Below are 56,194 nucleotides of genomic sequence, written 5' to 3' on the forward strand. Positions count from 1 at the left end.
CACACCGCCGGACTGACCATGCCCCGCCGCAAGACCACCCGCACCCAAGACCGCGCCAGCCGCATCCAACGGGATCGCCGGGAGTGCGAAAGCGAAATTGAGATCGGTAGCGATGCCGAAGGCGTTTAGTCGACGCCATGAAGACGCCGCCGACAACGGGGCGCGAACGACATGGAGAGGAAGGTCTCATGGCCAACACGGTCAAGCAAGCGCTCGCAGGTGCACTGATCTCGGGGGTCGGCGCGGTTGCCGCCCTGTGGATCGCGGCGCTGGCACCCAACGTCGCCACTGCCCAAGCCGACACGCGGTGCGATCCGGTCTGCCACGGGACCTGGTGCCCGGGTGACCCAATCACCTATCCATTCGAAAGCCTGGCGGCCTCCTGGGACTCCACCGTCTGCCACGAATTCCATCAAGTCTCCGGGCAGCCAGGGGTGTGGGCCGAAGGCCCGCTTCCTCCAGGCACGTTCGTCTGCCCGCCATTCGCGTTCATGTGCCCCTGATCTGGGGCTAGGAGACCTCGGGGGTGCTTCGAACCGCGGCGGCAGCCGCACGAATCTGAGGAGTCACCAACATGACCTGCCCGAGGACGCCGTTGACGAAGCCAGGCGACTCGTCGGTCGACAGACTCTTGGCCAGCTCCACGGCCTCGTCGACCGCGACCGGCTCCGGCACGTCCTCGGCGTAGAGCAGCTCCCACACCGCGACCCGCAGGACCGCGCGGTCCACGGCAGGCAAGCGGTCCAGCGTCCACCCCTGCAGATGAGCAGAGATCAGGTCGTCGACGTGGGCGGCGTGCTCGGTGACGCCACGCGCCACCGTCACGGTGTACGGGTTCAGCGTGGACAGCTCGGAATCGCTCGCGGCCAACGTGGTCCTGCCCTCGGCGATCTCGGCAGGCGTCAACCCGCGAGCCTCGGCCTCGAACAGCAGGTCGACGGCACGCTTGCGCGCTTTATGGCGACCGTGGTCGCCGCGACGGTCAGGCATGGTCAGCCATTGACGCGACCGAGGTAACTGCCGTCGCGGGAGTCGACCTTGAGCTTGTCACCGGTGTTGATGAACAGAGGCACGTTGATCTGGGCGCCCGTCTCCATGGTGGCGGGCTTGGTGCCCGCGCTGGAGCGGTCGCCCTGCAGGCCGGGGTCGGTGTGGGACACGATCAGTTCCACGGTGACCGGCAATTCGACGTAGAGCGGCGCGCCCTCGTTGAACGCGACCTGGACGGGCATGCCTTCGAGGAGGTAGTTGGCCGCGTCACCGACCAGCGTCTCCGGCAGAGCGTGCTGCTCGAAGTCCTGGGCGTCCATGAACACGAAGTCGCTGCCGTCACGGTAGAGGTACGTGGTGTCGCGGCGGTCGACCGTCGCGGTCTCCACCTTCACACCCGCGTTGTACGTCTTGTCGACGACCTTGCCTGACAGCACGTTCTTGAGCTTGGTGCGCACGAACGCCGGACCCTTGCCCGGTTTGACGTGCTGAAACTCGGTGATCTGCCACAGCTGGCCGTCGATCTGGAGGACGAGCCCATTCTTGAAGTCGGCGGTCGATGCCACGGGGGTACTACTCCTAGCCTTTTAGAGAATCGCCAGTTCCTTGGGGAACCGGGTCAGCAACTCGGGTGCGGGTTTGTCATCACTGCCCACGACCAGCGTGTCCTCAATGCGGACGCCACCACGGCCGGGCAGATAGACACCGGGCTCCACGGTCACAGCAGAGCCAGCAAGCAGTGTACCGGCGGACGACGCGCTAATTCCCGGCGCTTCGTGGATCTCCAGCCCAACTCCGTGTCCGAGACCGTGCCCGAAGTTCTCGGCGAACCCCGAATCGGCGATGACCTGCCGCGAAACCCCGTCCACCCCGGACAGCGACACCCCGGGCGCCAGGGCCTCCCGGCCACGGCGCTGCGCGGTCGCCACCAGGTCGTACACGTCGATCTGCCACTGCGCAACGGGTGCCAACACGAAGGTCCGCGTCATGTCCGAGTGGTATCCGGCGACCAGCGCACCGAAGTCGATCTTGACGAAGTCGCCCGCGGCGAGTTCGGCGTCGGTCGGGCGATGGTGTGGGATCGCCGAGTTCGCTCCCGCCGCGACGATTGTCTCGAAGGACACCCCGTCGGCGCCGTGGTCGAGCATCCGTGATTCGAGGTCACGACCGACCTCCTTCTCGGTGCGTCCCGCTCGCAGCCCACCCGCGGCGACCAGGTCGGCGAGCGCCGCGTCGGCGGCCTCGCACGCCAGCCGTAGCAGGGCGATCTCCCCCGCATCCTTGACCTCGCGGAGCGCTTCCACCGCGCCGGCGGCCCGCACCAAGTCGACGTCACCGGCCGCCTTCACCAGCTGAGCGTGGTTGTCGACGGTTACGACGTGACTCTCGAAGCCCAGCCGTCGCACCCCACGGTCCGCCGCGGCCGCTGCCAGACGCGGCGCGCACGCGCGTTCGATGACCACCTCGGCGTCGGGCGACTGCTGCGCGGCCTGAGTGACGTACCGCCCATCGGTCGCCAACACCGGAACGTCGTCGTCGACGCGAATCAGCAACGCCGCATTCGAACCGGTGAACCCCGACAGGTACCGGACGTTGACCAGGTCCGTTACCAGCATTGCGTCCAGGTCGGCGGCGGCCAGTCGGCGACGCAGGCGCGCCCTGCGCTGGGAAATCGTCACAGCGCATGACGGTACTCGCTACGCTGTGCCCTCATGAGTAAGTGGTTGCTGCGCGGACTGGTGTTCGCTGCCCTGATGGTCATCATCCGATTGCTTCAGGGAGCCCTGATCAATCTGATGGAAAGTCAGGCGCTGTGGATCAGCGTTCTGCTGGTCGCCGTGTACGCGATCGCCGCCTTCGTGTGGGGTCTGGCCGACGGCCGGGCCGACGCGCGGGCCAACCCAGACCCCGACCGCCGTGGCGATCTGGCGATGACCTGGCTCGTCGGTGGCCTCTTCGCAGGCATCGTCAGCGGGTTCGTCGCCTGGTTCATCTCGCTGTTCTACGAGAACCTGTACGCCCAGGGTCTGCTCAACGAGGTCACCACCTTCGCCGCGTTCACCGCGCTGCTGATGTTCGTCTTCGCCATCGCGGGCGTGGCACTGGGTCGTGGGCTCGTCGACCGCAAGGCACCGCCGGTGCAGCGCTACAGCGTCGCCGACAGCGAGCGCGACCGCGCCGACACCGACGTCTTCGAGGCCGTCCGTGACGACCGCGGCGAAGAGACCGCCAGCGTTCCCGCCGGCGAAACCGCGCCGACCAAGGTCGAAGAGCGCTCCTAGCTCCTAGCGGCCTGCGAGATAGCGCAGCGCCAGCAGATAACCCTGGACGCCGAGACCGACGATCACGCCGGTCGCGACGCCACTCAAGTACGAGTGATGCCGAAACTCTTCGCGCGTGTGCACGTTGGAGATGTGCACCTCGATCAGCGGGGCCGTCAGCTCGGCGCACGCATCCCGCAGGGCGACCGACGTGTGGGTCAGCGCGCCCGCGTTTAGCACGACGGGCTCCTTCGCGTCGGCAGCAGCGTGAACCCAGCCCAACAGCTCGGCCTCACTGTCGGTCTGCCTTACGACGACGGTCAGGCCCAGCTCGGCGGCTTCGCGTTCGATGAGCGCGACCAGATCATCGTGGGTGGTCTTGCCGTAGACCTCTGGCTGGCGCTTGCCGAGCCGGCCCAGGTTGGGTCCGTTGAAGACGTTGACGTTCATCGCGTTCCGATCTCCGAGTACGCAGCCACGAGCAGCGCCGGGTCGGGGCCTTCCAGTCGCCCCGGCTTGGCCAACCCTTCGAGCACGACGAAGCGCAGCACCCCGGAACGGGTCTTCTTGTCACCCGCCATGTACTCGAGCAGTTGCGGCAGCGCATCGGCGTCGTAGGTCACCGGGAGTCCGAGGGACGTGAGGATCGACCGGTGCCGGTCGGCGGTCTCGTCGTCGAGTCGCCCCGCGAGCCTGCCCAATTCGGCGGCGAACACGAGACCAACCGACACGGCCGCACCGTGGCGCCAGCGATACCGTTCCCGGCGCTCGATGGCGTGGGCCAACGTGTGCCCGTAGTTGAGGATCTCGCGCAGCTGCGATTCCTTCTCGTCGGCTGCGACGACCTCCGCCTTGACCGTGACGGCACGCCGGATGAGTTCGGGCAGAACCGAACCCGTCGGATCGAGCGCCGCCTCGGGATCGGCCTCGATGAGGTCGAGGATCTTCGGGTCGGCGATGAAGCCCGCCTTCACGATCTCGGCCATCCCGGCCACGATTTCGTTGCGCGGCAACGATTCCAGCGTCGCAAGGTCCACCAGGACCGCGAGCGGCTGATGAAATGAGCCGACCAGGTTCTTGCCCGCGTCGGTGTTGATGCCGGTCTTTCCGCCGACGGCCGCGTCGACCATGCCGAGCAGCGTCGTCGGCACGTGCACGACGTCGACGCCGCGCAGCCAGGTGGCCGCCGCGAAGCCGCTGACGTCGGTCGCCGCGCCGCCACCGAGGCTGACGATGGCGTCTTGGCGCCCAATACCGATGCGGCCCAAGACGTCCCAGATGAAGCCGACGACGGGAAGCTCTTTGCCTGCCTCGGCGTCCGGGATCTCGATGCGATGCGCGTCGATTCCCTTCTCCGCCAAGTGGGCTCGGATCGACTCCGCGGTCGCGTTGAGCACCGGCTGGTGCAGGATCGCCACCCGGTGGCGTCCGTCGAGAACGCGGCCGAGGTCCTCGAGCAGTCCCGTCCCGATGATCACCGGGTAGGGCCGGTCGACGAGAACGTTCACGGTCACGGGTTCAGTCATTGCGTGCCTCTGCTCGACGGGCCAACGCCGCGGGACTGGGCGGGGCCTCTGTGGTGGGTGCTGGATTGAGAACGGTGGGCAGTCTGCGCCACGCGGACCGGCGGCGCCGACGCGGCTGCTGACGGTCGCCGTTCGCGGTTTCCAGCTTCGCGACGATGTGGCGGACGACGGCCCCAGGGTTGCGGCGGTTGGTGTTGATGCGCATGGTGGCGACCTGTCGGTACAGCGGCACGCGTTGACTCATCAGTTCCCGGAAGCGCTCGCCGGGGTCGACGCCGGCGAGCAGCGGCCTGGTGGTGCCGCCCGAGGTGCGCCGAACACCTTCTGCCGCACTAATTTCCAGGTAGACGACGGTGTGTCCCGCCAGTGCCTCTCGCACGCGTGGCGTGGTGATCGCGCCACCGCCGAGGGACACGACGCCGTCGTGTTCGGCGAGGGCGGTGCACACCACGTCGGCCTCGATGCGCCGAAACTCCGGCTCGCCCTCGCGGAAGATGTCGGCGATGGTGCGGCCGGTGGTCTCGACGATCTTGGCGTCGGTGTCCAGCAGTGGAACGTCCAGAGCCCTGGCCAGTCGGCGCCCGATGGTGGACTTGCCCGACCCGGGCATGCCCACCAGCACGGCCAGGGGGGCCATCAGCCCGTCGCCCGTGCGGCGCCGTCGACTCCCGGGTCGCTGCGCTCCTGCCCACCGGAGCGCGCGGAGATCGAGGCCAGGTACGCGTCGACGTTGGCCTTGGTCTCGGCCAGCGAGTCGCCACCGAACTTCTCGAGGGCGGCGCGCGCCAGGACCAGGGCCACCATCGTCTCGACGACGACGCCGGCCGCGGGCACTGCGCACACGTCGGAACGCTGGTGGATTGCGACGGCCTCTTCGCCGGTGGTCATGTCGATGGTGGCCAACGCCTTGGGAACCGTCGAGATCGGCTTCATCGCCGCGCGCACGCGTACCGGTTGGCCGTTCGTCATGCCGCCCTCGAGCCCGCCAGCACGGTTGGTCGACCGCATAGCACCGTCGGGGCCGGGGTAGATCTCGTCGTGGGCGACGCTGCCGCGGCGGCGGGCGGTTTCGAAGCCGTCGCCGATTTCGACGCCCTTGATGGCCTGAATTCCCATGACGGCCGCCGCCAGTTGGCTGTCGAGCCGATTGTCGCCGCTCGTGAACGAGCCCAGTCCGATGGGCAGGCCGCTGACGACCACCTCGACGACGCCACCGAGGGTGTCGCCGTCCTTCTTGGCCGCCTCGATCTCGGCGATCATCGCCTTCTCGGACTCTTCGTCGAAGGCCCGCACGGGGCTGTCGTCGATGCGGGCCAAGTCTTCGGGCAGCGGCGGCGGGCCGTCGTAGGGGGTGGACGCGCCGATCGAGATGACGTGGGACAGCACCTCGACGCCGAGCGCTTGGCGCAGGAACGCCCTGGCGATGGTGCCTGCGGCGACTCGGGCCGCGGTCTCGCGGGCGCTGGCCCGCTCCAGGACCGGGCGGGCGTCGTCGAAGCCGTACTTCAACATGCCGGCGTAGTCGGCGTGGCCGGGTCGCGGCCGGGTCAGCGGGGCGTTGCGGGCACCGTCGAGCTCGGATGGGTCGACCGGGTCCGACGCCATCACCGTTTCCCACTTGGGCCATTCGGTGTTGCCGATCTCGACGGCGATCGGTCCGCCGAGCGTCAGGCCATGGCGGACCCCCGTCAGCACCGTGACGGCGTCGGCCTCGAACTTCATCCGGGCGCCTCGCCCGTAGCCGAGCCTGCGCCTCTTCAATTCGGCGGCAATGTCTGCCGTGGTGACCTCGAGACCGGCCACCATTCCTTCGACCATCGCTACCAGCGCGCGGCCGTGTGATTCACCAGCTGTGGTCCATCGCAACACGCGTCCCATCTTCCCATGGCGCCCTCGACCTGAGGTAATCCGTCACGCCAGGCTGCGTTGCAGCAACAACGTGTCGACCCGTCGACCGTGCTTGACGCCGACCCGAACCAGCCGACCCGCGTCGGTGAAGCCGAACCTCCGGTGCAATTCGACCGAGGTGGGGTTGCCGGTGTCGGCATAGGCGGGCCTGGTCTTCCACGGCGCGCAGTAGGCGTACCCGGCGACCACGCCGTCGCGTTCGGTGACCAGGAACGGCAGCCCGGCTCCGACGATCGCCTCGGAGCGACGACGCCACTCGTCGTCGGGTGGTTCCAGCTCGAAGGTGGCGGTGCGGGTCGGCATGCCCAACGGTAGGACCTGGCGATCAGGTGATCACCATGGCCACTGCGGCCGCGGTCGCCACGCACATCGACGGCCCGTGCGGCACGGTGACCCGCGCCCAGTTCCGACCTGGCCGGATGACGAGCAGACCCCACAGCGTGGTCAGCACCGGAGCCCCCACCGCCGCGATCACCCACGCGTCGCTTCCGAACGCACCGGTCAGGGCTCCGACGCCGAGCGCCAACTTCACGTCGCCCGCGCCCATCGCGGCGGGCGCGATCAGGTGGACGAGGAGGTACAGCGCCGCCAGCGCGACCCCGCCGAGGAGCGCCGAGGTGCCGCGCCCAGCGAGCGCCGCGACGACGAGGACGGCCAGCGCGCCCGGCAAAGTCAACGCATTGGGCAGCCGACGCTGCCGCACGTCGTAGACGGTCAACGCGGCGAGCCACGCCACGGCGGCACCCAGACCGACCCACCCCATGGGAGGAGCCTAAGTTCGGCCAAGGGCTGCGATCATCGCCTCTTTCGGCGCTGGCCGGCCGGTGAATCGCTCGACTTGGGCGAACGCCTGGTGCAGCAGCATCTGCAGACCGCTGACCACTCGGCCGCCGCGGGCCTCGACGGCTCTGGCCAATGGCGTCGGCCACGGGTCGTAGATCGCGTCGAGTAGCACCGCAGCGGTGTCGACGGTGTCGGCGTACTGCCCGCCGACGTCGGCGGGGACGGTGCTGACCACGACGTCGAGGCCCACGATCGTCGTGCCCAGCTCGACCCAGTGGGCGTCGACGCCGAGTCGGGCTCCGAGTTCGACCAGCGCGTCGGCCTTGTCGCGGTTACGGGCCACGATCGAGACGTCGCGTGCGCCAAGCTCGGCCAGCGCCACGACGGCCGCGGGCGCCGTCCCGCCCGCGCCGAGCACCGCAGCAGTCTCGACGGTCGTCGTCCGCCCGAGGGCGCCGGTCACCCCGTCGACGTCGGTGTTGTCCGCCAGCCATCCGGTGGCCGTTCTGACGAGGGTGTTGGCCGAGCCGACGAGTTCCGCGCGGGCGGTCCGCTCGCCGGCGAACCGCAGCGCGGCGAACTTGCCGGGCATCGTCACCGACAACCCCACCCACTCTGGCCCGAATCCGGCGACCAGCGGGGGCAGATCGTCTGCGGTGCATTCGATGCGCTCGTAGGTCCAGTCGGCCAATCCGAGCGCACGGTAGGCCGCCAGGTGCAGTTGCGGTGACCGGGAGTGCGTGATCGGCGAACCGAGGACGGCCGCCCTAGAACTCATCGTGCGGGCTCATCGTGCGCTGTCGAGCACACCGTTGCGTCTCGCGATCTCGATGTTGGCCAGGTGCTGCTGGTAGTCGCGGGTGAACAGCGTGCCGCCCTGCATGTCGACGGTGACGAAGTACAGCCAGTCCCCCGGTTCCGGATTCTCCGCCGCGGCGAGCGCGGGCTGGCCGGGTGCACAGATCGGAGTGGCCGGAAGCCCTTCGCGCACATAGGTGTTCCACGGCGTGTCCCTGCCGCGGTCGGCGTCGGTGGTGGCGACCTCTTGCCGGTCCAGCGAGTAGTTGACCGTCGAGTCGAACTCGAGGCGGCGGTGATCGGGGGCGAGCAGTCGGTTGTAGATCACCCTGGCGACCTTCGCGAAGTCCTGTGGCTTCGCCTCCCGCTGCACCAGCGACGCCACGATCAGGACTTCGTACGGCGACAGGTTTTCGGCGTTGCCCGCCGCGAGCAGACCGTTCTGCTCGTACTGCGTTGCGCTGGCACCGATCAGCGTCGCCAGGATGTCCGGGGCGGTCGCCGACGGGTCGATGTTCCACGTGCCGGGGGCGATGAGCCCCTCGATGCGCCGGTGGTCGGCGCCCAGCGCCTTGACGGGGTCGAGCGCCCACGTGGGAATCGCCAGTGCCGCGGGGTCGGCCGCAGTCGCGGCGTTCTTCAAGTCGTCGGCCTTGACGCCGCACGACTTCTCCCCGTCCAGGTCGACGCACGTCGCGTCGGCGATCAGCGAGAAGACGCCCTTGGTCACCGCGCTGGTCTTGACGTCGGCGATGTCGTCGAGCTGACGCCCCTCGGGGATGACCAACCGGCCGACCCGGTTTTGGGGGTCCGCGAGCCGGGTGACCGCGTTCGCGGCCGGAATCTCGGTGCGCACCTTGTAGAACCCCGGCTGGATGGCCGAGATGGACGCGTTGCCCGCCGCGGCGTCGACGAAGGCCTGGGACGTGGCGACGACGCCACCGTCCTGCAGGGTCTTGCCGATCGTGGTGGTGGAGTCCCCGTTGTGAACCTGCACGACGATGTCCTTGACGCCGTCACCCTGGTAATCGGTCGGCGTGCCGAACATTCCGTGCCATACGCGGGAACCGAGGAAGACGACGCCGACGACCAGGGCGAGCAGGACGGTGACGGAGAGCACGGTGAGGTGCCTGCGCCGACGACGGTTGCGGTTGGCGCGGGCGCGCTCGGTGCGACTCATCGTCCGGCGGGGCCGTCCGACGGCCTCGGGCTCCGGGCGGTCGCGAACCCACTCGTCAGGCATCGGCCGCTCCGCTGCTCTTGGCAAGGACGTCTCGCCGCTGGTCCAGCCAGGTCTGCAGGATGCCGACGGCGGCCACCTGGTCGATCATCGATTTCTGTCCCTTCGCGCGGATGCCGGCCTCCCGAAGTGACCGCTGGGCGGTCACGGTGGTCAGCCGCTCGTCGGACAGCCGTACCGGAACCGGGGCGATCCTGGCGGCGAGTGCGTCGGCGACGGCAATCGCATCCAGTGCCGACGGCCCGGCGCGGTCCGCGAGAGTGCGTGGCAGGCCGACGACGACCTCCACGGCGTCGAGTTCTTCGGTCAGTTGCGCCAACCGGCGGATGTGCTTGCCCTTGACGTCCCTTCGGTCCCTGGCGACCGTTTCGACCGGCGTCGCCAGGATCCCGTCGGGGTCACTGGTGGCCACGCCGATCCGGACTGTGCCGACGTCGACCCCGAGCCGTCGTCCTCGTCCGGGGTCGTCGCCGCCGGGCCGGTCGGGCTGACGGTCGTCGGTGTCGGTCAAGGAGGTCAGCTCCGGGCGATCTCTGCCAGCAGCGCCGACAGCGCCGCGTCGACGTTGGACGCCCCGCTACCCGAGCCCTGCGCCAGGTCGGCCTTTCCGCCGCCGCGCCCGTTGAGTGGCCCGCCAAGCACCTTGACCAGGTCTCCTGCGTTGAGGCCGAGATCCTGCGCGGCCGGGTTGACGGCGACGATGAAGGGCACCGTGTCGCCCTCGCCCTCGGCGACCAATGCGACGACGCCTGGTTCGGATCCGAGCTTGCCCTTGACGTCACCGACGAGGCTGCGTAGATCTGCGGCCGAGATGCCGCCGGCCATGCGCTGTGCCACGACACGCACCCTACCGACGAGCTCGGCGCCCGCGGCGGCGTCGGCCGCGGCCGCCCGCGCGTTGGCCAGCCGGGACCGGTCGAGTTCCTTCTCGGCGACCTTGAGCCGTTCGACGAGTGAGGCGACGCGGGCGGGCACCTCCTCCGAGGGAACCTTCAGCGACGACGCCAAGCCGGCGAGCAGCGCGCGTTCCTTGGCCAGGTACTTGAACGAGTCGAGTCCGACGTAGGCCTCGACTCGGCGGACGCCGGAGCCCACCGAGGATTCGCCGAGGATCGTCACCGGTCCGATCTGAGCCGAGTTGTGCACGTGCGTACCGCCGCACAGCTCGAGTGAGAAGGGCCCGCCGATCTCGACCAGCCGGACGTCCTCGGGATAGGCCTCGCCGAAGAGCGCCATCGCGCCCATGGCCTTGGCCTTCTCCAGCTTGGTGTACATGGTGTTGACCGCGTAGTCGGCTTGGACGGCCTCGTTGGTGACGACCTCGATCTGCTCGCGCTGGTCGTCGCTGAGCCCGCCCTGCCAGTTGAAGTCGAATCGCAGGTAGCCGGGCCGGTTCAGCGAGCCGGCCTGAACGGCGTTGGGGCCCAACACCTGTCGCAGCGCGGCGTGCACCATGTGCGTGCCGGTGTGGCCCTGGGTGGCGCCGTGGCGCCAGGTCGGGTCGACGCTCGCGACGATGGTGTCGCCCTCGACGAACTCACCGGACTCGACGTTGACGCGGTGCACGAACAGCGTCTTGGCGATCTTCTGAACGTCGGTGACGGCGGCTTTCGCTGCGACGCTGGACCCGGTCCCCGAGATGGACCCGATGTCGGCGATCTGCCCGCCGGACTCGGCGTAGAGCGGGGTGCGGTCCAGAACCAGTTCGACGCGTTCGGCGGCCGCGCCGTCATGCGCGACGACAGGCACCCGCTTGCCGTCGACGAAGATGCCGAGAATCCTTGCCTCGGAAGTCAATTCGTCGAATCCGGTGAACTCGGTTGCACCGGCGTCGACGAGATCGCGGTACGCCGACAGATCGGCGTGGGCGTGCTTGCGAGCGGCGGCGTCGGCCTTGGCGCGCTGACGCTGCTCGGCCATCAACCCACGGAAGCCCTCTTCGTCGACGCGCAGATCCGCCTCGGCGGCCATCTCGAGGGTGAGTTCGATCGGGAAGCCGTACGTGTCGTGCAGGGCGAACGCGTCACTGCCGGAAAGGACGTCGGTACCTGACGCCTTCGTCGTGCGGGCCGCATCCTCGAACAGTCGCGAACCGGAGGCCAGCGTGCGGTTGAACGCCGTCTCCTCGGCGATCGCGATCCGGTTGATCCGGTCGAAGTCGGTGACCAGGTCGGGATAGGACGGACCCATCGCGTCGCGCACACACGCCATCAGCTCGCCCATGATCGGCGTGTCGATGCCGAGCAGCTTGGCCGACCGGATGACCCGGCGGAGCAGCCGGCGCAGCACGTAGCCGCGGCCGTCGTTGCCGGGCGTGACGCCGTCGCCGATGATGATCGCCGCGGTGCGACTGTGGTCGGCGATGATGCGGTATCGGACGTCGTCTTCGTGGACGCCGGCTCCGTATCCACGCGGGGCGATGCCGGCGACGAGGTCGATGACCGGGCGCATCAGGTCGGTCTCGTAGACGTTGTCGACGCCCTGCAGCAAGCAGGCGACGCGCTCGACGCCCATGCCGGTGTCGATGTTCTGGCGCGGCAGCGGGCCGAGGATCTCGAAGTCGGACTTGCCGGTGCCCTCACCCCGCTCGTTCTGCATGAAGACGAGGTTCCAGATTTCGATGTAGCGGTCCTCGTTGGCCTCCGGGCCGCCGTCGACGCCGTATTCGGGTCCGCGGTCGACGTAGATCTCCGAGGACGGACCGCATGGGCCGGGGATGCCCATCGACCAATAGTTGTCGGCCATGCCACGGCGCTGGATGCGCTCCAGCGGCAGTCCGGCCACCTCTTGCCACAGGGTGATGGCTTCGTCGTCGTCCAGATAGACGGTCGCCCAGAGCGTTTCGGGGTCGAAGCCGTATCCGCCCTGATCCTGCGGATTGGTCAGCAACGTCCAGGCGAACTCGATGGCGCCCTTCTTGAAGTAGTCGCCGAAGGAGAAGTTGCCCGCCATCTGGAAGAAGGTGTTGTGGCGGGTGGTGATGCCGACTTCGTCGATGTCCGGGGTGCGGATGCACTTCTGCACGCTGGTCGCCCGGTCCCACGGCGGCTTCTGCTGACCGAGGAAGTAGGGCACGAACTGGACCATGCCTGCGTTGACGAACAACAGGTTCGGATCGTCGAGGATGACCGATGCGCTTGGCACTTCGGTGTGGCCCGCGTTCACGAAGTGATCGAGGAAGCGCTTCCTGATCTCGTGTGTCTGCACGTGCTGCTGTCCTTAATCAATGGGGGTCTTGCCTGCGCCGATTCTCGACCGCATCACACTACCGGCCCATCACGATCAACCTGGCAAGGGAGCGGCTCAACCGCCGACGAAGCTGATGCGGACGTTGCGGCGAGGGTTGTCCCTGTTCAAGTCGACCAGAACAACGCTCTGCCAGGTGCCGAGCAGTGGTTGCCCCGCCTGAACGGGGATCGTCACCGACGGCGCGACGATGCCGGGCAGTACGTGGTCGGCGCCGTGGCCCGGCGAGCCGTGGGAATGGCGATAGCGATCGTCGCGCGGCAGCAGGCGTTCCAGGGCGTCGACGAGGTCGTCGTCTGACCCGGCGCCGGTCTCGAGGATCGCGACGCCGGCCGTGGCGTGGGGCACGAAGACGTTGCACAAACCGTCCCCGCGCGACGCGCAGAAGGTGCGGACGGCGTCGGTCAGGTCCACGGTGCGGCGGCGGGAGGTGTCGACGTCGATCGTCTCGGTGTTCACGATCCCGAGATTACGTCGCGCCCCTATTCACGGCCACGTTTATCGGTGCCCCGCGGGGGTACTCCCGTTCCAGCTCAACGCACCTCGCACACCCCGACGAAAGTGACCAGCAATGACTCCCACAGGCATCATCACCGCTATCGTCATCGGCGCCATCATCGGCCTTCTCGGCAGGCTGGTTCTGCCGGGCAAGCAGCCCATCGGGTTGCTCGTCACGATCCTCGTCGGCATCGTGTCGGCCCTCATCGGCACCTGGCTGGCCCGTCAGCTCGGCATCCCGACCGCGACCAACGGCATCGACTGGATGGAACTGCTCGTCCAGGTCATCGTGGCCGCGCTCGGCGTGGCCCTGGTGGCTGGCCTGATGGGCCGACGTCGCACGGGCGCTCTGCGCCGCTAGTCCCCAGGAACACTCAGGTCCCCAAAACGCACAGGGCCGCGATTCGACGAGAATCGCGGCCCTGAGTGCGTTTTGGGCTAGCGCCGCCTCCGGAGAATCGCGCGCAACTTGTCGAGGCGCCCGGCGATGTCCCGCTCCACGCCGTGCGTCGTCGGCCGGTAGTAGTCGACGCCCAGCAGGTCGTCGGGAGAATACTGTTGCGGGACAATGCCATCCGGGTGGTCGTGGGGATACGAGTAACCCTGGGCGTTGCCGAGCGCGGCCGCACCCGAGTAGTGGCCGTCGCGCAGATGAGGGGGCACCAACCCTGCCTTGCCTGCCTTGATGTCCCCCATCGCCGCCGCGAGCGCCATCGTGACGGCATTGGACTTGGGCGCGGTCGCCAGGTGCACCGTGGCGTGGGCGAGGGTCAGCTGCGCCTCCGGCATCCCGATCAGCTGCACGGTCTGCGCCGCGGCCACGGCGGTGAGCAACGCAGTCGGGTCGGCCATTCCGACGTCCTCGCTGGCCAGGATCGTCAACCGCCGCGCGATGAAGCGAGGGTCCTCCCCCGCAGTGAGCATCCGCGCCAGGTAGTGCAGCGCGGCGTCGACGTCGGACCCGCGCACCGACTTGATGAAGGCGCTGACGACGTCGTAGTGCTGGTCGCCGTCACGGTCGTAGCGGACGGCGGCCTTGTCCAGGGACTGCTCGATGACCTCGACGGTCACGCGATCGCCCGCCTCGGCAGCAACCTCCAACGCGGTCAGCGCGCGGCGGGCGTCTCCTGCGGCGAGTTGCACCAGGAGTTCGACCGCGTCGGCGTCGATCGAGACCGATCCGCCAAGGCCACGTGGGTCGGCGACGGCCCGTTCGACGACGGCCCGTACCGCGTCGGCGCCCAGCGGCTGCAACTGAAGGATCAGCGAACGCGACAGCAGCGGCGCCACCACCGAGAACGACGGGTTCTCCGTCGTGGCGGCCACCAACAGCACGATGCGGTTCTCGACGGCGGCCAGCAGCGCATCCTGCTGGGTCTTGGAGAACCGGTGCACCTCGTCGATGAACAGCACCGTCTGCTTGCCGTGGACCGCCGCCCGGCGCGCAACGTCGATCACCGCCCGGACGTCCTTGACCCCCGCCGACAGCGCCGACAGCGCCTCGAAGCGGCGTCCCGTCGCCTGGGAGATGAGCGACGCCAGTGTCGTCTTGCCGGTGCCAGGCGGGCCGTAGAGGATGACCGACGCGGCCCCAGACCCGTCGACGAGCCGCCGCAGGGGTGAGCCGTCGCGCAGCAGATGATCCTGCCCGACCACCTCATCGAGGCTCGCGGGGCGCATCCGAACGGCGAGCGGGGACGACGGTCCCCCACCGGGAATGCCCTCACCGTCGCCCGGCTCGGGCGACACGTCGAACAGACCATCAGCCACGGGACAGGCTTACCACTTCACTCGCGCAGTGGCCGTCCGCTGGGGTCCTGCACCTTGCCGAGCAGGATGAGAATGCCGTCGACGAACGGCCAGATCGCACCGATGCCGCAGGTCAGCAGGCTCACCGCGAGCTGGGCGACGGCAATGCCGTTGTAGCCGAGGTAGAACCGCCCGATGCCGAAGGTGCCGAGGAAGATCTGCAGCAGACCGGCGACCATCTTGCTCTTGTCAGACAGCGGCCTGCCCCAGGGGTCCACGCCGAACTGCCCGGGATACGGCGGCGGCGGATAGCCGCCGTACTGCGCGCCGTACGGCGGGGGTGGCGGGTATCCGCCGTAATCGCCGACGGGCGGCGGAAACGACGGATCAGAACCGTACGGCGGCGGCGGGTACGGCGGGTTCGAATCGGGCGGCGGCGGTGGCGGAGGCACTGACATGCCACGGATGATGTCCCATTACCGGGGCGGCGTCCACCACTAACCGGTGGTGACGAAGTCGATCAGTTCTTCGACGCGGCCGATCAGTGCGGGCTCGAGGTCGTTCCAGTCGCGCACCCTCCCGCGAATGCGACGCCACGCGGCCGCGATGTCGGCCTGGGTCGCGTGCGGCCACCCCAGCGCGTCGCAGATGCCGTGCTTCCACTCGACACTGCGCGGGACGACGGGCCACTTCTCGAGCCCCAACCGGGCCGGCTTCACCGCCTGCCACACGTCGATGTAGGGATGACCGACGACCAGGGTGTTCGCCCCGCCGGGACCCCGCCGCACCGAGTCGGCGATCCGCGCCTCCTTCGATCCTGTGACCAAGTGGTCGACGAGGACGCCGAGCCGACGGCCGGGGCCCGGGTTGAACTCCGACACGATGGCCGCGAGATCGTCGACGCCGCCAAGGTATTCGACGACGACGCCCTCGACGCGAAGGTCGGCACCCCAGACCTGCTCGACGAGTTCGGCGTCGTGGCGTCCCTCGACGTAGATGCGGCTGGCCAGCGCGGTTCGCGCGCGGCCGGGTGCGACGGCCACCGAACCCGATGCCGTGCGGGTGGGCGCCGCGGGTGCCTTGGCCTTCGGCGGGGTCAGGATCACCGGTTTGCCGTCGACCAGATATCCGGGGCCCACCGTGAATGGGCGTCGGTGACCGTCGAAGTCCTCGAGCACCATCCGGCCGTACTCGACCCGCACGATGGCGCCGACGTAGCCGGTCTCGACGTCCTCGACGACCAGGCCGACGTCGGCAGCCATCTCGGTGGACCGCACTCGCCGCGCAGCGTGTGGATCCCTGGCCAGAATGTCGGAGCCGTATCGATCTTTCACGCCGACGAGCCTAGGAACGATCGCGGCGGTCGTCGGCTGCCGCGCCGACTCCGTGACCGATCGGTGACCGACGCTTGACTTGAAGCGCTTCAAGTTCGGCACACTGACGTCATGACCGACGACACGGTCGCGACGGCTGATCGCGACCTCACCATCCAGCAGGTCTCGCGCCGCACGGGCCTTGCCGAGTCGACCCTGCGGTACTACGAGCGCATCGGCCTCATCGAGGCGGTGCCCAGGGATCCCAGCAGCGGTCACCGGCGCTATCCGGCCGACCTCGTCGGCGCCGTCGAGTCGCTGAGTTGCCTACGCGGAAGCGGCATGTCGGTCGCGGACATCAGGAGGTACGTCGCCAACATTCGGCGCGGCGCCGAGGCGACCGCCGACCAACGCAGGCTGTTCGAGGCGCACGCGGTGAGATTGCGCGACGAGATAGCCCGGCTGCAGCTGCGGGAGCGCTACGTTGCCGCCAAGGCGAAGATGTGGGCCGCCAGGGAGGCCGGTGACGTGGCCGCCGAACGCGAGATCGTCGAGACGGTCCTCGACCTCGGCGCCCGCCTGCTCACCGACGAGGCGGTGACCACCCATGGCTGAGCGTCAACGGCTGGTCCTGGTCACCGGCGGCTCGGGATTCCTTGCCGGACACGTCATCCTGCGACTGCTGTCGGGTGGCTACCGCGTTCGCACCACGGTCCGCTCGTTGGGCCGCGAAGCGGGCGTGCGGGCCGCGTTGGGGCGGGCGTCCGACGACGCCGTGCTCGAGTTCGTCGTGGCCGATCTGACTTCCGACGACGGCTGGGCGGCAGCCGTCGACGGTTGCGACGCCGTCCTGCACGTGGCGTCGCCGTTCCCCGCCCGCCAACCGGAGAACGAGGACGACGTGATCGTGCCTGCCCGCGAGGGCACCCTGCGGGTGTTGCGTGCCGCCTCCGCCGCAGGGATTCGACGGATCGTGCTGACCTCGTCGTTCGCGGCCGTCGGGTACAGCCCCAAACCGACGGGCGAGCCGTACGACGAGGGCGACTGGACGGACGCCGCCGCGCCCAACTCCCCCTACGTGAAGTCCAAGACGCTCGCCGAGCGCGACGCGTGGGAGTTCGCCGCCGCCAACGACGTCGAGCTGACGGTGGTCAACCCGGTCGGCATCTTGGGGCCCGTCCTCGGGACGGACCTGGCGACGTCGGTGCAGATCGTCAAGGAACTGCTCAACGGTCGACCTCCGCTGCTGCCCCACGCGTCCTTCGCGGTGGTCGACGTGCGTGACGTCGCCGACCTCCACGTCATGGCGTTGGAGGATCCGCGGGCGATCGGCGAACGATTCCTGGCCGCGGCCGGCCAGCCCGTGTCGTTTCCCGAGACCGCCGCGACGCTGCGGTCCCGACTGGGTCCGGCGGGGCGTCGCGTGCCCCGGCTGACGGCGCCCGACTGGCTGGTGCGGGCGGGAGCCCGGTTCGTGCCCGCGCTGCGCGAACTGGCCGGACTGCTCGGCGAGCCGAAGCGGATCTCGGCAACCAAGGCCACCGAAATGCTTGGCTGGCAACCTCGTCCGGTGGCCGACACGCTGGTCGACACGGCCCGGAGCCTGCTCGACGGCGGTCTCGTCGGACGCTAGTCGGTACCCCTCGCTGCGGCGAGCTTGGCCGGGTCGGAGGTGACTTCGTCGATCACGGTGTGGATGAACCGCATCTTCTCGAGCACCTTCGCAGGCAGCACGAACGGGTAGAGGTCGTCGTGGCCCATGGATCTGTTGACCATGTTCAGCGCCCAGGACAGTGGCAACCACAGGTCGATGATGGCGTCGAAACCGCTGGGGCCCAGGTTCCTTCGCTCGAACGTCGCCCCGGCCGGGGCGAAGCTGAAGGCCGCGGCCGTGTCAAGGGTGTCGCGAATGTGCAGGTAGTGCGCGAAGGTTTCCGCCCAGTCCTCGGCGGGGTGCATCGTGGCGTAGGACGACACGTAGTCGCGCTCCCACCCAGGTGGCGCACCTTCGCTGTAGTGCCGGTCGAGGGCGGCCTGATAGTCGGCCTCGGCGTCACCAAAGAGTTCGCGCGCCCGCTCCTGGTACTCGGGTGCCACTCCCACCAGTCGGTAGTAGTAGTAATGGCCGATCTCGTGGCGAAAGTGCCCGAGCAGCGTGCGATACGGCTCGGCCATTGCGATCCGCAGCTGCTCGCGGTGCACGTCGTCACCCTCGGCGAGGTCGAGGGTGATGACGCCGTTCTCGTGTCCGGTGAACACCTTCTCCATCGCACTGGACAGCAGGTCGAACGCCAGCCCGTAGTTGGGGTCGACGTCGCGACCGACGATGGGAAGCTTCAGGTCGACGAGCTCGACGATCAACCGGCGCTTGGCCCTCTCGGCGATCGCGAACGCGGTCATTGCCTGCGTGTCGGCGTCGTTGGGGCGCATCCGGGTCAGCGCGCACGACGTGCACAGCTGAGGCACGGGAGCCACCTTGACCAGCCAATTGCACTTGGCGGCATGGAGATTGGCGCACAGCCGGTACTCGCTGGCGTCGACTGCGCCGCCGTGCTCGCTCTCCTCACCCGTCGCGATGACCAGGAAGGCCATGTCGTCGAGGGAGAAGCCAAGCCGGCTGCGGCACGACAGGCAGACCGAGTTCTCGAAGGCCAGGTGCTGTCCGCAGTTGGGACAGATGAAGTCACGCACCGGCGACACCTCCGGCCAGCGGGGCCACGTCGACCGACACGTCGATCTTGCTGCTCTCCGAGTCGGTGTAGATGATGCCGCGCAGCGGTGGCACGTCGGCGTAGTCGCGGCCGAAACCTGCGACCACGTACCGCTCATCGACGAGCGCGTCGTTGGTGGGGTCGAATCCGAACCACTGGTTCTGAGGTGTCCACACCGACGCCCAAGCGTGCGTCGCGTCGATCCCGACCATGCGTTCCCTTCCAGGAGGTGGGTCCGTCGCGAGATAGCCGGAGACGTAGCTGGCGGCGAGACCGTTGGCGCGCAGACAAGCGATCGCAAGCCGCGCGAAGTCCTGACATACCCCTTCACGGGCCACCAAAACTTCCGCGACCCTGGTCGAGATGGTCGTCGAACCCGACCGATAGGTGAAGTCGTGGTTGATCCTGGCGTTCAAGTCGCGGAGCACCTCGACGAGCGGCCGGCCCGGCTGAAAGCTGGGCGCGGCGTAGTCGCGGACCGCGTCGGTGATCTCGGGCTGCTGCAGATCGAGGGTGAATTCGACGGCCAAGGCGCCGTCGGTGCCGACGGGCCGGGAGATCTCCCACGGCGCGAGCGCCGCTCCCCCGGTGTACAGCTCGTTCGGCGGCGGGTCGACCTCGACGATCGAGTGACTGGTGATGGTCAAGGCCCGATGGCGTTCGGTGACGTGGAAGTACGAGCTGACGTTGCCGTAGCCGTCGCGGCTCGTCGACCGGTCGGCCGCCTCGGGCTCGATCAGCAATTCATGGGACACGCACCGCTGCCGGGCCGAGTCCCGCGGCGTGAGGAAACCACGTCCGTAGGAGCTCGTCACGTCGTCGGAGTAGGTGTACATCGTCCGATGCGTGATCTCGTAGGCCCTCGTCCCCACCACGGAGGTCATGGCATGGCCCGCCTCTCGTCAGGGCCCCAGATCGGTTGCATCCCACCGGGAAGCGACAGGTGCGTTGCGGTGATGCGACGGGACAACTCCCGCAGGTCGGCATGGATGGCGCCCAGCAGACCGTCGAGCTCGGGCCGCATGCCGTCGGTGACGTCCTCGAGGTCGTCGGGGTCGAGCCGTCGCAGCCGCGCCCCGACCTCGTCGACCAGCCGTTCGGGGCCGGTGGATCCCGAGGACGAGGGAAGCGCCTTGAGGTCCACCCGCAGCCGTTCGAATTGATACGCCAACGAACGCGGGTTCTCCTCGTCGAACAACAGCAGATCCGCCACCGCAGCCACGCTCACCTTGCCCAGCGTGCGCCTGCGATAGATGACCGACGACTCGCAGGCCACCAACGTCGACTCCGTAATCGTCTGCTCGGCACCGCGACTGCGCGCCGTGGTGAGCGTGGCCCGCATCAGTGCGGTCAGCCAGATGCCCCGCTCGATGCGCTTGCCGATGTCCATCATCGTCCAGCCGACGTCGCGCACCATCGACTCCGCCGCCACGCCCGACATCGCCAACATTCCCGCCAGCGTCTGGCTGTGCGCGGTCGCCAGATAGCCGTCACCCTCGGTGTGGGAATCCGGTGGCATCGCCGAATGCCGCAGCACGGCACGGTCGATTGCCGCAAGCACCATCCAGGTGTCGTTCGACATCTGATCGCGGACCGCGCGGGCAGCCGACCCCAGCCGCTCCACCGACTGCGCCAGCGATCCGGCGCGCCGCCGGTCGGCGGTCAACGCCCACAGCGTCGTCGGTGCGATGGCGATCATCTCCGCGTCGTCCCCGGAGGCACCGGTGTCGGTACCCGTGATGCGCCCGAGCGCGGCCAAGAGGACGGGGACGCACTCACTGCCCGGCATGTCCTGGCGGTAGCGGAACTCGTGATGGCGCTCGCGGGTGACGCCGAGCAGTCGAGCCATGTTCTCGGCCCGTTCGCAGTAGCGCCCAAGCCAGAACAGGTCGGACAACACGCGCGGCGAGCTGACCGCGCGGGTCGGGCTCGGAGTGATCGACGGCAGATCCACCGAGGGGGCGGCCGTCCGTTCGGCCGTCACCCTGGTCGGAGACCTGACCCAGACGTCCTTGGCGGCAAGGGTGTTCATCCGGTAGGCGGCGTTGCCCGGCTCCAGCAGGTAGCCGAGACCGCCTTCCATCGGGGCGTATCCGCCGCGCTGGGCGACGGTGAACAACCGCATGCCCGTGCTGCCCGGCGACAAGCCGTTGGGTGAATGCGCGGTGGGCGCCGAGGAGAACTGCGGCAGTTCCTGACCGACCCACTGCCACGGGGTGGCACCGATCCGCGCCGCCAGGTTGTCGCGTTCCTCGGTCGTCAGCGCGGGTCCGACGATGGGTTCGCCACCGTTCACCGGTCGAATCAGCAGCGTCGAGAGGTGGCTCAGCAGATGCGAGCGTTCGACGTCGACGCCACCCCAGTACATCGGCGCCGTGGTCAGCTGCGGAACTTCGCCGACGAGGAGCTCGGCCAGTTGCGGCAGGAACCGTTGCACCCCTGGGCTTTCCATGATCCCACTGCCGAGGGTGTTGACGACGGTGACTGCACCGCGGCGCAGCACCTCGACGAGACCGACGACACCGAGCCGCGAGTCCGACCTCAGATCGAGTGGGTCGGCGTACGCGGCGTCGACCCGGCGGAGCACGACGTCGACGCGTTTGAGCGTGCCGAGCGACCGCATCCACAGCTTGCCGTCACGAACCACCAGATCGGCATTCTCGACAAGGGGGAAGCCGAGAACACTGGCCAAGTAGGCCTGGTCGAAGGCCGTCTCGGAGTGGATTCCCGGGCTGAGCACGACCACGACGGGTTGTTCGGCGGACTCCGGGGCGGCGTCGATGAGTGCCAGTCGCAGCGCCTGCGCCCACGGTGACGCCGGCCGCGGACCCATGCGTTCGTAGAGTTCGGGGAACGCGTGGGCGACCACCCGTCGGTCGGCGAGGGCATACCCGGCCCCCGACGGTGCCTGCGTCCAGTCGGCGTTGACGCGGAACTCGCCGGATCCGCCGCGGCTGACGTCGACTCCGTGCATGAACAACTGATGCCGACCGGGCACCTCGATACCGCGGGCGGCCCGGATGTAGCCGGGGTGGGAGAACAACAACTGAGGTGGCAGCACACCGCTGGTGATCGACCGGCGCGCTCCGTACAGGTCGGTCAACACGGCATCCATCAGCCGCGACCGTTGCACCAATCCGGCTTCAAGGGTTTCCCAGTCCGACGAGGAAATGACCATGGGCAGCGGGTCGAGATGCCACGGACCGGGTACCTGGGTGCCGTCTCCGTGCGTGACGGCGTCACCGGGATGATCCACCTGGACGAAGGTGATGCCGTCGTTGTCGACGAGGCTGCTGACCACCGAACGCAGCCGCTCGAGGCCGAATTGGCCGCGTTCGGCGACGCATTCGGCCATCTCCTGCCAGGCCGGCCGGACACCGCCCGCCGAGTCGACGAACTCGTCGTAGCCGCTGCCAGCCGCCTCACGGACGTCGAACAGCGACTCCTGTGCGCGAGCGGCCCCGTATTTCGCCAACAGGTCATGGGCACCGGTCTCAGCGGTGAAGCCGAGACCGGAGACGGCGGATGTGGGCTCCGGCGGGCCGCTGGTGCGTAAGACCATCACCGCAGCACGGTACGCACCCGACGCAGATCCACGATGCCCGGCGCGCCCACGTCGGTGGACTGACGGGCCTGTTTCTCCCGAATGTCGGACACGTCGACGTGACCGGGGGTGAATCCGGTGGCCTCGAACCGTCGTCCCCGTCGCGATTCCGCTTCGACGGCGTTGACGGGAGGGTTGTCGTAGGACCGGCCGCCGGGGTGGCTGACGTGGTACGTGCAGCCGCCCCGCGAGGTCCCGCTGGCGAGGTCGATGAGCTCGAACCGCAGCGGGTCGTCGACGGTGATGGAGGGGTGCAATGCGCTCGGCGGTTGCCACGCCCGGTAGCGAACGCCGCCGACCTGGACGTCGCCGTTGCCGGTCGCCAGCAGCGGGATTGGGTATCCGTTGGCGGTGACGACGTACCGGTCGCGGTCTGCGCCGATCAAGCGGACCTGCAGGCGTTCGACGGAGGAGTCGACGTAGCGGGCCGTGCCGCCTGCGGTCGACTCCTCGCCGAGGACGTTCCACGGTTCGATCGCGCCGCGAAGTTCGATCTCGACACCGTCGAACACGGCCGTGCCGACACGCGGGAAGCGGAACTCCGTGAAGGGATCGAGCCAGCTGGTGTCGAACGCGATGCCGTGCGCACGAAGATCGGCCGCCACGTCGGCGATGTCCTGAATGATGAAGTGCGGCAACAGGTACCGGCCGTGAAGGTTGGCCCCGTGACGGATCAGCGGCGCGCGCAGCGGCTTGTCCCAGAACCATGACACCAGGGAGCGCACCAACAGCGACTGGACCATTGCCATCTGGAAGTGCGGTGGCATCTCGAAGCCGCGGAGCTCCAACAGCCCCAACCGCCCCCGTGCGCTGTCCGGACTGTAGAGCTTGTCGATGCAGAACTCGGCGCGGTGGGTGTTGCCGGTGATGTCGGTGAGGAGGTGCCGGAGGGCGCGGTCGGTGATCCACGGCAATGAATTGTCTTCGCTCTCGGGTTCCGCTGTGAGGCGGGCGATCTCGGCGAAGGCGATCTCCAACTCGTACAGCGAATCCGGGCGGCCCTCATCGACGCGCGGCGCCTGCGAGGTGGTCCCGATGAAGCGTCCCGAGAACAGATAGGACAGGGCCGGGTGGCGCTGCCAATAGGTCAGCATCGACACCAGAAGGTCGGGCCGCCGCAGCATCGGGGACTCGGCGGGCGTGATTCCGCCGAGAGTGATGTGGTTGCCGCCGCCGGTGCCCCCATGGGTGCCGTCGACGTCGAACGACTCCGTCGACAGGCGCGTGAGTCGCGCTTGCTCGTAAAGGGTTTCGAGCTGCTGCCGCTGCTCGGCGAAGCTGGTGGTCGGGGCGACGTTGACCTCGATGACGCCGGGGTCTGGCGTCACCGACATCGTCGTGAGCCGCTCGTCGGACGGTGGCCCGTAACCCTCCAGCACCAGCGGACAATTGACCTCGGCGGCCGCCGCCTCCAGCCGCGACACCACGTCGACGAAGTGTTCGAGCTCCTCGGTCGGCGGAAGGAAGACGTACAGCACGCCGTCGCGGACCTCGGCGACCATCGCGGTGATGGGGGCGCCGTCGGCCTCCTCGACTTCGGGTTCGACGTCCTCCGAGTCGTCGTCGAGAAGCTTGCCGCGAGGAGCAAGGGGGTCCGCTTCGTGCGAGGCGCGGGGCGGCTTCCAGCTGACGGCGTCGAGCGGCAGGCGCAGGCCGGCCGGCGAGTCGCCCGACAGCAGCACGATGCGTCCCCGTCGGAACTGCCAGTCCGCGCTGGCCCAACCGGTTTCGTCCTCCCGGCGGTGCAGCGGCAAGACATACGCACTCGGTTCGGTGACCGACTGGTCCAACCGGGTTAGCAGATTCGCTCTGGCGTCGGGGGTGTCGGACTCGAGGTCGTCGCTGCCTGCCACCGGGTCACCGGCGGGCTGCCGAACCGCTGCGGCCAACTGGCCGAGGGCGTCCTCGTAGGCCGGTCGAACCTGGGAATCGGGCAGTCCGAGCCCGGTGGCCACGGCTCCGAGGACCCGTCCTGCCGAATCGGCAGGCACCGGGTCGGCGGGAGACTCGGCCCACGGGTCGGCGAGGAGCGCGGGATTGGTCCAGAGCGGCTGCCCGTCGGCCCGCCAGTGCAGCATGATCTGCCAGCGCGGCAACGGTTCTCCGGGATACCACTTGCCCTGCGATCGCTGCACCAGCCCCTGCGGCGCCCAGATTTCCTTGAGCCTGGCGGCTAGGGCCGAGGCCCGTTCGCGTTTGTGCGGTCCGTCGGCGTCGGTGGTCCATTCCGGGTCGACCTGGTTGTCGATGGAGACGAACGTCGGCTCGCCGCCCATGGTCAACCGGACGTCGGCCGCGGCCATCCGGGCGTCGACTGCGGCGCCGAGGTCGACGATGGAGTCCCACGCGGCGGGTGTGTACGGCAGCGTGACGCGGGGGTCTTCGTGCACCCGGGTGACGAGGTTGGAGAAGTCGAGCGTCACCCCGCACGGGTCGGTGGCTCCCGTGATCGGCGCGGCGGACGCCGGATGCGGCGTCGCCGACAGCGGGATGTGGCCTTCACCGGCGAACAGCGCCGAGGTGGGGTCCAGACCGATCCAGCCCGCGCCGGGAATGTAGACCTCGGTCCAGGCGTGCAGGTCGGTGAAGTCGGCGACGGGTCCCGACGGCCCGTCCAACGCCTTGACGTCCGACGTCAGTTGAACCAGGTAGCCCGACACGAAGCGGGCAGCCAGACCCATTTGGCGCAGCACCGACACCATCAACCAGGCCGAGTCGCGGCAGGATCCGATCGCGGTCTGCAAGGTGTGGTCCGGCGTCTGCACACCGGCCTCCATGCGGACGCTGTAGCCCACGTCGGCGTTGATGGCCCCGTTGAGCGCGACGAGGAAGTCGATGGTGCGGGTGCCGGGACGAACGGTGAAGTTTCTGACCCAGTCCTTGGCGAGCTCGCCGGGACCGGAGCCCTCGCCGTCCTCGTCGACCGGCCGCAGGTAGGGCTTCAGATCCTCCAGCAGCGCTTTCGGATATTGGAAGGGCCACGTCTCGGCGAAGTCTTCGATGAAGAAGTCGAAGGGGTTGATGACCTTCAGGTCGGCGATCAGGCCGACGGTGATCGTCAGTTCGCGCGTCCGAGTGGGGAACACCAGCCGGGCGAGAAAGTTGCCGAACGCGTCCTGCTGCCAGTTCACGAAGTGATCGGCAGGCTCGACCTGCAGCGAATACGCCTCGATCGGGGTGCGCGAGTGCGGCGCCGGACGAAGACGGACGACGTGCGGATGAACCTCTACCAGCCGGTCGAACGTGTAACTGGTCCGATGCTCCAGCCCCACCTTGATTCCCATAGGCGTTGATCCCACCACACCCGGACGGGGGGTGCATCGTCGAAGGGGGCGAAGTCAGCCCTGGGCGTCGCGGGCGATCAGGGTGCCCTTGGGGCGCAACACCAGGACGAGAACACCGGCAATCACGATGCCAACCAGGTTGACCACGAGCTGGAGCGCCGACTTGGCGGCAACGTCCCACGCCCCGACCGTTGCTGCGACGACGGCAAAACCCGCCGCGGTCACGGTGTAGACGGAGATGAAGACGCCGACGAGTCCGGTCGCCTTCGCCGAGACCAAGGACAGCATGCCCGCCGCACCGGCCAGCAACGCCACGACGAAGGAGATGGGGCCGACCTTGAAGATGAAGTCGACCTCGCTGACGTGCTGGACGCTGTCCAGGGTCAACCAGCCGAGCGCTTCGGCGGCCATGGTGGCGAGCCCGGTGACGCCCATGGCGATCGGGAACCCGACGACGAGGGCCGTGGCGGCGCGCTTTGCCAGACTTCGCCTGCGCTGCACCAGCGCAACGGACAGCGCCGCCAGTGGACCGAACTCCGGTCCGAGCACCATCGCGCCCACCACGGTCACCGTGGAATCGGTGACGACCCCGACGGCGGTGAGCAGACACGCCAGGGTGAGAAACAACACGAAGGTGACCGACAGCGTGGACTCCTCGCGGGTGCGCCCGATCAGTTCGTCCCACAGCAACGCGTCGGCGGGATCTCCGACCGCCTCGTCCTCGGCGCGATGCGCGCGGGTGGACAACACCGTGTCGAGGACTTCGAGGGTGATCGCGCCCCGATGCTGGACGTCGAGGGCCTTGAGTTGGCGGATGAGGCCGTTGGCGCATTCGCGCGCGACGTCGGCGGTGATCTCGTCACCCACGGGGTCGAGCGCGGCGCCAGGGTAGAGCAACAGATTTGCCACGCCGACCTCCCCGCGGAGGATGTCGATCACCTCGTCGCGAAGGTCCTCCGGCGCGATCACACGCAAGTGCAGCACGGTGCGCACGTTAGCCCGAACATCACGCGGTCGAAACGAACTGGCGCTAAATGTGGGCACTCCACACGAACCTGTTGTAAATTCACATCGCTGTCACTCATTTCGCTATTTCGGCAGGAAACTGGAGATCAACGCTGTGAATTTTGCACAGTTTGGGTGTGCCTGACGTGGACGCCAAGGCGCGGCGGACGCGGATTGAAGAACGCGTCCACGCGGAGCGCGAAGTCGGCTACGCCGACCTGGCCGCCGAATTCGACGTCTCCGAGATGACGATCCGGCGCGACATGGAGGCGTTGGAGGCCTTGGGCGTCGTCCGTCGGGTGGTCGGCGGCGCCATCGCGTTGAAGGGCAAGGACAGCGAACCGACATTCGAGACCAGGATCGCCAACGCCGCAGAGGAGAAGCGTCACATCGCCGATGCAGTGGCCGAACTCATCGGGCCCGGCGAGACGCTGATCCTCGACTCCGGGAGTACCGCACTGGCGGTTGCGCAGTCCCTCCGCGGGCGCCGCCTTGGTTTGACCGTTCTCACCCCCAGCGTTCTCGCCGCGTTGGAACTGGTCGACGAAGCCGACACCACCGTCGTGCTGACCGGTGGCGAGCTGCGCCCCAGCGAGCTCAGCCTGATTGGCCCCGCGGCCGAAGACACCCTCTCCCAATACAACTGCGACACGTTCGTGATGGGCGTGGCAGGCATCGACGGTCTTCGCGGCATCTCCGACTACCACCAAGCCGACAGCAGAGTGAAGCGCGCCGCGATCGCGCGCGCCGACCGGGTGATCGTGGCCGCCGATCGGAGCAAGCTCGGCAGGGTCACCTTCACCAGCATCGCCGCGCTGGGCGACATTCACGTCATCATCACCGACGGCGATCCCGAACACCCGACCCTGGTCGCCGCGCGCAAGGAAGGCGTCGTGGTCGTGTGCGTCGACGGACTTGACGCCCCCGCCGGCGAGGTCGAATCGCTGTGAGCACCAAGACCATCGGCGTCGACGTCGGCACCACGGGCACCAAGACGGTGGTCTTCGACACCGACCTCGGCATCGTCGCCCAAGCCTCGCGTGAGACGGCACTGCACTCACCCGGCCCCGGGTACGCCGAAGCCGACACCGGCCAATGGCACCGCAACGTGGTCGACTCCATCCGAGAGGCCCTGCACACCAGCGGAATCAAGGGCGAGTCGGTGACGGCGATCGCCGTCACGGGCATGGTGCCCGCCGTGGTGGCGCTCGACGACCGCGGTCAGCCGTTGCGTCCCGCCATCCTCCAAAACGACGCCAGGGCGCACCGTGAAGTTGCCGACCTCGCCGGAGCACTGGCGGACGTCGACCTGGTGACGATGACGGGGTCGGCGCTGACCCAACAGTCGGTGGCGCCGACCACGGCGTGGCTGCGCACGCACGAACCGGACGTCTACGAGCGCACCGCGCACTTCGTCGGCTCCTACGACTGGGTGCTGACGGCCCTCGGCGCCGACGTTCACGTCGAGCAGAACTGGGCGCTCGAGTCGGGACTGTTCACCATCGACGGCGACGTCGCGGCACCCGTCCTCGCAGCGGCGGATCTCGACCCCGGCAAGCTCGCCCCCGTCCACCGTCCTGGCACCAAGGTCGGCGAATTGAGCAGCGAGGCGGCACGTTCGACCGGCTTGGCGGCGGGCACTGCGCTGATCGTCGGCGGCGCCGACCACGTCCTGTCCGCCTTCGCGGCGGGGGTGAACGAACCCGGCGACGCCCTGGTCAAACTCGGCGGCGCAGGCGACATCCTGGTCGCCAGTGACACCCGGGTGGTCGACGAACGCCTGTACCTCGACGCCCATCCCGTCCCTGGCCACTGGTTGCCGAACGGGTGCATGGCCACCAGCGGCAGCCTGATCAGATGGTTTCAGACGCTCGTCGGCGGTGCCGACCTCGCCGACCTCGACGTCGACGCCACTGCCACCGCACCGGCGGAGGTGCTGTGCCTGCCGTACTTCCTCGGCGAGAAGAGCCCGCTGCACGACCCCGACCTCCGCGGCGTCTTCGCCGGCATGCACCTGGGCCACGGGCGCGCCGACCTCTACCGGTCGGTGTTGGAGGCGATCGCGTTCGGGTTCCGGCATCACGTCGACGTCTTCACCGACATAGGCATCGCACCGCGCCGGGTGATGATCACCAACGGCGGGTCGAAGTCCACGCTCTGGAAGCAGATCCACGCCGACGTCCTCGGCATCGAGATGCGGCCCGTCAGAGGACATCCCGGTGCCTCCCTCGGCGCCGCCGTGATCGCTGCGGTCGGCGTGGGGGCGCTCGACGATTGGTCCGACGCCGCCCGGTTCGTCAGCTTCGACCCACCCGTCGTGCCCGACCCGACCCGACGCGCAATCTACGACGACGCATATGAGAACTGGCGCCGCCTCGGAACGGCGGTGGCGCCCATCTCACACGCGATGGCGAGACGTCCCCGAAGAGATTTCGACAAGTGAAAGGATCTGTGCCGCAAATGAAGTCAACGACTCCCCCGACACCACGGCGGAGGCGGCCGGTCTTGGCCGCGCCCGTCCTCGCGCTACTGGCCGTCCTCACCCTGATGCTCAGCGCCTGCGCGGGCAGCGGCGGCCCCGAGCAGACCCAGGCGACGGGCACCGGTGACGTCGGAAAGGACGTCTCGGGAACCGTCCGCATCCTCATGGAGAACGTGCCGGACACCGACGTCGTCAAGGCGATGGTGCCGGAGTTCAACAAGGACTACCCAAACGTCAAGGTCGACATCGAGACCCTGACGTACGACCAGATGCGCGACAAGCTGGTGTCGTCCTTCCAGTCGTCGTCGCCGACCTACGACCTCATCATCGTCGACAACCCGTGGATGGTGGACTTCGCCAAGGCGAACTTCCTGCAGCCGTTGGACTCTCGCATCGCCAGCACCCCGGACTACGACGACGCCGACTTCTTCAAGCCGCTCACCGACATCGCAGAAGTCGACGGAGTGAAGTACGGCGTGCCGTTCTACAACTACGCCCTCGGCTACCTGTACAACGCCGACGACCTGACCGCCGCCAAGCTTCCGGTGCCCACCAACCTCGACGAACTGGTCAGCACCTCCAAGGCGTTGAAGGTCGGCGACCGTGCGGGCATCGCGATGCAACCCCAGCGGGGCTACAAGATCTTCGAGGAGTGGGGCAACTGGCTGTTCGCCGCGGGCGGTTCCATCTACGGCCCGGACGGCAAGCCGACGCTGAACACCCCGCAGGCGAAGCAGGCCCTCAACGCCTACGTCGACACGTACAAGACCGCCGCGCCGCCGAACAGCCTTAACTGGGCCTTCGACGAGGCGTTCCGGTCGGTCTCCAGTGACCAGGCCGCCTCGATGATCAGCTACAACTGGAACCTGCCCGCGCTCAACGCACCCGGCTCGGGTCCCTCGGCTGGCAAGTACAAGCTGGCCGAGATCCCCGGCGGCAAGCAGGTTCTCGGCTCGTGGAGTTGGTCCATTCCGGCCAACTCGGGTGCGGCCGACGCTGCCTGGGCGTTCACGTCGTGGCTCACGTCAAAGGCACACGACGTGCAGCGCACCGAGAAGGGCGGCGCCGCCATCCGGCAGAGCACACTGCAGGATCCGGCCGTCCTGAACGGTCCGCTCGGCGCCGACTACTACAAGACCGTCGAGAAGATGCTCGGCAACGCCGCGCCGCTCAGCCAGGGTCCCAGCGGCGAGGAGATGATCCAGGCCGTCGGAACCGAACTCAACGAGGCGGTCGCAGGCACCAAGAGCGTCGACGACGCACTGGCGGCCGCGCAGGCCGCCGCCGAGAAGATCCAGGGCTAGCCCCCGCCCCCAGGGCTAGCCGCATGAAGCCGACCACCCCCCGAAAGGAGCGACGACGACCGTGACGTTCAAACATGGCATGGTCGCCCCCCTCGTCGCACTCTTCGTCGGGGTGGTCGGCTTCCCCCTCGGCTACGCGTTCTACCTCAGCGTGACCGACTACAAGCTGACCAGTCGCGGGACTCCGCGGCTCGTCGGCGCCGACAACTACGCCGCCACGTTTGGCGACGCCGCGTTCTGGCAGGCGTTCGGCACGACGGCGCTGTTCGTCGCGGTGGCCGTCGGGTTCGAACTGCTGATTGGCCTGGCCATCGCACTGGCGCTGCAAAAGCAGCGCTGGGCAAGCGATCTCACCCGGTCGATGCTGCTGGCGCCGATGTTCATCACCCCGATCGCCGTCGGGTTGATCTTCCGGTTCCTGCTCAACGACCAGATCGGTGCGATCCCGCACCTCTTGCACGCCATCGGCGTCGACTACGACTTCTTCGGACCGGGCCGGGCCTTGTTCACCATCGCCTTCATCGACGTCTGGCAGTGGACGCCGTTCATGGTGTTGCTGCTGCTCGCCGGCCTCGAGTCCATCCCCAAGGCGCCGCTCGAAGCGGCCCGGGTGGACGGCGCGAGCGGCTGGTACGTGTTGCGCCGGGTCACGCTGCCGCTCCTGGCGCCGGTCCTCGTGGTGGCAGTGCTGCTGCGCTGTCTCGACGCCATGAAGGTCTTCGAATACGTCTTCGCCACCACTCGCGGCGGACCGGGCACCGAGACGCAGACGCTGCAGTACTTCATCTACCAGACCGGTATTCAGTTCTTCCGTCTCGGATCGGCGTCGTCGATGGCGTTCGTGGTGCTCGTGGTGGTGCTGACGATCATCGTCGTGGCGTTCCGCCGGATGGACAAGGCCAAGCAGTCATGAGAAGTTCACTGGCCCTTACCATCTGCCGGATCGCGCTGCTGTGGGCGGCGGGCATCTCGGTGCTGTTCCCGATCGCGTGGATCGCACTGGCCAGCTTCAAGAACCCCGAGCAACTCAACGATCCGTTCCTGCTGTCCTTCACCCCCACCCTGGACGCCTGGCGCAACGTGCTGGCGTCGGGCATCCTGTCGGCCGCGGGGCGCAGCGCGGTCGTCGCTCTCGTCACGGTCGGCATCAGCGTCGTGGTCGGCGGCATGGGGGCCTATGCGATCGCGCGCTTCCGCGCCGGCGGCACGGCAACCCGGTTCGGAATGCTTGCCGCGCAAGTCCTTCCGCCGGCGGTGCTGGTGTTCCCGTTCCTCACCATGGCCTACGCGCTTCGGCTCAACGACACCCTCGTCCCCGTGATCTTCGCGCACCTGAGTTTCGTCCTGCCGGTGGTGACGTGGTTCCTGATCGGCTTCTTCGAGGCGGTGCCCCGATCCCTGGAGGAACAGGCCCAGGTGGACGGTTTCGGCCGCTTCGAGGCCTTCCGGCTGGTCGTTCTGCCGCAGGTCTACCCGGGCATGGGCGCCGCGGCCATCTTCGGCTTCACGCTGTCATGGAACGACCTCTTCTACGGGTTGATCCTTGCGCCAGGCAAGGCCGCCATCCTGCCGGTGGCCATCGCCGGGTTCAACACGTTCCGTGGCGTTCAGATCGGCTCCATGAGTGCCGCCATCCTGATCGCCGTCGTCCCCGTCGTCGTCGCGAGCTTCTTCATTCAGCGCAAGCTGGTGCAGGGGATCAGCGGTGGCGCGGTGAAGTTCTAAGAAGGTAGGTAGCCAACCACTCATGGCAGTCGTCCGATTCGCACACCTCACCAAGTCCTACGGCGCGATCCCCGTGGTCAGCGATCTGAACCTGGAGCTGCCCGACGGGTCGTTCACCGTTCTCGTCGGCCCGTCCGGCTGCGGCAAGTCGACGTCGCTGCGCATGCTCGCCGGCCTGGAATCCGTCACCTCGGGCACCATCACCATCGGTGATCGCGACGTCACGAATCTTCAGCCGCGCGATCGCGACATCGCCATGGTGTTCCAGAACTACGCGCTCTACCCGCACCTGAGCGTGCGGGAGAACATCGCCTTCCCCCTGCGGGCGTCGAAGGTGCCCCGCACCGAGGCGCTCGCCAGGGCCGACGCGGTAGCGGAGTCGCTCGGACTGGGACAGCTGATGTCCCGCAAGCCAAAGGATCTCAGCGGCGGTCAGCAGCAGCGGGTGGCGATCGGCCGGGCGATCATCCGCGAGCCGTCGGTCTTCTTGTTCGACGAGCCGCTGAGCAACCTGGATGCGAAGCTCCGCGTCGAAACCCGCACCGAGCTGCTGCAGATTCAGCGTCGGCTCGGCATCACCTGCCTCTACGTCACCCACGACCAGGAGGAGGCGATGACGCTCTCGGACCGCATGGTGGTGATGCGCGACGGGTGCGCCGCTCAGGTCGGCACCCCGCTCGAGGTGTACGACGCCCCAGTCGACACCTTCGTCGCCTCGTTCGTTGGCAGTCCCAAGATGAACCTGCTCGACGGACAGCTCACCAACGGGAGTTTCACGCTGCCAAGCGGTTTCACGTTCTCGGTCACTCAGGGCTTCGCCAGCGGCGACGTCACGCTCGGGGTACGGCCCGACGACCTGATCCCGACGGCGACCGAGGACGGCGACGCCACGGTGACCTTGGTCGAACTGCTCGGACCCCGGGCGATCGTGACGATCAACGCGAGGGGGACCGAGCTCACCAGCGTCGTCGAGACCGCCCGAATGTCGGGGATCACCGAGGGAGCCACGGTCGCGCTGTCGGCCCGACCGGGCACCGTCCACGTCTTCGACGCACAGACCGGCCGACGCATCGTCGGCGACGACACCCACCGAGAGAGACGTCATTGATGAGCAAGACAGTCGTAGTCACCGGCGCTGGCAGCGGAATCGGGCGAGCCATCGCGTTCACCCTCGCCGAGCGGTCCTGGCAGGTAGTGGTGACCGACGTCGACGGCGACTCGGCCGCAGAGGTCGCCGCCGCACTCCCCTCCGACGACGGCGTCCGGCACGAATCGGCGGTGCTGAACGTCAGCTCGCCGGCCGACGCGGCCGCGGTCGCGTTCGACGTGACCGACCGCATCGGACTCGACGCATGGGTGAGCAACGCCGGCATCTCGTTCATGCACAGCTTCCTCGACGCACCCATCGCCCGGTACGACCAGACGATGGACGTCAACCTCAAGGGCGTGTTCGTCTGCGGTCAGGCGGCCGCCAGGGCGATGGTCCGCAGCGGTACGGCGGGTGCCATCGTCAACACCGCGTCGATGGCGGGCAAGCAGGGCCGGGTGCCGTTCCTCTCCGACTACGTCGCATCCAAGTTCGGCGTGGTGGGACTCACCCAGGCGATGGCATACGAACTCGGCGAACATGGGATCACCGTGAACTGCGTCTGCCCCGGCTACGTCGAAACGCCCATGCAGTCAAGGGAATTGGAGTGGGAGGCCCAGCTCCGTGGCACCACGACCGACGGCGTCCGCGCCATGATGCTCGCCGACACCCCGCTGCGGCGACTCGAGCAGCCCGAGGACGTGGCCAAGTCGGTCGCGTTCCTCCTCTCCCCCGACGCCCGCTTCATCACCGGTGAGGCACTCGCCGTCAACGGCGGCGCCTACATGGACTAGCAGCGACCTTGAAGAACGACAACTCGAACGAAAGAGGTACACCCGTGAGCACCACCTGGCTCGACGACGTCTTCGCCACGAAGAAGCCCGTCATCGCCATGCTTCATCTCGCCGCCCTGCCCGGCGACCCCGCGTACGACGGCACGGGCGGCATCGCCGCCGTCGTCCGGCGAGCCCGCGAAGAACTCGACGAATTGCAGGCCGGCGGCGTCGACGGCGTGATGGTGTCCAACGAGTTCAGCCTGCCGTACCTCACCAAGACCGAACCCATCACCGCGATCACGATGGCCAGGATCATCGGAGAGCTGTTGCCGGCGTTCGAAGTTCCCTATGGCGTGAACGTGCTGTGGGACGGCCGGGCCTCGATCGACCTCGCCGTCGCGACCGGCGCGAAGTTCGTCCGCGAGATCTTCACCGGCGTCTACGCCAGCGACTTCGGCCTCTGGGACACCAACGTCGGCGAGGTCGCACGCCACCGTGCGCGGGTTGGCGGCGCCGACGTGAAGCTGTTCTTCAACATCGTCCCCGAGTCGGCGACCTACCTTGCCGCACGCGACCTCGCCGCCATCACGCGCACGACCGTGTTCGCGACGCTGCCCGATGCGATCTGCGTCTCCGGTGCGACCGCCGGCGCGCCGACCGATGCCGAGGCGCTGAAGGTGGTGAAGGCGGCCGCCGGCGCGGTACCGGTGTTCGTGAACACGGGCGTGCGGGCCGAGAACGTGGGCAGCCAGCTCGACATCGCCGACGGGGCGATCGTCGGCACCTACTTCAAGAAGGACGGCGTCTTCGAGAACCGGGCCGACCGCACCCGGGTCGAGGAGCTCATGGGTGAGGCCAAGAAGTTCCGGGAGCAGCTCGTCTGACCCACCTCGCGAGCAGACGCAAACGGCCCTCGATCGGCGTGATCGAGGGCCGTTTGCGTCTGCTCGCGGCTATACGGAGCGGCGTCCCGCGACACGCACCGCCAGCTCGTCTGGTGGCACGTGGTGACCGTCGGCACAACGGATTTCGACGGTCGCCTCGGCGCCGCAGCCCTGGTGGGACAGCCGTAGCCGGGTGTCGTCGAAGTAACCCCGTCCCCATTCGAACATCGCCCACACGACGGGCATGAACGCCGTGCCCTGTTCGGTGAGGACGTATTCGTCTCGGCTGCGCTGGCCGGGTTCCTGATACGGCTGCTTGGCGAGGAGTCCGGCGTCGACGAGTTCGGAGAGCCTTGCGGACGTGGCCGCCTTCGTGATGCCGACGCGGCGGGCGAAGTCGTCGAAGCGGGTGGTGCCGTAGAAGGCCTCGCGCATGATCAGCATCGCCGACTTGGTGCCCACCAGGCCCATCGTCTTCTCGACTGGGCAGCGCCCCACCGGCGACCACGAGTCGCGGTCGGCGAGCCGGCCTTGCAGGACTGTCATGGACGTCACTCCCTAGCTGGGTTGTTTGAACTATACCGAGGTGTTACATCTAAGTATAGATAGTAGTACTCAGCGACGAGTCATCGAGGAGAACACCATGTCTGCTTATTCGGATCGCGACGCCGTCATCGTCGGTGCCGTCCGCACCCCCGTCGGCAAGGGCAAGGCCAACGGCGCGCTGCACGACGTGCTTCCCGTCGACCTGCTCGCGCACAGCCTTCGTGAAATCGTCGAACGCACCGGCGTCGACCCCGCCCAGGTCGACGACGTCATCGCCGGCGCCGTCACCCAGGTCGGCGACCAGTCCATGAACATCGCCCGCAACGCCCTCCTCGGGGCGGGCCTTCCCGAGAGCGTGCCCGGCACCACGGTCGACCGTCAGTGCGGAAGTAGCCAACAGGCAATCAGTTTCGCGGCACAAGGGGTGCTCGCCGGGGCCTACGACGTCGTGATCGCCGGTGGCGTCGAGTCGATGTCGCGGGTGGTCATGGGCAGCTCGATTCTCCCCGGCAGCGACCCCTTCGGCGCCGGAATGGCCGAGCGGTATCCGGAAGGCCTCGTCCCCCAGGGCATCAGCGCCGAACTGATCGCCGCCAAGTGGGGACTCTCCCGTACCGAGCTCGACGGGTTCTCGGCGAGCAGCCACGAAAAGGCCGCGCGGGCCACCAAGGACGGGCTCTTCGACAACGAGCTGGCGCCTATCGCCGGCTTGTCCACCGACGAGATCATCCGTCCGGGAACGACGGTCGACACCCTTGCCGGACTGAGACCCGCGTTCTTCAACGAGGCGTACTCGCAGCGCTTCCCACAGATCAACTGGGAGATCACGCCGGGAAACTCGTCGCCGCTGTCCGACGGCAGTGCCGCGGTGATGATCACCAGCGGCGCCGCCGCCCGCAGGCTCGGCCTTCGCCCGCTGGCACGGATCCACACCACGACGGTGGTCGGCTCCGACCCGCTGTACATGTTGACCGGCGTCATCCCGGCGACCGAGAAGGTGCTCGCCCGCGCAGGGTTGACCCTGGCCGACATCGACCTGTTCGAAGTCAACGAGGCCTTCGCCCCGGTCGTGCTGGCGTGGGCTCGCGACACGGGGGCCGATCTCGCCAAGACCAACGTCAACGGCGGCGCGATCGCCATCGGCCACCCGCTGGGCGCGAGTGGCGCCCGGATCATGACGACCATGGTCAACGCGTTGGAGCAGCGTGGTGGGCGATACGCGTTGCAAACGATGTGCGAGGGCGGCGGCATGGCGAATGCCACCATCATCGAACGGCTGGGCTAGCCGTTCATACCGGGTCGGGCGCCAACGCGGATCTGGCCGCAGGGCTGCCGGCCCCGCGTCGACCGGCGCGCACGAGGAGCTCGACGATCGCGAGCACGACCAGGTTGGGCCCCAGACCGATCAGGCCGGAATCCCAACTGCCGATGGGGATGTCGGCAAATGTGAGCACGACGACGACGAGCGTGCCCACCACGGTCCCGCTCATCGCCGCCGGCGCACTCAGCCGAACCCGGTGGGGCAGCGCCGCGGCGATGGTCGGAGCCAGTTGCGTCAACCCTCCGTAAGTCAAGAGCAACAGTGCGCCGATGTCGGCACCGGAGACGCTGAACCACAGCGCGGCGCCCACTGCCACCACGACGAACAGCTTGTTGAGCCGGAACCTGGTGCGGTCCGATGCAGCAAAGCACACGTTGTTGGCGAGCAACGACGAAATCCCCATGGTGATGGCGGCGGCGGGAACCATCGCGGCGGCAGAACCGCACACCGCCACGACGGCGACCAACCACTCCGGCATCGTCTGCTGGCTGACGGTGAACAGCACGGAATTGCTCTTGGTATCCGGGTCGATCAGCAGGACCGCAGCCATGCCGACCGTGATCGGTAGCAGCAATAGAAGCTGGTAGACACCCAGCCACTTGAAGTTGCTCCGCAGGATCTGGCCACTCTTGGCCGCGAATACCGGCGGCCACAAGTGCGGAAACACGTTGAAACTGGACCCAATGGTGGTGACGACCACCGCTGTGATGAAGAACGTGGCGTCGTACCCGGGTGCGTGCGTGGTGAGCAACTGGTCGCTGACCTGGGCGACCTTGGTGAACACCTCCGGAAAACCACCTGCCGCGCTGACGACGAAGACCGCCACCAGCACCAGCGCGAGCAGCATGCCGAAGTCCTTGAATACGGCAACCCGCGCGATGCCGTGGATGCCCGCCCATGCCACGAACACCACGACGAGCACGCAGGCCAGCACCATGCTCAGTCCGCGTGCCGACGGCGATCCGGTGGCGAGCCCGACGATGAGCCCAAGGCCGGTGATCTGCAGCGCTAGGTATGGCACCAAGAACAGGGCGCCCACGACTGCCATCACCACGCTTAGCGAGCGGGAGCGGTAGCGATCGTGGAAGAAGTCCGACATCGTGAGATATCCGCGCGCGGCCCCGAGATCGCGGAGGCGAGGCGCTACGAAGTACAACCCCACGGCGCTGGCGGTGAGGTAACAGACTGCGAACGTGGCGCTGACGCCGCCGGTGAAGGCGATGCCCGCCAGTCCGAGAAAGCTGAAGGTGGTAAGCGATTCGCCGGCTTGCAAGAACCAAGAGGTCCAGCGGGGCAGGTCGCGCTCGGCCACGGTCCAACCGGAGAGATCGCGACGACGACGCCCCGAGAAGCCGATCACCCCGATCACGACGATGCCGGCGACGATGATGGCGGTCGTCATCGGGCGTCGCCCTCGATAGCGGCCGCGGCGGTCTCGCGGTTGATCCCGCGGTCGATGACCTGGAGGGTGGCCACGGTCGCCACCACCAGTCCGGCGATCCAGAACAGCACGGCGGGGATGCCGAACCACATGGTCGGCGTCGTGGCGAAGGGAAGCAGCGGTGTCACCGTCATCAGGACGATGGGCACGCATGCGGCGGTGACGCGGCCGGGTGTCGCGACGCGCCGGCCGGTGGAGTCACCCTGCGGGACTGGTGTCATGCCGTCAGATCTCCTCGTAGTGGATTGGCCGTGGGAAGGTCTAGCGCAGCTTCGAGTGCCAAGGCGATGCTCAGCAGCCTCAGATCGCGGCCGGGCCCGGCGAGCAGGTGCGCACCCACGGGGAGGCCCGCAGGGGTGAATCCGGCGGGCAAGGACAGTGCAGGTATCCCGAGCGGCGTGAAGAGCCAGGCGGACCGCATCCACTCGAGGTAGTCGCTCATGGGGGTGGCACCGACGGACCGCGGCCACGACCATTCGACGGGGAACGCGGGGATCTGCGTCACCGGTGCCAGGACGAGGTCGAAGTCGTCGAAGAATCGGGCCGCCGACTGGTGAAGTCGGGTGAGTTCGGCGTAGGCGGTCATGACGTCGCGACCGGATAGTCCGGCGCCCTGACGGATGTTCTCGGCCAGGAAGTCGACGAAGTCGTCCGAGTGCGACGCCAGGAGATCGCGCCAGCTGGTGTCGAATTCGGCGGCCCGCAGCGTTCGAAATGCGCTGTCGGATCCGTTGAGATCGGGGCACGCATATTCCACTCGGGCGCCAGCGTTCTCGAGAACTGTTGCGGTGGAGTCGATTACATGGGACACCTCCGGGTCTACCGGAACCCGGCCGCCGAGGTCTGGCGCGTAGGCCACGCGGAGGCCGCGCAGATCTGACGGGTATATCGATCGCAATCCGGCCGTGTCGAGACGCGCGTCGAACACGTCCGACGACGGTGTCGTGGCAATCACCGAGAGCAGCAGGGCAACGTCGGCGACCGTACGGCCGAGCGGTCCGTTCGTGGCGAGCGGATTGAACGCGTCGCGTTCGCCGCTGTTGGGCACCAGCCCGGGCGTGGGTCTCATCCCCACGACACCGCAGAACGACGCGGGATTCCGCAGGGACCCACCCATGTCGCTGCCGTCCGCGATCGGGACGAGGTGCGCCGCCAAGGCGGCGGCTGCCCCACCACTGGAACCGCCCGCCGATCGCGTGACGTCATGAGGGTTTCGGGTCGCACCAAAGACCCGATTGACCGTGTGTGAGCCGGCAGCCAGTTCTGGCACGTTGGTCTTGCCGATCAGCACCGCGCCAGCCCTCAGGATGCGCTCGACATGAGGATCGTTGACGGCTGGCACACTGCCCCTGAACAGCGGATGTCCGAAAGTGGTTCGCATTCCAGCGGTTTGGGCAGTGTCCTTGATCGCCACCGGTAGCCCGTGCAGTGGTCCGCGTCGACCGATCGGCACGTCATCGGCGACAGCTGCCCGCCGAATGGCGCCATCGCCGTCCAGGGTGACGATCGCGTTGATCTGCGGATTGAGCACGTCGATCGCCTCGAGGTGGGCGCGGACCACGTCGACCGCACTGACCTCACCTGACCGCAGAAGCCGTGCCTGTTCGGTAGCCGACAGTCCGACGAGTTCGCCTTTCGACCACACGCTGCGCCACTCCCTTGAGTCACGTCACAGTCCGGCTGGACCATGACCGATCCCACTATACGGAGAAGGTGGCCTAAATCAATAGATTATTTCAAGTTTTCGACTCAAATCAGTTGATCGATGACTTCTAGCGGTTCAAATACGTCAGTTGCATTCATCGACCGCCAGACCGCTGCGCTTGTACGTCTTGAGCACGGGCGAACTCCGAATCGACTCCACGGCAGCGTTCCACGGCTGCTCCGTCAAGAATCGGCGCAGGTCGTCGAGCGTCGGCACCGCGACGTCGACGATCAATTGGTGGTCTCCCATCGTCATCGCGGCGTACCGGACGTACGGGGACTGCAAGAGCTGTCCCGCTACCCGGTCGACGTCACCTGGCGCCACCCGTATCCACAGGATGGCCGCCACGCCCAGACCGAGCAGCTTGGGCGAGACGACCGCGCGCACATCGACCTTCGTGTCGACGAGTCCTGCCAGCCTGCGCCGCACCGCCGACTCGGACTGCCCGACCCGGGCAGCGATGTCGGCGACCGACACCCGGCCGTCCGTTGCCAAGATGTCGTACAGCTCGTGGTCGGCGGCAGTTGCCAACGGGATCGCGTCGTCGTAGAGCCGTCCGAACTTCGGATTGAGCTCCATGACCTCCTCGGGCGTGAGGAGTGCGGGCATCCATGTACTCAGAGTCCGGTAGTACGCCAGGATCGGCGCCGCGTCGACACCGGTGACACCGCCGATCGCCGGGATCTCGTCGAGCACCGCCTTGGCGAGCATACCGTCGGAGGGCTGTAGCTCCTCGATGATGATCCGCGCCGGTGCGCTCAGCGCGAAGACGAACACCGTGTCGGCCCGCTCCGCCAGTGCCCGGGCCACACCCTCGAAACACTGTGGGGCGACCGTGACTTCGATGATCGCCGTCTGCGAATGCCTGGGCAAGGTGACCACCCGCACCGCGCCCGATCCGAGCAGCGCAGCTCCTCGCCGGGTCACGGTGGTGAACGGTACGTCGAGGACTTCGGCGATCCGCCGCCACGACGCGCGTCCGTCGACCTGCAGCGCGCCTACGATTCTACGATCCAGCTCGTCGAGCCCCATGCCCGAGAAGTATGCCGGGCAACGACACTGGCAGGTTGCGCCACGCTGACCGCTGACGCATTCGTGACGTCGGTCGTCTCGACGTTTTGGCGTGAGGGGCTTCGGGAAAACCCGCCGCTGTGAACAACTCTCATCGCGTAGGCCGTGTCGGTCTGCTTGCCCTATCATCCGCAGCCGCAACGGTCATGATGCTCTCCGGCTGTGGCAGCGACGATCAGGGCACCGAAACCAGCATTCCGGCCACCACACCCCTCAGCAGCACGCCGGCCAGCACCTCACCGCCGTCCGTCGGCCCGAGCTCGTCGGTATCGCCCGCGCCGTCGACCACCGGTGGTCAGGCACCTGCAAGCGTTGCCCCGACCACGGGAAGCCAGAGCGGCGGCCCGAGCCAGACGGTCAGCGGCGGCAACTCCGCCACGGAAACCACGGTGCGCACGCCCTCGCCGCCGACCGGCGACTCGATGCCGGGCGACAACGCAGGACCGCAAGGAAATCCGGGCAGCCCCGGACGCAACTAGCGAATCAGCTCGAACAACGGAATCGCGCGGGTGGTGTTCGCCTGGTACTCGGCGAAGACCGGCGCCACCGCGGTGATCTTCGGGTACGTGGCGTCACGTTCGTCGCCGGGCAGCTCTCGCACGACGACGTCGTAGGCCTCGGTGCCGACCTCGATGTGCGCACGCGGATTGGCCCGCAGGTTGTGCACCCAGGCCGGATCCTTCGGGGCACCCGCATAGGACCCCACGATCAGCATCTTGCCGTCCACCGTCAGGTACGCCAGCGGGGACAACCGCGGCTGTCCCGACTTCGCGCCCGTGGTGTGCAGCAGCAGCAGGTCGCCGCCCTCGAAGGGGCCGCCCACCCTGCCGCCGTTGGCGCGGAATTCCGCCACCACGCCACTGTTGAAGTCGTCGAGGGCGGCGGTGTCGTTGACGAGCTTGTTCTTGTCGAAGTCCTCTGTCATGACTCTTCAGACTTCTTCGGCTTGGCGTCTATTCCCGATTCCTTGCGCTGCTGCGCCGTAATCGGTGCGGGTGCGTCGGTCAGCGGGTCGACGCCGCCGCCGGACTTCGGGAACGCGATGACCTCGCGGATCGAGTCGGTGCCCGCAAGCAGCGCGGTGATGCGATCCCAGCCGAACGCGATGCCGCCGTGCGGGGGTGCGCCAAAGGTGAAGGCGTCCAACAGGAATCCGAACTTGTCCTGCGCCTCGGCGTGGTCGATGCCCATCATCGCGAACACCCGTTCCTGGACGTCGCGACGATGGATGCGGATCGATCCGCCGCCGATCTCGTTGCCGTTGCAGACGATGTCGTAGGCGTTGGCCAGGGCGCTTCCCGGATCGGTGTCGAAGGTCGCCTCCGACTCGGGCTTCGGCGAGGTGAACGCGTGGTGCACCGCCGTCCAGGCGCCCGACCCGACGGCGACGTCACCGGAGGCGGTGGCGTCGTCGGCGGCTTCGAACAAGGGCCAGTCGACGACCCAGGTGAACGCCCACGCGCCGGAGTCGATCATGTCAAGCCGCTTGGCGATCTCGATGCGCGTCGCACCAAGTAGCGCCCTGGCCGACTTCACCGGGCCGGCGGCGAAGAAGATGCAGTCCCCCGGCTTGGCGCCGACGAATGCGGCCAGGCCGTCCCGCTCGGCGTCGGTCAAGTTCTTGGCCACGGGACCACCGAGCGTGCCGTCCTCGGCGAGCAGCACGTAGGCCAGTCCCTTGTGGCCGCGCTGCTTGGCGAATTCCTGCCACCCGTCGAGGGTGCGGCGCGGCTGCGACGCGCCGCCCGGCATGACGACGGCACCGACGTGGGGCGCCTGGAAGACCCGAAAGGTGGTGTCGGAGAAGTACTCCGTGCAGTCGACGAGCTCGAGACCGAACCTGAGGTCGGGCTTGTCGGAGCCGAACCGGCGCATCGCCTCGGCATAGGTGATGCGGGGAATCGGCGTCGGGAGGTCGTAGCCGACGAGCGCCCAGAGTGCCTTGAGCACCTCTTCGGACACGGCCATCACGTCGTCGGGGTCGACGAAACTCATCTCCACGTCGAGCTGGGTGAACTCCGGCTGCCGGTCGGCACGGAAGTCCTCGTCGCGGTAACAGCGCGCGATTTGGTAGTAGCGCTCCATGCCCGCCACCATCAGCAACTGCTTGAACAGCTGCGGGCTCTGCGGCAACGCGTAGAACGAGCCGGGCTGAAGCCGCGCCGGGACCAGGAAGTCGCGGGCGCCCTCGGGTGTCGACCTGGTCAGCGTCGGCGTCTCGATCTCGACGAAGTCGTGGCCGGCGAGCACCGCCCGCGCGGCGGCGTTGACCTTGGAGCGCAAGCGAAGTGCGTGGCCGGGTCCCTCACGGCGCAGGTCGAGGTAGCGGTACTTGAGCCGGGCCTCCTCGCCGGGGGTCTCGTCGAGCTGGAACGGAAGCGGCGCGCATTCGCTCAGCACGGTCAGCACGGTGGCGTTGACCTCGATGTCGCCGGTGGCGATGTCGGCGTTGGCGTTGCCCTCGGGCCTGCCCTCGACGACGCCTTCGACCAGGACGCAGAACTCGGAGCGCAGCCGGTGGGCCTGCTCGAGAACCTCGGTGTCGCGGAACACGACCTGGGCGACGCCCGAATCGTCTCGCAGATCGATGAAGATGACTCCCCCATGATCACGCCGACGTGCGACCCATCCGGCCAACGTGACCTTCTGGCCGGTATCGGAGGACCGCAACGAACCGGCGGCATGACTGCGCAACACGAAAACTCCCTGGGAATTGCCTGACGAGAGGACTGCCACAGTGTAGTGGTGGCTAGCCTGGCGTTAATGAGCCCTTCCATTGCAGTCGTGGGTCCAGGCGCCATCGGCTCGACTGTCGCGGCGCTGTTGCACGCCGCCGGTCACCGCGTCGTGGTGTGCGGTCGCACTGCGCGGGCGTCGGTCGAGGTCAGGCCGGATCCCGGCATCCTCGGCGGCGAGCCCGTCGTCATCCCCGACCCGGTACGCACCGACCCCGCGTCGGTCGACGGGCCGTTCGACGTAGTGATCCTCGCCGTCAAGGACACCCAGAACGAGGCTGCCGCGGCCTGGCTCGAGCGGCTGTGCGGCGCGAACACGCTCGTGTGCGTGATGCAGAACGGCGTCGAGCAGGTGGAGCGCGTCGGCCGCTACTGCCCCGCCGGCACCGTCGTGCCCTGTGCGGTGTGGTTCTCGGCCCAGTCCCAGCCGGACGGGTGGATCCGGCTTCGCACCCCGGTGCGACTGGTGCTTCCCGACGACGAGGCGGCCCGTGCCCTCGCCGAGGTGCTGCGAGGGCCGTCGCTGACGGTGGAGTGCAGCCCGACGTTCCTGGACGACGCCTGGCGCAAGCTGCTGACCAACGCCGTGGCCGGGCTGATGGTCCTGACGGGTCGACGCTCGGGGATGTTCCGCCGCGACGACGTCGCCGCCCTTGGCCGCGCCTATCTCGCCGAATGCCTGGCCGTGGCACGGGCGGAAGGCGCCCGACTCGACGACGAGGTGATCGAGGAGACCACGCAACTGTTCGTCGGCCTGCCCGAGGATCTGACGACCTCGATCCTCACCGACCGCGAACAGGGCAGGCCGCTGGAGTGGGACGTCCGCAACGGTGTCGTCGCACGCAAGGGCGCGCTACACGGCGTGGCAACGCCCATCAGCGACCTGGTGGTGCCGCTTCTCGCCGCCGCCAGCGACGGACCCGGGTGATCCATCGGGTAGACACCTCGCCCTAGAGTGTCTACCCATGGCCAAGACCTACCCCTGTGAACGCGTCGACCTCACCTTCGTCGACGACGCCCCGTTCCGGTTCGTCAGCACCGTCGACCTCGCGATCACCCCCGAACGACTCTTCGAGGTGCTCGGGGACGCCGAGTCGTGGCCACACTGGGCGACCGTGATCACCAAGGTGACGTGGACCAGCCCGGAGCCACGCGGCGTCGGCACGACGCGCACGGTCGACATGCGCGGCGGCATCAGCGGGCACGAGGAGTTTCTGGCCTGGGAACCTCACTCCCGCATGGCCTTTCGGTTCAACGAGAGCACGTCCGGGTCGATCTCGGCATTCGCGGAGGACTACCGGGTGGTCCGCACGCCGCGGGGCTGCCACCTCACCTGGGTAATGGCGATGAAGCCCAACGGCATCGCGGCGCACATCGGCATCTTGGTCGGCAGGCCGGTGATGGCCTGGATGTTCCAGCGGTTCCTGCACAACCTCAACCGCTACGCCGAAAAGCGTTTCAGTACAGCCCCTCCCACGCCACCCGCCTGACCCCATCGGGGTCGCCGACGGTGTCGTCCCTGGTCGACCTGATCACCCTGGTATGACGGGAGGTCGCGTCGTAGCGCGGCCAATCCTCGTCGAGGTCGGCGATCGCGAAGTCGAGCCACGTCCTCTGCATGCGGCGGCCGACCGACGGTTGCACCCGCCTGCCCAAGGGGTGCACCTTGCGGCCCAGGTACGAGCCGTAGCTGTGCTGGACGTGCACGATCTCGCTGCCATGCGTGGCGCCGAGTCCCAGCAACCGCAGGCTCCACGCGGCGTGGTCGAAGCGGTAAACGTAGGTCGGCGCATGCTCGCTGTACGCGTCGGCGAATGCCCAAGTGGGAGCGCAGAACATCGTGTCGGAGCCGAAGGCGATCAACGCACGGCGGCGCGGATAGTCCGGATAGGCGGCGAGCAGCCGATCCCTCGCCCCCGGTGCCGCCCTGGCAAAGTACGCCTCGACCATGGGCGGCGTGGTCGGCAGCATCGGCGGCTTGCCCCAAGCGAACATCGACGCCTCGTGGCTGTTGGTCCCCACGATCAGCGGGATCGCCGACACCGCACCCCGCCGCGCGGCGTCGACCGGATGCCAAGGCAGGGAGTCCACGCCGTGGGTCAGCCCGTAGGCCAACGTCGGCGTGTTCGCGGCGCTCTCGCCCTGCAACTGTCCGGCGGCACGACGAAGTCGGCGCTGCGGCAACGACTTCACTTCGTCGACCGGCACTCCCAACCGCTCGACGAACGTGCGGGCCTGCCGGGCGCGGGTCTCTCGATCGGCGATCAGCGGCAGCGCCGGGCTCTGGGCGATCGCGCGGGAGAACAGCCCGTCGGCGAGCGGGCTGGCCAACAACGCCAACACCGACGTGGCGCCTGCCGACTCGCCGAAGACGGTGACGCGGTCGGGATCGCCGCCGAACGACGCGATGTTGTCCCGCACCCACCGCAGGGCCGCCACCTGGTCGCGAAGCGCGAGGTTGTCGTCGAAGCCGGGGCCGAGGTCACCGAGTTCGAAGCCACCGAAGACGCCGAGGCGGTAGGTCACGTTCACCACGACGACGTTCCCGTTGGCCGCCAGCCTGTTTCCGTTGTAGAGCTGCAGCTGCCCGGCCCCGTAGACGAACGCGCCGCCGGGGATCCACACCATCACCGGCAGGCTGGCTTCGGGGTCGGGCGACCACACCGTCAGTGTCAGACACGCCTCGTCGCGGATCTTCGGATCGTCGCGTCCGCCGCCGACGAACGACCGCCCCTGCGGTGGCAGCGGCCCATGCTCGACGGCGTCGCGAATACCACTCCACGGCGCGAGCGGGGCAGGCGCTTGGAATCGTCGCTGACCGACGGGCTGCTCGGCGTACGCGACGCCCCGCCACACGTTGACGCCGCCCTCGGTGGTGCCGCGCAACGTTCCGTGCACGGTGTGCGCGACGGTCGGAGCGTCGACGGTTTCGCGCTGGGCGGCCACCGGGCGAATCGTAGTGTGGGAAGCTGAACCCGGCTGAAACGGGAACCATCGGCGGTGTCGACGGACGGGGTGAAGATGACCTTCAACGAGGGTATGCGGATCGACACGAGCACCACGTCGTCCAGCGGCGGTGGGGGTGGCGGCGGCCGCGGCCTCGCGGTGGGCGGCGGCATCGGTGGTCTGCTGATCGTGGTGGTCGCCCTGTTCCTCGGCGTCGACCCCGGCACGGTGCTCCCGCAGCAAGGAACCGGTCAGTACGACCCGCAGGGCGCCGACGCCCAGGGATTCGATCTGAGCCAGTGCCAGACGGGCAAGGACGCCAACGACATCGTCCAGTGCCGGGTGGTGGCGACGGGCAACTCCGTCGACGGCGTGTGGTCGCAGTTGATGCCCGAGTACACCCGGCCCAAGGTCCGGCTGTTCAGCGACAACGTGAGCACCTCGTGCGGACCGGCCACCACCGACGTCGGCCCGTTCTATTGCCCTGGCGACCAAACCGCCTACTTCGACACGTCGTTCTTCGACGTGCTGGTGTCTCAGTTCGGTTCCAGCGGTGGCCCCCTCGCCCAGGAATACGTCGTCGCCCACGAATTCGGACACCACGTCCAGGATCTGCAGGGCACGCTGGGGCGGGCGCAGCAAGGACCGGGCGGAGCCGAGGGCAACGGGGTGCGCACCGAATTGCAGGCCGACTGCTACGCCGGGGTGTGGGCACACTACGCGGCGATCACCAAGCAGGAGGGCACCGACGTGACCTTCCTGCAGCCCTTGACCGACAAGGACATCGAGGACGCGCTCTCGGCCGCGTCGTCGGTGGGCGACGACCGCATTCAGCAGTCCTCAGGCGGCCGGGTGAACCCGGAGTCGTGGACGCACGGGTCGTCGGCCGCACGGCAATACTGGTTCACCGAGGGGTACCGGACCGGTGATCCGCAGAAGTGCGACACCTTCTCGGCAACGGACCTGCACGAGTGACCGGGATCGAACCCGACACCAAGGACTGGACCTGGGTCCTCGGCGAACCGTGTCCGGACTGCGGTTACGACGCCGTGTCGACCCGTCCGGACGACGTCGCCGGACGGATTCGACACGACGCCGACGACTGGGTGGCGAGGCTGGCCGGTGCGTCGGTCACCGAGCGCCCGGCCGTGGGCGTGTGGTCGGTGCTCGAGTACGGCTGCCACATTCGCGACGTGCACCGCATATTCGCCGAGCGCGTCCGCTTGATGCTCACCGAGATCGACCCCCAGTTCCCCAACTGGGATCAGGACGAGACCGCCGTGGCCGACGACTACGCCTCCCAGGATCCCTCGACCGTGGCCGACGAGTTGGAGCGGGCGGCGGCAGACGTCGCCGACGTGTACGACTCCGTCCCGGCGGACGCCTGGTCTCGACGTGGACTGCGCAGCAACGGAAGCGAATTCACGGTCGCGACCATCGCGCTGTACCACCTGCACGACGTCGTGCACCACACCTGGGACGTCAGCCCGCGCCGCTGACGCCATTGACCGCGTTGAACACATATCGCTAGTGTGTTCAAATGCGAGAAGGGGCGGCACCTGTTCGACCGGTGTCCACGACCTTGTTGGCCGCCAACGCCGACACGTTGCGCCGCCTAGGCCCGCGCCAATTCAGCCTCACCGCCGTCGCGGAGGCCGCCGAGGTGTCCCGCGGCACCGTGCACAACGCCCTCGGCAGCCGCGACAACGCCATCAGAATTGCTCTCGAGCACCTCGCGTCGACCTTCGTCGACGCGATGGCCGCCGAGGTGGACCGGCACGACACCCTCGCCGAGCAGGTCGGGGCGGCTGCGGTGTTGATCTGCGCCCACCGTCAGCGCTCGGACCACGTCACGCCGCGCGGCGTCAACGAGAGCATCCTGCTGCTGCTGCTCCGCAACAGCGGCGACGACCTGATGCGGCGGGCCGTCGACCTGTGGAAGCCGCTGGTCAAGGCCGCCAAGGGGAACCACGAGGTCGCCCAGTCGACTGATCCCGCACGGGCCGGCGAGTGGATCGTGCGCATCCTGTTCAGCTTCGAACTCCTGCCACCCATGGGCGTCAACCTCGACAACCCAAGGGCCGTGCGACGTTTCGTCACCGACCACGTCGTGGCCGGTTTGACCGGAGGCGCGCCCAGTGAGTGAGCCCGACTTCGAGGTCGTCGTCATCGGCGCGGGGCCGGGCGGCATCGCCGCAGCACACCAGTTGCAGCGCAAGGGAATCGACGACTTCGTCATCCTCGAGCGTGGTGACGACGTCGGCGGCACCTGGCGGGACAACCACTATCCCGGCCTCGCCGTGGACATCCCCACGCTGTGGTACCAGCTGTCCTTCGCACCCAATTCGGACTGGTCGCGACTGTTCGCACCCGGCCCGGAGATCCAGGGTTACCTGCGCGCCACCGCAACCCGGCTGAACCTCTATCCGCGACTGCGGACGGGCACCGAGGTGCTTCGCCAGCAGTGGGACGACGCCGCAGGCCTGTGGCGACTGTCCATCCGCGACCAACCGCAGCTCACGGCCCGCTTCCTCATCAGTTCGGTGGGCGGCTACGTCAACGCGAAGGACACGGTCGGCGTCGAGGGTCTCGAGAACTTCACCGGAACCGTCCTGCGGCCCAACGCCTGGGACGACTCCTATGACACCCGCGGCAAGCGCATCGCCGTCATCGGCACCGGGTCCAGCGGCGTGCAGATCGCCGCCGCGCTGTCCGCCGAGGCCGCGAATCTCGACGTGTACCAACGCACTCCGGCGTGGGTGCTCCCCAAGGTCGACTTCGACATCCCGCCGCTGATGCGGCGAGCGCTGCGCGTACCCGGTGTCGTCGCCGGGGTCAACGCCGCGGGACGCGCCCTGATGGACGTCGCGATGATCGCGCCGATCGTGCACGTGTTCGCCCGTCTCCCCGACCGCGTGCTGATTCGCCTGATGCCCTTCTACGACGCGTACTGCCGGGCCCTGTACCGACTGCTGCTGCGCGCCGTCGTGAAGGATCCCCGGACCCGGCGAGCCCTGGTGCCGCAATACGGCATCATGGCCAAGCGACCCGTCATCTCCAGCGCGTTCCTCACCGCACTCAACGATCCGACGACGCATCTCATCACCACTCCCATCGAGCGCGTCACCGCCGACGGCATCCGCACGGCCGACGGCGTCGACCATCCCGCGGACCTCATCGTGGTGGCGACCGGCTACGAGCTGTGGACCGACCCCGAGACCTACCGAACCGGAACGGTGCTGGGCGCCAATGGGTTCGACCTCGCCGAGTACTACCGCAGCCACGGGCTTCGGGCGTACGCCGGGACGGCGCACCCCCGGTTGCCAAACCGGTGGGAGATCGTCGGGCCGCTGGGCTTCGTCGGCTTCGCCTGGCCCGACTTCGTCGAGACGACGGCACTGCACGCCGTCCGGATCGTCGACGAGACACGCAGACGGGGCCAGCTGGTCGCCGAGGTCAGCCAGGATGCGTTCAACCGATGGAACGCGTTGATGGAACGCCGCGGCAAGACCGCGCGGCTGTACTTCACCGAGTGCAACCCCGCACTCAACACCTACTTCGTGAACTCGCAGCGCGACACGGTGTACCACCGACCCCAGACCATCACCGGCTCACGGCGTTTCGCACGGCGGTCACCGCTGAGCGACTACCAGATGAGTACGCCACCGAAGGAGCAACCCGCATGAGCAGTTCCGATCGGCCGTTGGCGGGCAAGGTCGCCTACGTCACCGGCGCCGCCCGCGGCCAGGGACGGTCGCACTGCGTGCGGTTGGCTCGCGCCGGCGCCGAGGTCATCGCCGTCGACGCCTGCGGACCCGTCGCCGTCAGCAACGGATACGAGCCGGCTACGCCGCAGGACCTAGCGGAGACCGTCAGCTTGGTCGAGGGCGAGGGCCGCAAGATCCTGGCCAAGGAGGTCGACGTCCGCGACGCCGAGGGACAGCAGCGCGTCGTCGCCGAGGGCGTCGAACAGTTCGGTCGCCTCGACGTGGTGGTGGCCAACGCAGGCGTGCTGAATTGGGGCCGGCTATGGGAGATCTCGGCCCAGCAGTGGCAGGAGACCATCGACACCAATCTCACCGGGGTGTGGAACACCATCAGGGCCGCCGTGCCCGCGATGATCGCGGCGGGCAACGGCGGGTCGATCGTCAACGTCAGTTCGGCGGCCGGCATCAAGGCCGTTCCCGGGTGCGGGCACTACTGCGCGTCCAAGTTCGGCGTCGTGGGTCTGACCAATTCACTTGCCGTCGAGCTGGGCGAGTTCGGGATCCGGGTGAACTCGGTGCATCCCTACGGCACCGACACCCCGATGGGCAACGACGTCTCGATGTACGAGATGTTCGCTGCGCACCCGAACTTCATCCACAGCTACTCCCCCGGCGCCCTGCCAACCGACTCGCTGGCCGCGCCCAACCTGATCTCCGACGTGGTGGTCTGGCTCGCGAGCGACGCGTCGTCGTTGGTGACGGCCGCCCAAATCCCGGCAGACAAGGGCTATCTGAAGATCTAGCGGTGCGCCGACCAGAAGTCGACGAGCACGCGTGCGGCGGCGGCCGGATCCTGGGTCATCCACCAGTGGCCGAGCCCGTCGAGCACTTCGACCCGGGCGCCGGCGCGGGCCGCAGCGCGCCGCTTCTGCTCGTCGGTGCCCACGAAGTGGTCCTCGGTGGGCAGCAACGCGAGCCCGGGTCGGGCGGCGGCGGCCTCGAGATTCCGCCCCGCGGTCGCCGGGACGGGCTGTGCCGCCGACCGATACAGCGTGAGGATCGACCGGCCCATCGCCTCGTCACCGGCGGGAGACACCCGGGCGGCGACGTCGGCGGACATGCCTGCGCCGACGAGGAAATCGGCGCGGTCGGCGTCGGTCATCGAGGTGAAGTCGGCCACGGCCGCCTCGCCAACCTCCGGTGTCTGCCACGCCTGCGCGAGGTCGTGCCAGACGTACTCGGCGTCGAAGATGCCGGGAACGTCCGACACCCAGGTCCGCACCAGGTCGGGCCGGGCCATGACGATGTTCAGGACGTGGCCGCCACCCCAGTCGTGCCCCACGAGGTCGACGGGACCGTCCACTGACTCGAGCTCGGCGACGAGCCAGTCGCGGTAGCCGTCCATCGTGGCCGCGAAGCCGTCGGGAACCGGCGCCCCGAATCCCGGCGGCGACAACCTGCGAACGTCCGACTCGCCCAACGCGGTCAACTCGTCGACCAGCAGATCCCACACCGCGGCGTTCTCCGGCACGCCGTGGACCAAGACGACGGTCATCGTTGCATCACCATGCCCGAAGAGTAGTCCTGCCCGCCAGGCTCAGCGCTGACTCGCGGGACGCACCACGATCTCGTTGACGTCGACCTCGGGCGGCTGCGAGACCGCGAACGCGACGGCGTCGGCGATCGCCGCTGCCGGGATGGCATGTCGCCGATACTCCGACATGGATTGCTGCGCAGTGGGATCGGTGATGGTGTCCGCGAGTTCGGACTCCACGACGCCCGGCGAGACCGTGGTGACGCGAATGCCAGGGGGCGACTCCAGCCGCAGACCCTCGGTGATGGCCCACGCCGCGTACTTGGTGCCGCAGTAGACCGCCGCCGTCGGAGTCACCCCGTGCGCGCCGATGGAGGCGATCGTGACGAAGTGGCCGCTCCCCCGTCCGGCGAACGGGCCCGACACCGCGGCGATCCCGTGCAGCAGCCCGCGGACGTTCACGTCGATCATGTGGTTCCACTGGTCCACCAGACCGGCGTCCAGGCGCGAGAGCGGCATCACGCCTGCGTTGGCGACGAACACGTCGAGCCTGCAGTGGCGTTCCACGGTGGCGGTGACGGCGGCCCGCACCGCCTCGAGATCGGTCACGTCGAGGGCACACGCCTCGACGCCGTCGGTTCTCGCGAGCTCGTCGAGCAGGTCGGTACGTCGTGCGGCCGCGATCACGTGGTGGCCGTCGGCGGCGAGACGCTTGGTGATCGCGCGTCCGATGCCGCTGCTGGCACCGGTGACGAAGGCGATCTTCTGGAGGGTGTTGGTCATGTCACCACCCTGCCGACGACGGCCCGCGCCAGGAAGACCGCGTGGAACCTGGGTGCGACGCACCCAGGTTGAGCGGACGCTCATTCCGTACCGTGGGGACATGCCGGAATCTCGCAAGGGGGCCGACCTCGGCGCCTTCCTGCGGGCCCGCCGCGACCAGGTCACCCCGGACGACGTCGGGCTGAGTCCGCACGCACGGCGGCGGCGCCGAGTGCCGAGACTGCGGCGGGAAGAAGTCGCCTTGCTCGCCGGCGTCAGCCCGGACTACTACACCCGGCTGGAGCAGGGCCGCGAACGTCGTCCCTCGCCCGAGGTTCTCTTTGCCATCGCCGGAGCGTTGCAGTTGAGCGACGACGCTCGCGACCACCTCTTCCGGCTCGCCGGTGCCGCGATCACCGCGGCGGCTCCCGCCTCCACTGCGGTCGACCCCGCCCTGGTGACCCTGATGGCCGCCTGGCCGGACAACCCGGCCCTGATCTACGACCTCGCCTACGACGTGCTGGCGGCAAACATGATGGCGGACGCACTCTTTGGCGGCTGGCCACACTCCCACAACCTGCTCGAGGTGGTGTTCGGCGACCCGCTGGCCCGGTCGTTCTACGTAGACTGGGCCGACGTCGCCGCCGACACCGTCGCCGGTTTCCGGTTCAACCACGGAAGGCATCCGAACGATCCTCGCGTGCTCGAGATGTTGTCGCGGATGCTGACCGAGTCCCCCGAGTTCGCCGACCTGTGGCACGGCCATGAGGTTCGGGGGAAGAGTCTGCGCGAGAAGCGTTTTCAGCACGCGGACATCGGCCGCATCACACTGACGATGCAGGCGTTCGACGTTCGGTCCACTCCGGGGCAGGAACTCGTCGTCTATCACGCCGAGCCCGGTTCCCCGAGTGCCGACGCCCTGAGCCTGCTGGGATCGTTGTCCGCAAGCGTCGAAGAATAGCTGGCGCTCAGGTAATCGCTCATTCGCCAATTCCGTTGCACGAAAACGTAACCCGGATCACACCTAAGCTGTCAGTTGACTGGACGCCCAGCGAGGTGGACAGCCGTCGACCTCTATGAAATCTCCATGGAATCTTCACGTGGTTCCATTCTTCGACGACCACTATTGACCTCATGACAGCCACCCCACCGACCCCGGATCACCTCACCGGATCATTCGACGAAGACGTGGTGCCGTTGCGGGCGGAGTTGCACCGATACGCAGTGAGCCTCACCAGAAACTCACCAGACGCCGAGGATCTCGTCCAAGACACGATGCTCAAGGCCTTCAAGGCATACGACAGGCTTCGACCGGAGACGTTCCTCAAGGCGTGGTTGTTCACCATCATGAGGAACACGTGGTTCAGCGCCTGCAGGACGGCCAAACTACGTCCAGAGGTGCTCTTGGCCGACATGACGGACGTCGACCACCGACCGACGGTTCCCGATGCGCGCGCAAGCTCGTCCGCCGAAGACGAACTGCTGCGCGAGGAGATCGATCCCGAACTGATCGCGGCACTGACCGGACTGTCGGAGGAGATGCGCGCCACCGTGTTTCACGTCGTCGTGGGCGACATGCTGTGCCGAGACGCCGCCGAACTTCTCGGGGTGTCGACCAACACGGTACTGACCAGAATGCACCGAAGCAGGCATGCCCTGCGCCGCGCGCTCACCAAGTCCGACGGCCCCGTCGGACACGTCCCACGGCACGCCGCCTAGGCACGTTCCTGTCGGTATTGGGCGACGCGCCACGGTCAGAACAGCGTGGGCTGCAGTTCCGCCACGACGGGAGGCGGCGTCAGGGTCGGCGTGGTTGTCAACCGAAAGGACCGGTGGTCGCCCGCCAACCGGTACTTCGCGAGCAGCGGCGCGGCACGGGCGCGCAGTTCGTCGCGGTAATCCTTCGGAAGGTAGGCGCCGCGGCCGTACAACCGGCGGTATTGCCCGACCAGGTCGGGCCGCGATTGAGCCAGCCAATCCATGAACCAGCCGCGGGTGGACCCGCGCAGATGTAGCCCGAACACCGTTGCGCTGGCGGCGCCCGCTGAGGCGACCCGCCCCAGCAATCCGTCGAGGTGCTCGACGGAATCGGTCATGATCGGCAGTACCGGGGCAATCATCACGTGACAGTTCAAGCCGGCGTCGCTTATCGCGCGGATCAACTCGAGCCGAGCGCGCGGCGACGGCGTGCCGGGTTCCAGGTCCGCGTGCAGGTCGGGGTCCCCCACCGCCAGCGAGACCGCCACGCTGACCTCGACGGAATCGGCGGCGTCGACGATCAGCGCCAGGTCACGCCGCAACAGCGTGCCCTTGGTGAGAATCGAGAACGGCGTCCCCGAATGGGCAAGCGCACCAATGATTCCCGGCATCAGGGCATATCGCCCCTCGGCACGTTGGTAGGGATCGGTGTTGGTACCGAGGGCCACCGTGTCGCGTGTCCACGACGGACGCGCCAACTCCCTGCGCAGGACCTCGACGACGTTGGTCTTGACCACGACCTGGGTGTCGAAGTCCCTGCCACTGTCGAAGTCGAGATATTCGTGGGTGGGCCTGGCGAAGCAATACCGACACGCGTGGCTACAGCCGCGGTAACCGTTGACGGTGTACTTGAAGGGCAACATGCTGGCGTTCGGCACCTTGTTCAGCGCCGACTTGCACACGATTTCGTGGAAGGTCAGGCCCTCGAACTGCGGCGTTCGGACCGATCGCGCGAAACCGATGCGTTGCAAACCGGGCAATGCCCCGTCGTCGACCTCGACGCCTTGACCGTCCCATCGCATAACCAATGCGAACATATGTTCGATCCGAAAGTCAATCCGCAAAATTGGCGATCTTTAGTGAGATACGCAGCGGTTTGTGCAGTAGACTTTCCTACGGGTGTAAGACACATCCGCTCCTGATGAAAGAAGTAAAATAGTATGGCACAGGGAACTGTGAAATGGTTCAACAGCGAAAAGGGCTTCGGCTTTATCGCCCCCGACGACGGCTCCCCGGATGTCTTCGTCCACTACTCTGAGATCCAAGGCGGCGGCTACCGCTCGCTGGAAGAGGCTCAGCGGGTTCAGTTCGATGTCGGACAAGGTGCGAAGGGCCCCCAGGCCACCGGAGTTACCGCGATCTAAGAACTTCCTTCTATGGGCTGGCAAGGTGCAAACCTTGCCAGCCCATAGTCCGTTTTAGGCCCCCTTGAGATCGGCGCGGCCTGAACGATGCACTGCGTCAACGCAATCGGACGCGACGACCACTGATGTG

At 67.9% G+C, this 56,194-nt stretch carries 58 protein-coding genes (1 of these 58 only partly in view); 25 read left to right on the plus strand and 33 right to left on the minus strand.

All coding sequences use genetic code 11. The annotated features are described in order from the left end of the window. Window positions 1-101, plus strand: part of the annotated coding region (locus B1790_RS35285; RefSeq protein WP_233165109.1) for an HNH endonuclease signature motif containing protein (this coding region is incomplete at its 5' end). Its footprint begins 901 nt before the window's first position; 101 of its 1,002 annotated nt are in view. An 87-nt stretch (window positions 102-188) separates the two neighbouring features. Next, window positions 189-503, plus strand: a complete 315-nt coding sequence (locus B1790_RS13715) for a hypothetical protein (RefSeq protein WP_079923773.1) — start codon at window positions 189-191, stop codon at window positions 501-503. Between the two features lie 7 nt (window positions 504-510). Here B1790_RS13715 and nusB read toward each other — a convergent pair whose 3' ends face one another. The 3 genes from nusB to B1790_RS13730 are packed head-to-tail and all read right to left on the minus strand — an operon-like array spanning window position 511 to window position 2,669. After that, a complete protein-coding gene (nusB, locus tag B1790_RS13720; RefSeq protein WP_056548301.1) occupies window positions 511-990 on the minus strand; it encodes a transcription antitermination factor NusB in 480 nt (159 codons plus the stop codon). A gap of 2 nt (window positions 991-992) precedes the next feature. Then, window positions 993-1,556 carry an elongation factor P gene (gene efp / locus B1790_RS13725; protein ID WP_079923774.1) on the minus strand — a complete coding sequence of 188 codons (564 nt, stop codon included), beginning with the start codon at window positions 1,554-1,556 and terminating at the stop codon, window positions 993-995. A 21-nt stretch (window positions 1,557-1,577) separates the two neighbouring features. Next, window positions 1,578-2,669 carry an aminopeptidase P family protein gene (locus tag B1790_RS13730; RefSeq protein ID WP_079923775.1) on the minus strand — a complete coding sequence of 364 codons (1,092 nt, stop codon included), beginning with the start codon at window positions 2,667-2,669 and terminating at the stop codon, window positions 1,578-1,580. A gap of 33 nt (window positions 2,670-2,702) precedes the next feature. On the opposite strand from B1790_RS13730, the gene B1790_RS13735 reads away from it, so the two are divergent. After that, window positions 2,703-3,272 carry a B-4DMT family transporter gene (locus B1790_RS13735; RefSeq protein ID WP_079923776.1) on the plus strand — a complete coding sequence of 190 codons (570 nt, stop codon included), beginning with the start codon at window positions 2,703-2,705 and terminating at the stop codon, window positions 3,270-3,272. A 3-nt stretch (window positions 3,273-3,275) separates the two neighbouring features. Here B1790_RS13735 and aroQ read toward each other — a convergent pair whose 3' ends face one another. The 11 genes from aroQ to B1790_RS13790 all read right to left on the minus strand — a co-directional run bounded on the left by aroQ (window position 3,276) and on the right by B1790_RS13790 (window position 13,211). Next, complete coding sequence (aroQ, locus tag B1790_RS13740; RefSeq protein WP_079923777.1) at window positions 3,276-3,701, minus strand: type II 3-dehydroquinate dehydratase; 426 nt, start codon at window positions 3,699-3,701, stop codon at window positions 3,276-3,278. Beyond that, complete coding sequence (gene aroB, locus B1790_RS13745; protein WP_079923778.1) at window positions 3,698-4,777, minus strand: 3-dehydroquinate synthase; 1,080 nt, start codon at window positions 4,775-4,777, stop codon at window positions 3,698-3,700. The genes aroQ and aroB overlap by 4 nt, the downstream gene beginning before the upstream one ends. Further along, on the minus strand, window positions 4,770-5,414 hold the full coding sequence (locus B1790_RS13750) for a shikimate kinase (RefSeq protein ID WP_079923779.1): 645 nt from the start codon (window positions 5,412-5,414) through the stop codon (window positions 4,770-4,772). The genes aroB and B1790_RS13750 overlap by 8 nt, the downstream gene beginning before the upstream one ends. Beyond that, window positions 5,414-6,646, minus strand: a complete 1,233-nt coding sequence (gene aroC / locus B1790_RS13755; RefSeq protein WP_079923903.1) for a chorismate synthase — start codon at window positions 6,644-6,646, stop codon at window positions 5,414-5,416. Before aroC ends, B1790_RS13750 begins: the two co-directional genes overlap by 1 nt. A gap of 42 nt (window positions 6,647-6,688) precedes the next feature. Next, window positions 6,689-6,988 carry a GNAT family N-acetyltransferase gene (locus tag B1790_RS13760; protein WP_079923780.1) on the minus strand — a complete coding sequence of 100 codons (300 nt, stop codon included), beginning with the start codon at window positions 6,986-6,988 and terminating at the stop codon, window positions 6,689-6,691. A 22-nt stretch (window positions 6,989-7,010) separates the two neighbouring features. Beyond that, on the minus strand, window positions 7,011-7,448 hold the full coding sequence (locus B1790_RS13765; protein ID WP_079923781.1) for an A24 family peptidase: 438 nt from the start codon (window positions 7,446-7,448) through the stop codon (window positions 7,011-7,013). 9 nt (window positions 7,449-7,457) lie between these two features. Next, a complete protein-coding gene (locus B1790_RS13770; RefSeq protein ID WP_079923782.1) occupies window positions 7,458-8,246 on the minus strand; it encodes a shikimate dehydrogenase in 789 nt (262 codons plus the stop codon). A 9-nt stretch (window positions 8,247-8,255) separates the two neighbouring features. Then, window positions 8,256-9,509, minus strand: a complete 1,254-nt coding sequence (mltG, locus tag B1790_RS13775) for an endolytic transglycosylase MltG (protein ID WP_079923783.1) — start codon at window positions 9,507-9,509, stop codon at window positions 8,256-8,258. After that, on the minus strand, window positions 9,502-10,017 hold the full coding sequence (gene ruvX, locus B1790_RS13780; RefSeq protein WP_079923784.1) for a Holliday junction resolvase RuvX: 516 nt from the start codon (window positions 10,015-10,017) through the stop codon (window positions 9,502-9,504). The genes mltG and ruvX overlap by 8 nt, the downstream gene beginning before the upstream one ends. Window positions 10,018-10,022: 5 nt before the next feature. Next, window positions 10,023-12,713, minus strand: a complete 2,691-nt coding sequence (alaS, locus tag B1790_RS13785) for an alanine--tRNA ligase (RefSeq protein ID WP_079923785.1) — start codon at window positions 12,711-12,713, stop codon at window positions 10,023-10,025. A 96-nt stretch (window positions 12,714-12,809) separates the two neighbouring features. Then, window positions 12,810-13,211, minus strand: a complete 402-nt coding sequence (locus B1790_RS13790; RefSeq protein ID WP_079923786.1) for a secondary thiamine-phosphate synthase enzyme YjbQ — start codon at window positions 13,209-13,211, stop codon at window positions 12,810-12,812. Between the two features lie 112 nt (window positions 13,212-13,323). Between B1790_RS13790 and B1790_RS13795 the strand changes: the two genes are divergently transcribed. Continuing rightward, window positions 13,324-13,611: a GlsB/YeaQ/YmgE family stress response membrane protein gene (locus B1790_RS13795; protein ID WP_079923787.1), complete on the plus strand. Its 288-nt coding sequence runs from the start codon at window positions 13,324-13,326 to the stop codon at window positions 13,609-13,611. 77 nt (window positions 13,612-13,688) lie between these two features. Here the strand turns inward: B1790_RS13795 and B1790_RS13800 are convergent, their stop codons facing one another. From B1790_RS13800 to B1790_RS13810, 3 genes are read right to left on the minus strand one after another with little or no spacing between them, the layout of a single operon-like run. Continuing rightward, a complete protein-coding gene (locus tag B1790_RS13800; RefSeq protein WP_079923788.1) occupies window positions 13,689-15,020 on the minus strand; it encodes a replication-associated recombination protein A in 1,332 nt (443 codons plus the stop codon). A gap of 17 nt (window positions 15,021-15,037) precedes the next feature. Next, on the minus strand, window positions 15,038-15,457 hold the full coding sequence (locus B1790_RS13805) for a TM2 domain-containing protein (protein ID WP_079923789.1): 420 nt from the start codon (window positions 15,455-15,457) through the stop codon (window positions 15,038-15,040). A 39-nt stretch (window positions 15,458-15,496) separates the two neighbouring features. Beyond that, window positions 15,497-16,333 (minus strand): DUF3097 domain-containing protein, encoded by an 837-nt coding sequence (locus tag B1790_RS13810; RefSeq protein ID WP_079923904.1) that lies wholly within the window; start codon window positions 16,331-16,333, stop codon window positions 15,497-15,499. A gap of 111 nt (window positions 16,334-16,444) precedes the next feature. Between B1790_RS13810 and B1790_RS13815 the strand changes: the two genes are divergently transcribed. Both B1790_RS13815 and B1790_RS13820 read left to right on the plus strand, forming a co-directional pair. Beyond that, window positions 16,445-16,927 carry a MerR family transcriptional regulator gene (locus B1790_RS13815; RefSeq protein ID WP_079923790.1) on the plus strand — a complete coding sequence of 161 codons (483 nt, stop codon included), beginning with the start codon at window positions 16,445-16,447 and terminating at the stop codon, window positions 16,925-16,927. Then, a complete protein-coding gene (locus tag B1790_RS13820) occupies window positions 16,920-17,945 on the plus strand; it encodes an aldehyde reductase (RefSeq protein ID WP_079923792.1) in 1,026 nt (341 codons plus the stop codon). Before B1790_RS13815 ends, B1790_RS13820 begins: the two co-directional genes overlap by 8 nt. On the opposite strand, the gene B1790_RS13825 is transcribed toward B1790_RS13820, so the two are convergent. Genes B1790_RS13825 through B1790_RS13845 form a run of 5 tightly spaced genes read right to left on the minus strand, consistent with a single transcriptional unit; the run spans window position 17,942 to window position 26,895 of the window. Then, complete coding sequence (locus B1790_RS13825) at window positions 17,942-19,003, minus strand: putative zinc-binding metallopeptidase (RefSeq protein ID WP_079923905.1); 1,062 nt, start codon at window positions 19,001-19,003, stop codon at window positions 17,942-17,944. The genes B1790_RS13820 and B1790_RS13825 overlap by 4 nt on opposite strands. Further along, a complete protein-coding gene (locus tag B1790_RS13830) occupies window positions 18,996-19,907 on the minus strand; it encodes a transglutaminase family protein (RefSeq protein WP_079923793.1) in 912 nt (303 codons plus the stop codon). Before B1790_RS13830 ends, B1790_RS13825 begins: the two co-directional genes overlap by 8 nt. After that, window positions 19,904-22,585, minus strand: coding sequence for a circularly permuted type 2 ATP-grasp protein (locus B1790_RS13835; protein WP_079923795.1), 2,682 nt, complete (start codon window positions 22,583-22,585; stop codon window positions 19,904-19,906). Before B1790_RS13835 ends, B1790_RS13830 begins: the two co-directional genes overlap by 4 nt. Beyond that, window positions 22,585-25,911 (minus strand): DUF2126 domain-containing protein, encoded by a 3,327-nt coding sequence (locus B1790_RS13840; RefSeq protein ID WP_079923796.1) that lies wholly within the window; start codon window positions 25,909-25,911, stop codon window positions 22,585-22,587. The genes B1790_RS13835 and B1790_RS13840 overlap by 1 nt, the downstream gene beginning before the upstream one ends. Window positions 25,912-25,965: 54 nt before the next feature. Then, window positions 25,966-26,895, minus strand: coding sequence for a DUF389 domain-containing protein (locus B1790_RS13845; protein WP_079923906.1), 930 nt, complete (start codon window positions 26,893-26,895; stop codon window positions 25,966-25,968). Window positions 26,896-27,053: 158 nt separating this feature from the next. Between B1790_RS13845 and B1790_RS13850 the strand changes: the two genes are divergently transcribed. The 8 genes from B1790_RS13850 to B1790_RS13885 all read left to right on the plus strand — a co-directional run bounded on the left by B1790_RS13850 (window position 27,054) and on the right by B1790_RS13885 (window position 35,174). Next, on the plus strand, window positions 27,054-27,866 hold the full coding sequence (locus B1790_RS13850) for a DeoR/GlpR family DNA-binding transcription regulator (protein WP_079923797.1): 813 nt from the start codon (window positions 27,054-27,056) through the stop codon (window positions 27,864-27,866). Next, the gene (locus tag B1790_RS13855) at window positions 27,863-29,359 is read left to right on the plus strand and encodes an FGGY-family carbohydrate kinase (RefSeq protein ID WP_079923799.1); all 1,497 of its coding nucleotides are present in this window, start codon (window positions 27,863-27,865) and stop codon (window positions 29,357-29,359) included. Before B1790_RS13850 ends, B1790_RS13855 begins: the two co-directional genes overlap by 4 nt. A gap of 17 nt (window positions 29,360-29,376) precedes the next feature. Continuing rightward, window positions 29,377-30,702 (plus strand): ABC transporter substrate-binding protein, encoded by a 1,326-nt coding sequence (locus B1790_RS13860; protein WP_079923801.1) that lies wholly within the window; start codon window positions 29,377-29,379, stop codon window positions 30,700-30,702. 61 nt (window positions 30,703-30,763) lie between these two features. Further along, entirely contained in the window at window positions 30,764-31,615 is an 852-nt protein-coding gene (locus B1790_RS13865; protein WP_079923802.1) for a carbohydrate ABC transporter permease, read from the plus strand. Beyond that, window positions 31,612-32,427, plus strand: coding sequence for a carbohydrate ABC transporter permease (locus B1790_RS13870; protein ID WP_079923803.1), 816 nt, complete (start codon window positions 31,612-31,614; stop codon window positions 32,425-32,427). Before B1790_RS13865 ends, B1790_RS13870 begins: the two co-directional genes overlap by 4 nt. Window positions 32,428-32,449: 22 nt before the next feature. Further along, window positions 32,450-33,535: an ABC transporter ATP-binding protein gene (locus tag B1790_RS13875; RefSeq protein WP_079923804.1), complete on the plus strand. Its 1,086-nt coding sequence runs from the start codon at window positions 32,450-32,452 to the stop codon at window positions 33,533-33,535. After that, complete coding sequence (locus tag B1790_RS13880; RefSeq protein ID WP_079923805.1) at window positions 33,535-34,308, plus strand: SDR family NAD(P)-dependent oxidoreductase; 774 nt, start codon at window positions 33,535-33,537, stop codon at window positions 34,306-34,308. Before B1790_RS13875 ends, B1790_RS13880 begins: the two co-directional genes overlap by 1 nt. A 44-nt stretch (window positions 34,309-34,352) precedes the next feature. Next, window positions 34,353-35,174 (plus strand): BtpA/SgcQ family protein, encoded by an 822-nt coding sequence (locus B1790_RS13885; protein WP_079923806.1) that lies wholly within the window; start codon window positions 34,353-34,355, stop codon window positions 35,172-35,174. A gap of 69 nt (window positions 35,175-35,243) precedes the next feature. Here the strand turns inward: B1790_RS13885 and B1790_RS13890 are convergent, their stop codons facing one another. Further along, window positions 35,244-35,720: a helix-turn-helix domain-containing protein gene (locus B1790_RS13890; protein WP_079923807.1), complete on the minus strand. Its 477-nt coding sequence runs from the start codon at window positions 35,718-35,720 to the stop codon at window positions 35,244-35,246. 97 nt (window positions 35,721-35,817) lie between these two features. Here B1790_RS13890 and B1790_RS13895 point away from each other — a divergent pair, with 97 nt between their 5' ends. Beyond that, on the plus strand, window positions 35,818-37,005 hold the full coding sequence (locus B1790_RS13895; protein ID WP_079923808.1) for a thiolase family protein: 1,188 nt from the start codon (window positions 35,818-35,820) through the stop codon (window positions 37,003-37,005). Between the two features lie 4 nt (window positions 37,006-37,009). Here the strand turns inward: B1790_RS13895 and B1790_RS13900 are convergent, their stop codons facing one another. The 6 genes from B1790_RS13900 to aspS form a co-directional block, all read right to left on the minus strand. Beyond that, window positions 37,010-38,443: a sodium:solute symporter gene (locus B1790_RS13900; protein ID WP_079923809.1), complete on the minus strand. Its 1,434-nt coding sequence runs from the start codon at window positions 38,441-38,443 to the stop codon at window positions 37,010-37,012. Beyond that, complete coding sequence (locus B1790_RS13905) at window positions 38,440-38,703, minus strand: hypothetical protein (protein ID WP_079923811.1); 264 nt, start codon at window positions 38,701-38,703, stop codon at window positions 38,440-38,442. The genes B1790_RS13900 and B1790_RS13905 overlap by 4 nt, the downstream gene beginning before the upstream one ends. Beyond that, window positions 38,700-40,127, minus strand: coding sequence for an amidase (locus B1790_RS13910; protein ID WP_079923813.1), 1,428 nt, complete (start codon window positions 40,125-40,127; stop codon window positions 38,700-38,702). The genes B1790_RS13905 and B1790_RS13910 overlap by 4 nt, the downstream gene beginning before the upstream one ends. A 144-nt stretch (window positions 40,128-40,271) precedes the next feature. Then, window positions 40,272-41,219: an Lrp/AsnC family transcriptional regulator gene (locus B1790_RS13915; RefSeq protein ID WP_158083820.1), complete on the minus strand. Its 948-nt coding sequence runs from the start codon at window positions 41,217-41,219 to the stop codon at window positions 40,272-40,274. A gap of 514 nt (window positions 41,220-41,733) precedes the next feature. After that, window positions 41,734-42,183, minus strand: coding sequence for a nitroreductase family deazaflavin-dependent oxidoreductase (locus B1790_RS13925; protein WP_079923816.1), 450 nt, complete (start codon window positions 42,181-42,183; stop codon window positions 41,734-41,736). Continuing rightward, complete coding sequence (gene aspS, locus B1790_RS13930; protein ID WP_079923818.1) at window positions 42,180-43,955, minus strand: aspartate--tRNA ligase; 1,776 nt, start codon at window positions 43,953-43,955, stop codon at window positions 42,180-42,182. Before aspS ends, B1790_RS13925 begins: the two co-directional genes overlap by 4 nt. A gap of 66 nt (window positions 43,956-44,021) precedes the next feature. On the opposite strand from aspS, the gene B1790_RS13935 reads away from it, so the two are divergent. Next, on the plus strand, window positions 44,022-44,921 hold the full coding sequence (locus tag B1790_RS13935; RefSeq protein ID WP_079923819.1) for an oxidoreductase: 900 nt from the start codon (window positions 44,022-44,024) through the stop codon (window positions 44,919-44,921). 37 nt (window positions 44,922-44,958) lie between these two features. Then, window positions 44,959-45,483, plus strand: a complete 525-nt coding sequence (locus B1790_RS13940; protein ID WP_079923820.1) for an SRPBCC family protein — start codon at window positions 44,959-44,961, stop codon at window positions 45,481-45,483. Here B1790_RS13940 and B1790_RS13945 read toward each other — a convergent pair. Beyond that, complete coding sequence (locus B1790_RS13945; RefSeq protein ID WP_079923821.1) at window positions 45,452-46,939, minus strand: carboxylesterase/lipase family protein; 1,488 nt, start codon at window positions 46,937-46,939, stop codon at window positions 45,452-45,454. The genes B1790_RS13940 and B1790_RS13945 overlap by 32 nt on opposite strands. Window positions 46,940-47,014: 75 nt before the next feature. On the opposite strand from B1790_RS13945, the gene B1790_RS13950 reads away from it, so the two are divergent. The 5 genes from B1790_RS13950 (at window position 47,015) to B1790_RS13970 (ending at window position 51,449) form a co-directional block, all read left to right on the plus strand. Beyond that, window positions 47,015-47,914, plus strand: a complete 900-nt coding sequence (locus tag B1790_RS13950) for a neutral zinc metallopeptidase (protein WP_079923907.1) — start codon at window positions 47,015-47,017, stop codon at window positions 47,912-47,914. Then, the gene (locus B1790_RS13955; protein ID WP_079923822.1) at window positions 47,911-48,438 is read left to right on the plus strand and encodes a DinB family protein; all 528 of its coding nucleotides are present in this window, start codon (window positions 47,911-47,913) and stop codon (window positions 48,436-48,438) included. Before B1790_RS13950 ends, B1790_RS13955 begins: the two co-directional genes overlap by 4 nt. A gap of 71 nt (window positions 48,439-48,509) precedes the next feature. After that, on the plus strand, window positions 48,510-49,085 hold the full coding sequence (locus tag B1790_RS13960) for a TetR/AcrR family transcriptional regulator (protein WP_233165110.1): 576 nt from the start codon (window positions 48,510-48,512) through the stop codon (window positions 49,083-49,085). After that, window positions 49,078-50,625 carry an NAD(P)/FAD-dependent oxidoreductase gene (locus B1790_RS13965; protein WP_079923824.1) on the plus strand — a complete coding sequence of 516 codons (1,548 nt, stop codon included), beginning with the start codon at window positions 49,078-49,080 and terminating at the stop codon, window positions 50,623-50,625. The genes B1790_RS13960 and B1790_RS13965 overlap by 8 nt, the downstream gene beginning before the upstream one ends. Next, the gene (locus B1790_RS13970) at window positions 50,622-51,449 is read left to right on the plus strand and encodes a mycofactocin-coupled SDR family oxidoreductase (RefSeq protein WP_079923826.1); all 828 of its coding nucleotides are present in this window, start codon (window positions 50,622-50,624) and stop codon (window positions 51,447-51,449) included. Before B1790_RS13965 ends, B1790_RS13970 begins: the two co-directional genes overlap by 4 nt. Here the strand turns inward: B1790_RS13970 and B1790_RS13975 are convergent. Further along, entirely contained in the window at window positions 51,446-52,201 is a 756-nt protein-coding gene (locus tag B1790_RS13975; protein ID WP_079923827.1) for an alpha/beta fold hydrolase, read from the minus strand. The two genes, B1790_RS13970 and B1790_RS13975, sit on opposite strands and share 4 nt — an antisense overlap. A 42-nt stretch (window positions 52,202-52,243) precedes the next feature. Continuing rightward, window positions 52,244-52,963 carry an SDR family oxidoreductase gene (locus B1790_RS13980; protein ID WP_079923828.1) on the minus strand — a complete coding sequence of 240 codons (720 nt, stop codon included), beginning with the start codon at window positions 52,961-52,963 and terminating at the stop codon, window positions 52,244-52,246. A gap of 100 nt (window positions 52,964-53,063) precedes the next feature. Here B1790_RS13980 and B1790_RS13985 point away from each other — a divergent pair, with 100 nt between their 5' ends. Together B1790_RS13985 and B1790_RS13990 are read left to right on the plus strand one after the other, a co-directional pair. Beyond that, window positions 53,064-53,903: a helix-turn-helix transcriptional regulator gene (locus B1790_RS13985; RefSeq protein WP_079923830.1), complete on the plus strand. Its 840-nt coding sequence runs from the start codon at window positions 53,064-53,066 to the stop codon at window positions 53,901-53,903. A gap of 173 nt (window positions 53,904-54,076) precedes the next feature. Next, entirely contained in the window at window positions 54,077-54,661 is a 585-nt protein-coding gene (locus B1790_RS13990; RefSeq protein ID WP_079923831.1) for an RNA polymerase sigma factor, read from the plus strand. A 35-nt stretch (window positions 54,662-54,696) separates the two neighbouring features. On the opposite strand, the gene B1790_RS13995 is transcribed toward B1790_RS13990, so the two are convergent. Continuing rightward, on the minus strand, window positions 54,697-55,722 hold the full coding sequence (locus tag B1790_RS13995; RefSeq protein ID WP_079923832.1) for an Rv2578c family radical SAM protein: 1,026 nt from the start codon (window positions 55,720-55,722) through the stop codon (window positions 54,697-54,699). A gap of 138 nt (window positions 55,723-55,860) precedes the next feature. On the opposite strand from B1790_RS13995, the gene B1790_RS14000 reads away from it, so the two are divergent. Then, on the plus strand, window positions 55,861-56,064 hold the full coding sequence (locus B1790_RS14000; RefSeq protein WP_056548397.1) for a cold-shock protein: 204 nt from the start codon (window positions 55,861-55,863) through the stop codon (window positions 56,062-56,064). Window positions 56,065-56,194: the final 130 nt, after the last annotated feature.

It is taken from the genome of Mycobacterium sp. AT1, assembly GCF_002043095.1.
Classification (GTDB): Bacteria; Actinomycetota; Actinomycetes; order Mycobacteriales; family Mycobacteriaceae; genus Mycobacterium.

Bases quoted from the DNA above. Each gene is read 5' to 3' on its own strand.
- B1790_RS13715 (WP_079923773.1), top strand. From the start codon at position 189: ATGGCCAACACGGTCAAGCAAGCGCTCGCAGGTGCACTGATCTCGGGG.
- nusB (WP_056548301.1), bottom strand. From the start codon at position 990: ATGCCTGACCGTCGCGGCGACCACGGTCGCCATAAAGCGCGCAAGCGT.
- B1790_RS13735 (WP_079923776.1), top strand. From the start codon at position 2,703: ATGAGTAAGTGGTTGCTGCGCGGACTGGTGTTCGCTGCCCTGATGGTC.
- aroQ (WP_079923777.1), bottom strand. From the start codon at position 3,701: ATGAACGTCAACGTCTTCAACGGACCCAACCTGGGCCGGCTCGGCAAG.
- aroB (WP_079923778.1), bottom strand. From the start codon at position 4,777: ATGACTGAACCCGTGACCGTGAACGTTCTCGTCGACCGGCCCTACCCG.
- B1790_RS13750 (WP_079923779.1), bottom strand. From the start codon at position 5,414: ATGGCCCCCCTGGCCGTGCTGGTGGGCATGCCCGGGTCGGGCAAGTCC.
- B1790_RS13760 (WP_079923780.1), bottom strand. From the start codon at position 6,988: ATGCCGACCCGCACCGCCACCTTCGAGCTGGAACCACCCGACGACGAG.
- B1790_RS13765 (WP_079923781.1), bottom strand. From the start codon at position 7,448: ATGGGGTGGGTCGGTCTGGGTGCCGCCGTGGCGTGGCTCGCCGCGTTG.
- B1790_RS13770 (WP_079923782.1), bottom strand. From the start codon at position 8,246: ATGAGTTCTAGGGCGGCCGTCCTCGGTTCGCCGATCACGCACTCCCGG.
- mltG (WP_079923783.1), bottom strand. From the start codon at position 9,509: ATGCCTGACGAGTGGGTTCGCGACCGCCCGGAGCCCGAGGCCGTCGGA.
- B1790_RS13795 (WP_079923787.1), top strand. From the start codon at position 13,324: ATGACTCCCACAGGCATCATCACCGCTATCGTCATCGGCGCCATCATC.
- B1790_RS13805 (WP_079923789.1), bottom strand. From the start codon at position 15,457: ATGTCAGTGCCTCCGCCACCGCCGCCGCCCGATTCGAACCCGCCGTAC.
- B1790_RS13815 (WP_079923790.1), top strand. From the start codon at position 16,445: ATGACCGACGACACGGTCGCGACGGCTGATCGCGACCTCACCATCCAG.
- B1790_RS13820 (WP_079923792.1), top strand. From the start codon at position 16,920: ATGGCTGAGCGTCAACGGCTGGTCCTGGTCACCGGCGGCTCGGGATTC.
- B1790_RS13830 (WP_079923793.1), bottom strand. From the start codon at position 19,907: ATGACCTCCGTGGTGGGGACGAGGGCCTACGAGATCACGCATCGGACG.
- B1790_RS13835 (WP_079923795.1), bottom strand. From the start codon at position 22,585: ATGGTCTTACGCACCAGCGGCCCGCCGGAGCCCACATCCGCCGTCTCC.
- B1790_RS13840 (WP_079923796.1), bottom strand. From the start codon at position 25,911: ATGGGAATCAAGGTGGGGCTGGAGCATCGGACCAGTTACACGTTCGAC.
- B1790_RS13860 (WP_079923801.1), top strand. From the start codon at position 29,377: ATGAAGTCAACGACTCCCCCGACACCACGGCGGAGGCGGCCGGTCTTG.
- B1790_RS13870 (WP_079923803.1), top strand. From the start codon at position 31,612: ATGAGAAGTTCACTGGCCCTTACCATCTGCCGGATCGCGCTGCTGTGG.
- B1790_RS13875 (WP_079923804.1), top strand. From the start codon at position 32,450: ATGGCAGTCGTCCGATTCGCACACCTCACCAAGTCCTACGGCGCGATC.
- B1790_RS13880 (WP_079923805.1), top strand. From the start codon at position 33,535: ATGAGCAAGACAGTCGTAGTCACCGGCGCTGGCAGCGGAATCGGGCGA.
- B1790_RS13890 (WP_079923807.1), bottom strand. From the start codon at position 35,720: ATGACAGTCCTGCAAGGCCGGCTCGCCGACCGCGACTCGTGGTCGCCG.
- B1790_RS13895 (WP_079923808.1), top strand. From the start codon at position 35,818: ATGTCTGCTTATTCGGATCGCGACGCCGTCATCGTCGGTGCCGTCCGC.
- B1790_RS13900 (WP_079923809.1), bottom strand. From the start codon at position 38,443: ATGACGACCGCCATCATCGTCGCCGGCATCGTCGTGATCGGGGTGATC.
- B1790_RS13905 (WP_079923811.1), bottom strand. From the start codon at position 38,703: ATGACACCAGTCCCGCAGGGTGACTCCACCGGCCGGCGCGTCGCGACA.
- B1790_RS13915 (WP_158083820.1), bottom strand. From the start codon at position 41,219: ATGGGGCTCGACGAGCTGGATCGTAGAATCGTAGGCGCGCTGCAGGTC.
- B1790_RS13925 (WP_079923816.1), bottom strand. From the start codon at position 42,183: ATGACAGAGGACTTCGACAAGAACAAGCTCGTCAACGACACCGCCGCC.
- B1790_RS13935 (WP_079923819.1), top strand. From the start codon at position 44,022: ATGAGCCCTTCCATTGCAGTCGTGGGTCCAGGCGCCATCGGCTCGACT.
- B1790_RS13940 (WP_079923820.1), top strand. From the start codon at position 44,959: ATGGCCAAGACCTACCCCTGTGAACGCGTCGACCTCACCTTCGTCGAC.
- B1790_RS13950 (WP_079923907.1), top strand. From the start codon at position 47,015: ATGACCTTCAACGAGGGTATGCGGATCGACACGAGCACCACGTCGTCC.
- B1790_RS13970 (WP_079923826.1), top strand. From the start codon at position 50,622: ATGAGCAGTTCCGATCGGCCGTTGGCGGGCAAGGTCGCCTACGTCACC.
- B1790_RS13975 (WP_079923827.1), bottom strand. From the start codon at position 52,201: ATGACCGTCGTCTTGGTCCACGGCGTGCCGGAGAACGCCGCGGTGTGG.
- B1790_RS13980 (WP_079923828.1), bottom strand. From the start codon at position 52,963: ATGACCAACACCCTCCAGAAGATCGCCTTCGTCACCGGTGCCAGCAGC.
- B1790_RS13985 (WP_079923830.1), top strand. From the start codon at position 53,064: ATGCCGGAATCTCGCAAGGGGGCCGACCTCGGCGCCTTCCTGCGGGCC.
- B1790_RS13990 (WP_079923831.1), top strand. From the start codon at position 54,077: ATGACAGCCACCCCACCGACCCCGGATCACCTCACCGGATCATTCGAC.
- B1790_RS13995 (WP_079923832.1), bottom strand. From the start codon at position 55,722: ATGCGATGGGACGGTCAAGGCGTCGAGGTCGACGACGGGGCATTGCCC.
- B1790_RS14000 (WP_056548397.1), top strand. From the start codon at position 55,861: ATGGCACAGGGAACTGTGAAATGGTTCAACAGCGAAAAGGGCTTCGGC.